Below are 54,304 nucleotides of genomic sequence, written 5' to 3'. Positions count from 1 at the left end.
GACATCGACGACAGCTTGTTCGACGAGCTTCGAGAGATTTCGGACTTCCGTCGCGACGACATTGAACCCTTTCCCGTGTTCACCCGCTCGCGCTGCCTCGATCGAGGCATTAAGTGATAGGAGATTCGTCTGTGAGGCAATGGTTTTGATCGTCTCAGTTACTTGAGTGATGTCCTGCGCTTGGCGCTGAAGGCGTTCAATCTTCTGATGGTTATCACGGGTCGTCTCAGCCATCTGCTCGATTGTTTTCCGTAACGCTATGCTTTCCCGCTCGCCATGCGTCGACCGCGTGTTCAAATCACTAGCGATCGCATCAAACGAAGTCGCGAACTTTTGAATTGTCTGCTGACGATTGGTGATATCGGAGGCGATCTTCAAGACACCTGTCACTTCCGTTCCATCGTAAATCGGCATATAGGTTGCTTCTAGCCAAATCGATTGACCATGCGCATCGATGCGTTCAATTTTATCTGCCGTACTGAAGCCACTGAACAGCTTCTGCCAAAATGCTTGGTAACTGTCACTCATTGCGAACTCTGTCGTGCAGAAGAGATGATGTTGCATCCCGATCATCTCTTCTCGTTTGTATTTCATCGTCTTTGCAAATAAGCCATTGACATCGACGACACGACGTTGCCGATCGAATCGAATCATCGCGACGTTATCTCGTAAAGAGGCTAAAATATCTTGGGATCCTAGTTCGGTTGATAGTTGGGTGGTCATGATTACAAGCTCCTCTCGCCATCTACCTCCCGTTACAGGCTATCCAAGATATTACAAATCTGAATAGTATGAATTAAAGATATATGACTAAAATTTTTTCTCTTCTTTTAGTATATCCAGACAACGACGGAATGAAACGTTATCTCTTTAAATATTTTTATCCTACACCTCTTTTTCAAACTTGTCTTTTTCTTCCGACCTGTTATACTCAAATCAAAACTTATTAAAAATTTTTAATAAGTGATCTAGATTGGAGGTCCTTATTTGACTGAACTCATTTCACGTACACGTCACGCTTTTTTAGTCGAGCATCTGGATACGATTCCTGCGATTCGCCACGTCTTGGACGTCAGTTTTCCGACTGCGAGCAAACAGATCGATCAGATGATCGCTGCTCGGGAAATTGAAGAAACTCCACTTGAATTGGTTCGCGGTGGTCGTCCGGCAAAACGGTATCGCTATCGCACGGATCACTTCCTCGGACTCGCTCTATACCTCGAACGCACGTATCTGCAGTATCGTATTCACGATGTCGGTGGACATGTGATCAAAACGGATCGCCTGAACTTCGATTCGTCGGATCATGCATCTGTTTTATTGAAAACATTGACAACATCACTCAACGATCATCCACATATCCAAACGCTTGCGATTGGTGTCGCCGGTGCCGTTGATACAACCGGAACGATCTTATTCGCACCGGATTATCCGACGCTAGACGGTCGCCCCTTACAACAAGAACTGGCTGAACGGTTCGGGCGACCCGTCATCGTCGAAAATGATATGAATGCGGCTGTCATCGCTTCTGCTCAAGAAAACGAATCGACGGTCTATATGTATCTCGGAACGAACGGACCGGGATCCGGCGTCGCTGTTTCCGGTCAAGTCGTTCGCGGAGCGCACCACTTCGCTGGAGAAATCTCGTTCATCCCGTTTGACGACAAGCGAAATGTCGGTCAAATCCTAGCTGCGAGTTCACCATACTCGGATGATTGGTATGAGGCGTTATGTCGAATCATTCTCTCGTTTAGCGTCACCTTGAATCCGAATGTCATCTTGTTTACAGCGTCAGATGTCTCGGATGACGGATTAGCACGGTTGACGGATCGATGCGCCAAGCGTTTTCCGCTAGATAAATTACCTCAGTTGCGAAAAGGCGACTGGGAAACCGATTATTTAGATGGTCTGATGCAACTCAGCATCCAGTCATTCATTGAACAGATTCCGTTAGGAGGACTCACCCGATGACCCGTTTACTATTACCTTTGATTTATCTTGCTTTCATCAGTCTTGGTCTTCCGGATGCGTTACTCGGTACGGCGTGGCCCGTGATGCGACTCGATCTCGACGCCCCGCTCGACATGGCGGGATGGCTCTTCATGACGATCGCTGCCGGAACGATCGTCTCGAGTCTGTTTAGCGGTCGCTTGATCGAACGTTATTCGACAGGTCCGATCACGGCTGCTTCTGCTGGTCTGACGGCACTGGCATTGATGGGTTTTTTCGTAGCGCCATCCTTGATTTGGCTCTTCGTCCTTGCGATCCCGCTCGGACTCGGTGCTGGTGTCGTTGACGCCGCACTGAATCATTTCGTCGCTACTCATTATCAAGCCCATCACATGAACTGGCTCCATTGCTTCTGGGGCATCGGCGCTACGGCTGGTCCGCTCATCATGGCTGGCGTATTACTTGATTCCGGTTGGCGCATGGGTTACCTCGTCGTCGGTGCATTGCAACTCGTCTTGATGATTGTCTTGATCGTCAGTTTACCGCTTTGGAAACGGGCTCCCAAACACGTGTCCGAACAGGTTCAGACCGTGAGTACATCGACCGGAAAACCACGCGGATTGACCGCCGCCCTCGCAGCGTTTTGTTTTTATTGTGGAGCCGAGGCAGTCGTCGGGCTGTGGGGCAGTAGTTATCTCGTCCAAGTCCGTTCCTTTTCCGTGACGTCAGCAGCGACGTGGATTTCCGTTTACTACGGAAGTATCACCGCGGGACGTTTCATCAGTGGTTTTCTATCGCTGCGCTGGTCGAATCGTCGTTTGATTCGTGTCGGTCAATGGACGGCACTCGTTGGAGCTGTCTGTTTTATCCTCGCACCCGCTGCCTGGATACCGCTTGGTTTCGTGCTTGTTGGGCTTGGTCTCGCACCGATTTATCCGGCAATGCTTCACGAGACACCGGTTCGCTTTGGGGAGGCTGCGGCGCAACGGCTGATGGGCGTGCAAATGGCATTCGCCTATACCGGTAGTACCTTTATGCCACCCCTATTTGGGTGGCTTGCGACTTCCTACTCCTTATCATTGTTCCATTGGTTCACGATCAGTCTGATTTTCTTGATGCTGGTCGCTACGGAAGGCTTGAACCGAATGTTATTCAGACAACGGTTGGCAAAAGCGTCTTGAAGAAAGGATGAATGAACATGAAGATTGAACATATCGCCCTCTGGGTGGCAAACCTTGATGCAATGCGTCAGTTCTACGAAACACATTTTGATGCTACGGCAGGCGAGCGTTATCATAATCCAGCGAAAGGATTCACGTCGTATTTTCTGACGTTCTCGAGCGGAGCGCGACTGGAGTTGATGCAACGGACGGACATCACGGAACGGACGACGCATGCGCTCGGGTATGCTCACTTCGCCTTTTCGCTCGGAAGCAAACAAGCGGTCGATGACTGGACGACTCGATTACGTAACGCAGGTATACAACATCTTGACGGTCCCCGGACGACGGGTGACGGGTATTATGAAAGTACGGTCGCCGATCCGGAAGGTAATGTGATCGAGTTGACGGTCTAATGATGAAACGAAACAATCCCTCATTCTACATAGAGTGAGGGATTGTTTGTTGATTGATAGCTCTTCAATCGTTTTCTGCTTGTTGGTATGTCTCGTGACGAGTTGACTTCCGACGATCAATCAATCGTTCAAATACCAATAGAGAACCCACTGGATAAAACAATAAGAAGACAACTTTCAATAGAATCTCGGTGTCCATCCACGCCGAGAACGGCGGCAAGATGCCAAATAGAAGAAGAATTACTAACGTCAGAACTCCTCCTAACAGCAGATGGAGGACGATTGACCATCTACGCTTATGTTTTTGCTGACTCACGATATATTCAATCCCTAATGATAGCGGTGTCCCGATCCCTATAAAGATTAAACTCGTATAAAAGACCGTCACGACATAGACCTCGATCAAAACGAAGATCGTCATGAACAGATTTTCTTCAACACTCCCGAGGTTCACTGGATTCATCAATAAATAGATGAATCCAAAATGAAGACTCATCAACAGAATTGCCTTCTTTTTTTGCAATACTTGCTTTTTCATAGATGCCTACCCCTTTCGAAATAGTAAAAGACAGTAAAAGCCTCTATGAACTGAGGTTCCTACTGTCTTTATCGTTCGATTCACCTATCTTAACATAACGTATAGTTCTGTAAAACATTGACACCACTTCAATTAACAAATCATGTAATGCATCAGTTGATTTGAAATTAAGGATTATTTCTTTAAACCTTTGCATGATAAGAATTTAATGCGCCCTATATTCAAGCGTCAATTGAAAATTCTTTATATCCCAACATTTGTAATGATATGATTAAAACAAGCCAAATTATGGCTATATATTCTGCTTATTAAAGGAGACTCGTGCATGCGAAAGCACCTGGGATGGATCTCAATCGGTATTGTGGTTTTTACTTTCCTTACTGTTAAGCTCTTACCGTTCAATGGTTTTTGGGGTACGAACTATATGATAGCTGGACTAGTGCTTGCGCTAGTGTGCGCCATCATAAGTCTAAAAAATACGGGGAAAATCCTCGCATTAACATTGCTCACTTCTTTATTGGTTCTTTTTATTTTTTCAGTGATTGGTTTCTTGGCACTAGCTTGAGCGTTTCGCGAACCAATGAAAAGACGGTTGCTGATTAACTGATATCATGACGATATTTCTTCTTAAACACGTCATACGTTGCTGAATCACCGAACAGAAGGAAACAACCGCGATCATCATAGATATTCATGACGATATTGCGATTTACGTTCACGAAAAAGACTTCCGGATAGTATGTATATGCTTGATGAAATCTTGGTTGTAGCGGTGGGAAGTCCTGATGGCAAATCGCTTTGATTACACGCTGATAATTTAACGTCTGTTTGTTCGGTAATAACACGGCATATTCGATCACTTGCTCTTCTTCATCCATCACTTTCTCTACAAACTTTATGTTGTATTTGTCTGCTCTACGTCTTAACTGACGAAACACTTTCGTCGCTGACTGTTGATACTTACCGCGCTCACTTCTCACATGCACAATTAAATAAAGGGACTCCTCTTCTCGGAATACATCTTCAAACAGTTCGTTCGATTTTTTGTATACCTGTTTGAAGTATTCCTCATTGATTTCATCTAAATTATCCTTTAGCTGATAAAGATCCTTGACTAAATCTACGTGGAATACTAAATCCTTCTTGACAAAGGAACGATCAAATAAGTTCACATTCCCAAAATGTTGTTGCAAGTATTGTTCTAAGTTCATTTTAAAACTCCTTTATTCTGATGAGGACAGATGTATTGTTTTGAATAACTGTTGCAGGACGGATCGATATAACAATTGTAGAAAGGAGGATGAGAAGATGATCATTGATACATTATCGAATCATCCTAAACAATTAGAAGTGGTTGCCACAATGATTCATACCGAATTCGTTCAAAAGAAAAATCGGACGACACCGTACGAACAAGTAAAAGCATTTTTAGATAAAAAACCAAGAGAACCCTATCCTGTGACGTTCGTTGCCTTAGATGATGTCACGTGTGTAGGAACTGTCTCCTTATTTGAAAATGACTTGATTGAACGACCAGCCTATACACCTTGGCTCGCTTCTTTATTCGTTGAAAAAGTCTATCGGAATCAAGGAATCGCGCAGCAACTCATCAATCAATTAATCGTTTACGCCAAGTCACGACAGGTTTCTACAATCTACTTAAAAACAGATAACGCTGCAGCATATTATAAAAAATTGGGATGGACCTTGGTCGAAACGATCAAGACGACGGAGTTACCCATCCATATTTTTGCCTATAATGTTGATGACGTTTAATATGTTCTAGTAATCAAAGAAAGCAATTTTCAAAAAAACTTTACTCTTTATGAGGTAACAGAAATGTCGTTTTTATGGATCTCGAAATTAAAAGCCATCTTGAAATTCCGCCTGAAAAAGAAGAGCACGATGTGCATCAAACCTATCCTAGATTCATAGAGATGACCAATCTCATCGATAACGATGTCTTTAATTATGCTTTTGGTCGAGCTGGCGGGTATCCTGCCGGAAAAGTCGTCTTTTGTATAAAGGGTGCACCTCTTCCTTTTAACGCACACGTAGGCGAGCTATATCTGTTTTGGCATGCATTAATAAAAAGCGTATCCACAAACGATTTGCATGACGTCGAAAAATTCGATTGGTCACTTCCATATGAAAATGAAGAAATTTCTAACCATTTCATCATTCGATTTTTCTATCGAAAACAATTAGTAGAATTTCATTATCAAAATCAATTCTTGGCTACCTTTTCACTAGAGACCTATAAAAAAGCAGTCCTACAGGGATTTTTAGATTTCATGTGGCATACGAATCTGGAGTTTGAGACAATCGTGTATGATTCGCTAGGTGAGAAGATTGATTACGCAGCGATGCGAGAAGATACAGGAGATGATTTATACACATGTCGCTACATCTTCTTACAATTCATGAAGGAAATCTATCGACAAAAAAATGATGATGTACAACTGTTGATTGACTTCGATTTTAAGATTAGTCGTTCTTTTTCTGATTTACATTATGATTTAAATGACTAAGAATTTTCTGATCTGAATGGTATTACCTCTCTTTCTTGAATCGGTCATTCGTGTTGGAATAGACGATTGCAAATACAATAAGAAAGAATAATAGCAGGACGCCCAAAGTAAACAAAAAGTGATATCCAAACAGCTCGCTCCCAGCGATCAACAGGATGCTAAAACAAATGCCGTATAGGATCTTACCCATGAATTGACATAGGGCGACTTCGTCATAGTCTTGTTTCTTGCTTTCAGATAACGTATTATATCCTGCAAGCAATGATGCGCCTTTTCCTTTCGATAGAACGGTAGCAAACACCAGCAGAGGAACAAGGATTACAAAATAAACAATGGATTCGCTCACGACCATCCGCTCCTTTCTCTCGTTTTAATGTATGACGCGTGTCAATTCATTAACGCTTTTACATTCCTTTAAGTTTCATAATCTTTTTGAATTACCCACTGGATAATATGTTTGTCTCTTTTACTATCATTCTTAAGTTGAATGATTGACTCATTTTTCTGATTTTTCTGTTTTTATAGCCCGATTTCTCAATCTTCTATTATAATTAGGCAATGATTGGATTTTTTACTTACATATGGAATGAAAAACATTCATTCAAAGGAGGGTTCATCCATGACTGAATCGGTACATATTTTCAGCCAAACTTCACTTCAGTTGATGGTTAATGCAAGGTCCATCATAAGACAGTACATCTTACTACGGGAGGGGTTTGCCGATGCTTAAGTTCATCTGGAATTCCTGGTGGCGCAATAAAGAGCGATTCATCCTGCTACTTGTCGGCGTTCTGATCGTCAGTACTGGACTGAGCTATTTGATCGGAACGACGCAAGCCAATAACGGAACCGTCGTCGATGAACTGCAAAAACGCTGGGGCTCCTCTTACGACATCGTTGTCCGACCGGAAGGCAGCCGGAGCGTAACGGAAGACTTAAAGTTACTCGAGCCAAACTATATGAGTGGGCTCGATGGTGGGATTACGCGCAAACAATACGAGACGATCAAAAAAATCACTGACGTCGAGATCGCTGCTCCGATTGCGATGATTGGCTACAATCAAACAGTTTCAAGTGTCGGTACGCATACGATCGACCAAGAAGGCATTTATAAACTAACGATCAAAGATACGCAAAATACCGGATTACAGAACGAATCCTCGATTGGAGTCGTCTTCTTAGCAGCAGGATGGGAACCGACAGAAAATGCAGTAAAATCAGGTGTGTCCCCCCTCCCCCTTGGAAAGCAACCTCTTTACGAGTATGGAAGTCAAGTCATGATTGCGGGGGTTGATCCCGAAGCGGAAGCCGCACTCGTCGGCTTGGACCAAGCGACGACAAAAGGAACCTATAGTAACTATTTTTCAAAAGATGATCAGGTCATCTCGTTTGGTGAAGACGGTGTCCAAATTCCAATCCTGTTGAACAATCGTGAATACGTGGACGCGTCACGCATCTACACGTACGAAAAAGTAGAGCTGCCGTCAAAAGAAAAATCAATTAACGATCTGGTACAACAGGTCGAACAAAAAGGCGGAAAAAAATACTTAGAGTCCTTACCGGCAAGTGGTGCGAAACGTTATACGATCACGACACAAGATGTCCAGAAGAAGCTCGTAAATGATATTCTGAAACACACGTTACCGACCGCTGAAGAGACGAACAGCAATTCCTTTACGTGGATTGCTTTAAAGCCGTCTCCAATCGACTACCGCTCGATCAAAAGTCCTTACGCATCACGTTGGCCGTTCACCTATCAAGTCCAACCGAAACAAGTCGAGCAAGATTCCTTGCTCGCTAAACGCAGCATGTACCGGGAAGCACGCATGTTCGGAAAAGATAGCGTGGACTGGCCAAAAGTCAATTTGAACTACATCGGGGTCTTTGATCCGAAGAAATTGAATATCTCGAAAGACCCGCTGACGGAACTGCCGATGGAGACGTACTTCCCGTCGAAAGCCCAGTGGGTGATGGACAAGCATGAACGTCCCGTCAATCCGGTCCGAGACGTCAAACCGACGAATGATCCGTACGATTTCCTGACGAAACCACCATCGATGCTGACGACGCTCGATGCTGCGTTCAAAATTCGTGGTGACAAAGCAATCTCAGCCATCCGCGTCAACGTCAAAGGTGTCGAGACGATGAATGCCGCTAGCGAGAAGAAGCTCCAACAGGTGGCGACAGAAATCGAACAGAAGACAGGATTAATTACGGACGTGACCCTCGGCTCGTCGCCGCAGCTCGCCTTGACCTATTTACCGGGTCTAAAAGACGAATCAGCGCTCGGGTGGGTTCAACAACCGTGGATCAAGCTCGGCTCGTCGATTGCGATCTTCCAGGAAGCAAAAGTCGGGATGAGCGGCATCATCGCCAGTGTCATCGCTGTCGCGCTCGTCTATGTCTTCAGTTCGAACATCATCCTACTGTATGCACGAAAGAAAGAATTCGCGATTTTACTATCACTTGGTTGGCGCCCGCGTCAGCTGGCAAAACTATTGTTCCTCGAGGCCACATTGCTCGGAACACTCGTCGTCTTGATTGCCTGGACGATTCTCGGTTCGTTCTGGGTCACGACGGACAACCCGATTGCGATCGGTCGAATTTTATTGATTGGTCTTGCTGGTTTACTTATTTACTGGGGTGGAACGCTCGTGCCGATGACGCTCATCCGTCGGATCAAACCGTTCGAAAGCATGCGTTCCGGTGAAGTCTCAAAAGGTCGCCGTTTCGTTCGTGCGCGTAGCGCCCTCGGGATGAGCATCAATCAGCTCGTCACGTACTGGCAACGGACATTACTTTCGGTCGTTGCGATCGCCTTACCGACGAGTCTGTTCATCTTCTTCCTCTTCATCACGTTCCGACTGAAAGGCGTCTTGTACGCAACGTGGCTCGGCGAATATGTCGCGCTTGAAGTAGGGACGATGCATTACGTCGCGATGGGTGTCGCTTTACTGATTGCCATCCTGACGACGACAGAAATCATGTGGCAAAACGTCAATGAACGCAAGAATCAGCTTGCTGTCCTTAAAGCGACGGGCTGGCAAGACGGTCAAGTTCGTTTACTCGTGCTAAGTGAAGGCATGATGACAGGACTCTGCGCTGGCGTGATTGGTCTTCTGACAGCACTTGGGATGATTGGCTTCGTTTACGGGCAATTCCCGGTCCAAGAGCTTGGTTTCCTCAGCATCATGCTCTTGATTCCGGTGATCACCGGTCTGTTGGGTGCCTTACTTCCTGCCGAGCGTGCCGTCCGGATCACACCGAATGCCACACTCGGTAGTATCGTCGAGAATACACAGGCGACAGAACGGCGTTTCAAATGGGCACTCGGATCAATCGCTGCTTCCTTATGTGTCGGGGTTGCGAGCCTGTTCTTGTTCGCCTCAACAGAATCCTCGACGACTACACCACAGAATGCTCCTCAACAACAGACGAGCGGACAAAAATTAAAAGACTTAGCTTCTGAAACGAAATCGCCAGCTGACAAGAAAACAGATGATCAAACAGCACTAAAAAAACTGATGAAGAAAGGGGTCATCCAAACGTATCCCGGTGATCCGAAAGCAAGATATGAGCTATTTTATGCTAAATCACTCGCTCCGACGCCAAAAGAATTGAATTTAAAAGAAAAGCCTGGTTATCGGTATGTTACGATTCCTGTCTTCATGCACAACTCGGATACACAAAGTAAAGGTGCATATTCAACTTATAGACCGGGAACATTTACGTTGACGTCACTAGATGGTAAAGAATATTCTACCATTGATTATGTCAATCACAATGAAAAAGCATTCAAGAACGGCTATCAATACTTCGCCCCGTATGAGTCACTTGTCGACTTAGTCTATCAAGTACCTGTCGACAAAAAAACATTTGTTCTCTACGCGGCAGATGAAGCTTTTCCAAAGGATACGACAGTGAAGATTGAACTCGATTAAAATGAACAGAATATGAATCTAGCCCGTAACACATAAATGAGAGTAGCCTCGGTTTCATCATCGAAACTGAGGCTACTCTCATTTTCACTAAAAAACGATATGTATGGTTTTAAATCACAATGTATCGTGGACTCGCATCCGTTCCAGTTCCTTTTCTTGATTCTTTTTTAAAGCCTTTCGACCTCGCGACCATTGTTCCCAAAGTGAAATTAAACCAATTCCTAAAATCAACACATAGGCTAACAAACTATTGTATCTACCATCAAAGTAACGCCACGTCATCACGATCACTAAAATAATTGGCATGATGACACCAAGATACGGATTGTGACGACTCGATAAGAAATACTGTATTCCCAAACAGATGCTGATAATTAGAGCAGAAACGAAAAAATTCATTAATTGTTGCCCCTCTCAAGTCGATATTTTTCGATGATTTTTTTGGCATCTTCAATCGTGATGCGATCCTCGATAGCCATTTGTTTAATGTATGCGATGAACGGTTCATTCTCGATTTTCTCATTCACTTCGATTTTTTGAATGATACGATCGACGCGAATCCGGACTGTGGGATAGGAGACATCATAATGTTTCGCCAGTTCTTTTAAGGAACCCGAGCTTACGATGAATTTTTTAACGAATTCTATCTCTTCCAATTCTAGAGATAAAACCCAATCTGGAACATCATCTTTTTTCATTTACCATTTCCCTCCCATGTCACTATAGTAGCATCTATTTAAACAAAGTTAAAGTATTTTTAATATTAATTAAACATTTAACCAATAAATAATTAAAATATATTCATTATTTCTCTTGTCATAGTGATTGGAGTCATGGTAGTTTAGGATTGTCAAATCGGAAAAATAAGGAAAAGGAGTGTTTTACTTGAAAAGAACAACGGAATACATTTTTGCTGTCATCGGTATCGTCTTGTTCGGTTCATTATGTCTTGGTGGTTTTCTATTATCTGGATCGATTGCGGATCATGCTGGGATGAAGGACTTGGTCGACCAATTTATCCGCGATGAGAACATCACGGATGTCACGGCGAATCAGATCCTCACATCCTTCCAACAATTCTTCTTGTATCTTGGTGCTGTCTCACTCTTATGTACATTAGGAGGTATCGTCTCAATCGTCCGGATCCGTAAAAACGGTTCTGCTGGAAAGATGCTCATCATTACCGCGATTCTCGGTGGGATCTTCACATTACTCGCTGGCGTCTTTGGTTCAATCGCTTACTTGATCGCCGGTATCACTAACGTCACGAAGAATAAAAAGATAGCACGGCAATACTAAACTCAAACAGAAAGGTGTGTCGGTATGTTCGCGATTACACTTCGAGAATTTAAATCGCTTTTCCAAAGTATTCGAGCGATCCTGATCATCGTCGTCTTGTTCGGTGTGACGATTGGTTCTGCTAAACTCGTCAGCCAGTTCAAAGGACAACTCAGTGATCTCGGTTTAGGTAACAATGCCTATATCATCGGTTTGATGCTACTTCTGTTCTTAGCTGCTCCTTTGTTCGTAACAAGTATTTCTCATAGTAGCGTCAATAAGGAGATGGAGTCGAAGACGATTCGTTTTCTTGCGACGAAAACATCTCGTGAGAACATCATTTTCGGGAAGTTTTTAGGCAACGTTTCGTTCTGGGTCCTCTGTCTGACAGTTGCCCTCTTGTTGATCGTTCCATTTTCAAAGTCGTTTCACTTCGTCGATTTGATCCAAACCATCATCTTCGTCTCTTATTTCATCGGTCTGTCGCTGTTTCTTTCAACAGTCGTCAATAACTCCTCGATGACGATGTTCATCGGGATTTTCATCTCGATCGCGCTTCCAGTCATCGGGATGTGGAGTCTTCTTTCGAAGAATGTCATCGTCGATACGATCTCCTACCTGACGCCTTATTACTATTACACGCAACAAAACACGGCCTACACGTACCTTGTCTTGATTCATATCGCTGTTTTCGTCATGACGAGTCTGATTATCTTTAAAAGGAGAGATCTGTGATGTTAGCCCTTCGCGCAACTAACTTAACGAAACAATATGGCAACAAGACCGTCGTCAATCAGCTGAATCTCGAGATCAAACAAGGGTCCATCTTCGGCTTCCTTGGTCAAAATGGCGCCGGTAAATCCACATTCATCAATATGATTACAGGACTTGTCCGCCCGACGTCCGGAACGTTCGAATTACTTGGAGCATCAAATGATTCCTTAAAGAACATTCGGACACGGATTGGTGTCCTACCGGATTACTCGACCTTCTACGAAAATTTCACAGCGCTCGATCATTTGAAGTACTTCAGTAAAGTCCTTGGTCTTAAGATAACGACGAACGAGTTAAAGCAACTTCTTCGCGATGTGCAACTTGAAGACGCGATCGATATGAAAACGAAGAACTACTCGTTCGGGATGAAAAAAAGCTCGGGATTGCCCAAGCGTTGATCAATCGACCGGATATCTTGTTTTTGGATGAACCGACGTCAGGCGTTGATGCCAACTCGATTCTCGGTATCCATTCCTTGATTCGCAAAATCGCAGCAGACGGAACGACGATTTTCTTAACGTCTCATAACTTAGACGAGGTCGAAAAACTGTGTACGGAGATTGCGATCATGCAGGACGGAACGATTCAGACGCAAGGCACGATGGAGGAGTTACGGGAACAACATGAGAAGAACATCACCGTTCACGTAAAACATGCACCGCTCGACAATGATACACAACAACATCTGCAGACCAAGTTGTCGACACTTGCGAAAGACGTCAACGTCTCCTCTACTCACTCGACGTTCATCGTCCAAAGTGAACACGATATTGCTACGATCAATAGCTACCTCGTCTCGCAACACGTTAACGTGTATCGACTCGAAGTCGAGGAAGCTTCTTTGGAAGAGATTTTCTTGAACTTAGGTTCAGAAATCCGCTCAGCATAAAGTGAAAAACATGTCTCGTGATGAATCTAATAAAAACTTCTATACAATAATCCCCCCATTCCAATTATGAAATGAGGGGGATTGTTTTGTTTTGTTTCATCCGTTTAAGCCGTCCGTTCTCTTCGTAAGAGATACAAGAAGTACGGCACACCGATGATTGCTGTAATCAATCCAGCCGGTACTTCAAGCGGCGGATGAATCCCGCGACCGAGCGCATCAGCGACGACGAGTAACCCACCGCCGAGCAACAGCGCCATCGGTAAGACAGCGAGGTGTTTATGTCCGACGAGACGACGCGCCATATGTGGGGCAATCAGACCGATGAAGCCGATTGCACCGACCGTCGCAACGGCAACACCGGCTAGGACGACAGCGAGCGCCAAGAAGACCTGCCGCGTCCGCTGAATCGGTAACCCGAGACCGATGCTGACTTCCTCACTAAGTGATAAGACATCAAGTTGACGATGGCGATAGAAGAGGATCGCACCAATCACGACGAGGACAGGTGCTAAGATCATCACTTCCTGCCACCCTTTCCCAAATAGACTTCCGGCAAGCCAGACGAGTGAATCGTTCGTCTGGAGTGGAAATTTAATCAACAGGTATTCTGTTCCCGAGGCACAGATCGCACTGACAGCGATACCAAGTAACGCAAACGAACTGCGGGAGACGTTTCCTCCCTGCTCAAGCATCATCAATGCCAGCATGACGATTGCTGCTCCGATGAAGGCGGCAATCGGTGTCAACAAGAGCGGACCATCCGGCACTAAGGCAATCGTCAAAACGGCGAACAGAGACGCTCCGTTCGTCACCCCAATCACGTCCGGCGAGATCAATGGATTGCGGATGACACTTTGTAAGATGACTCCAGCAAGAGCGAAACTCGCTCCTGCTAAAAAGGCGAGGACCGTTCGCGGCAAGCGGTAATTTTGGACGATGAAGGCATCCTTTCCACCGAAGAATGACTGCCAGAGTTCCGTTACTGATAACTGAATCGAACCGACCGACAGTAAGGCGAAGCTGGTGACAAAAACGACTAAAGCGACAAGTAGAATCCGGCGCATGTCTCTCATCGTAATCCCCCTTTCATCTGGCGGCGTGCCAGCAGAAGGAAGAAGGGTGCCCCGAGCAATGACGTCACGATGCCGACCGGTGATTCATACGGATAGGCGATGAAGCGCGCCAGGACATCGGCGTACGTCAACAACAGACCACCGATGACGGCAGAGACGGGTAAGACGATTCGGTAGTCCTCACCAACAAGGCGACGCGTAATATGCGGCACCATCAGACCGATGAAGCCGATCGCTCCGGCGACGGCGACCGTCACGCCTGCGAGTAAGACGACACTGATGCCGGCAAGCAGACGGATCCGCGTCACTTTTTGACCGAGTCCGACCGCGACGTCTTGTCCTAGTTGGAAGACGGCGAGCGACTTCGCAAGACTTGCCGCAAGAATCAAACCGGCGAGCGACCATGGGAGAACGATCCGGAGTTCGAGCCAGCTTGCGTCACTGAGCGAACCGGACAACCAGTACAAGACGTTCGTGATCCGGTCGTTGAACAAAATCAAGCCTTTCGTTAGCGACGTCAACAAGATATGAATCGCCATCCCGACGAGGGCGAGTTTTAACGCCGTCATCCCGCGAATCGAAGCGAACGAAAAGACGAGCACGCCACCGAGCAAGGCACCGGCAAAGGCGAAGTAAAGCAAGTTCGCCGTCCCAAGTGACGGAAAGACAAGGAGACTGACGACTACAAGAAACGACGCACCGGCGTTGACACCAAAGACTTGTGGTGAAGCGAGCGGATTACGCGTCACGGCTTGCATGATTGCTCCAGCGACGGCAAGATTCGCTCCGAGCAACAACCCGAGTAAGAGACGCGGCAAGCGCAGATTCGTCAGGACGAGTCCCGCTTTAGAGGTCGTGCCACTGATCCACTCGTGCACTAAGTGGACCGGATTCATCTGTGTGATGCCAAAGAACAAGCTACTATAAACGGCCAAGCAACTGAGTAAGATAAGTACGAAAATCAGACGTTTCCGCTGCACCGGATCTTTCCCCTTTCATCAAGACGAAAAGCCAGATTGCTCCGGCTTTTTGTCGTTCGTTATTTCTGTTTGAGCAATTGAATTGCTTCGTCAACGATTTGTTCAGCAGCGTCCAGACCACGGTAACGCGTCCAGAGGTCACGATTGACTTCGTAGACTTCTCCGTTTTTGACCGCTGTGATCTGATTCCAGAGCGGATTATCCTTCCACTCTTTCAGTAACTTAGGATCGGCTTCCGCCATGAAGATGACGTCCGGATCCCACTTGACCATCTGCTCTAACGTGATCGTCACAGTCGGTTCTGCTGTTTTCGTAACGGCATTCTCGATACCGATCTTCTCGAGCAACTCACCGTCAAACGACGTCTCACCGTGTGCTGTCAGTGAATCGGCGCGGAAGACACCGACCATGACTTTCCGGTCATCTTTTGGATCAACCTTCTTCTTCGCTGCCTGCAAGCGCTCTTCATGAAGCGCAAGGCGATCATCCATCTGTTTCGTTTTGCTGACCGCTTCCGCAATCGTCTTGAACGAATCGATGTTCTCTTCATACGTCGCATTGCGACTCTTCAAGATGATCGTCGGTGCGATTTCTTGCAATTGCTTGTAAATTCCTTTATGACGGTTGAAGTCGCCGATGATCAAATCCGGTTGCAAGGAACTGATCACTTCAAGATTCGGTTGTTGGCGTGTACCGACTTCCGTGAACTCGATGTCTTTTCCGAGTAATCCAGAGACATCGGTCTTGTTTTCTTGTGCAATCCCGACCGGTGTGATGCCGAGTTCGTCTAACGCATCAACGAACGAGAATTCGAGCGCGACGACCTTCTTCGGCTTTTCCGGTACTTTCGTTTTTCCTGCTTCGTGCGTGATCGTCCGCGTCTTTTCGTTCGATTGCTCTGCTTGACCTGAACAAGCTGCAAGCATCAAACTGCTCAACACGAGGAGCGTCAACGCTGTCATCCAAGTTTTCCGTCTCATGGTGAGACCTCCTTTAATTCGTGATTCGACATTGAGAATCATTCTTAATTAATCCTGTCTCAGCATATCAAAGATTTCCATCGAACAAAAGGGAAATCCTTATTTTCAGATAATATAGACTGAAATCCACATTATCTGAAGGAATATGGGATAATCAGGTAGTGAACAAAGGAGGGACCAGAGATGGATTGGATGAAAGACTTAGGACAGCGGATTGAGTTTCCGCTCGATGCAATCACGTTTGATCAATTACCTGACTTACTCGAAGCCTTCGCCTACCAGTTACCGTTCGAGAATACGACCGTCCTTGAGAAGCGCATGCGTCCGTTTAGCGACGAGCGCTTCATCGAGACATTTCTGACGGAGCGACGCGGTGGTGTCTGTTATGACTTAAACGGACTGCTACACCGAGTCCTGCAAGAACTGAACTGTCCTGTTCGACTCGTTCAAGCAACTGTCTACGATACGAAGTCAGATGCCTGGTCAGCGACCGGACCGACCCATGTCGCGATCATTTGGAATGAAACACACCTGCTTGATACCGGCTTCGGCGTTAATTTACCGCTCGTTCCTGTTCCGTTGAGTGGGGAGACCGTTCATTCCGCTAGCGGCAGTTACCGGATCATCAATAATGACACACTTGAGATGAAGCGAACGGGACAAGCAGAGTTTGTGACTGGATACCGGTTCGACCGCGAGACATCCATTACAACAGATGACTTATCGAAGATGGAACAGATCATCCAGCAGAGCGACGTTTCCCCATTTAATAAAGGTCGCCTCGTCGCGATGCGGACGCCAACCGGACAAAAGACGTTGACTGAGCGGACGTTACGGATTGAAGAAACGACGACGACCGAGTTACCGGTCGCAGGTCCCGCCCAATTCGAGATGCTGTACAACACACACTTTTTAGGACGGGAGTCGTAAATCATGGATCGTTATACACTTTGTTTAATCCGCCACGCAGACCACTTTTTACTTGTCAATCGGCAAAAACGTCCGGCGATGGGCATGTGGAATGGTGTCGGTGGTAAGATCGAACCGGGCGAGACACCGGAAGCCGCCGTCATCCGCGAGACGTTTGAAGAGACAGGCATCACGCTCACCTCAGTGACATCAAAAGGCATCGTTCGCTTACATGGGGAAGAGACATCTGGCATGTACCTCTACCTGGCTGATTTAGAAAATCGTCCGTTTCCAACACCGGTCATGACAGTTGAAGGAATCCTCGATTGGAAATCACTCGACTGGATTTTAGGCGACGATAACATGGGCATCATCAGCAACCTCCGGCACTACCTACCGATTGTTCTGTCGACCGAGCACCCGTTACTGCATGACTTCCATTACGATGCCCATACGATCACGGCATACGAGACACATAAATTAATTGAGACATAACACAACATCCCCGCTCGTCCTTTCGGACAGGCGGGGATGTCTCGTTAGAATAGATATAATCCCGTCACGATGACAGCAACGATGACGATGCCCGGTAACAAGTTCGCGACGCGGATCTTCGTGATTCCGGCTAGATTGAGACCAATCGCTGCAATCATCACTCCACCGGTCGCCGTCATCTCCAAGATGAATTCTTGCAGCGCGGCGTCGGGAATGAACTTCGTGATCGCAACGGCACTTAGTGCAATCGCCCCTTGATAGAGGAAGACGGGAATCGCTGAGAACATGACGCCGATCCCGAGCGTTGAACTGAGGACGAGCGCCGTGAAGCCGTCAATCAACCCCTTCGTATAGAGGACGTCGTGATCCTGACGCAGTCCACCGTCGAGCGCACCGAGGACACCCATCGCTCCGATGACGAAAATCAACGTCGCGGTGACGAAGCCTTCGGCGATATTTGATGGACGACCGCGACTGATCTTGCGTTCGAGCCACGCCCCCATTCGGTCGAGCTTCTCGTCGAGGCGGAACCACTCTCCGATTGCTCCACCGAGGACAAGACTACCGATGACGATCAAAAAGTTCGTGCTTTTCATCCCCATCTGGATCCCGAGGACGACGACGGCTAGACCGATCGCTTGTAAGACCGTCTCCTTCATCCGTTCCGGAATCCGGTGGAACATCAATCCAAGCAACGTCCCGATGATGATCAGGACGGTATTGACGAGTGTACCTGTTAAAACCATCTGACAGCCTACTTTCTCAATTGATTTTTCGTTTATCAGGACGGACGACCGTTCGCTCCGCCTGATTCAAGCTATGCAGCGTCATCCCGAGCATGACGAGGATGATCCCGAATGTCGCGAGTCCCGTCGGCAGTGCCGCGTGGAGAAACAGCATCTCGCCAAGAACGGTAAAGACGATCTCAAACGATTGCGTTGCTTCGATCGCAGCTAACCGAACCAGTTCTGTCCGAACGAGCGACGTCGCGTAGAAAAAGAGCGATGTCGCGATGACGCCAGAGAATAGGGCGACGAAGCCGGACTGCGTCACTTGGCTGACACTCGGTAAGCCGACCTGTATGTAAGCAATCACGGAGAGAACGATCCAAAATGGCAGACTTGCGATCGTCATTCCAAGAATCCGCTCAAAAACGTCAAGTTTGTCCCCATACCGTTCCATCATCTTTCGGTTCCCGAGCGGATAGGCGATCGCAGCGACGAGCACCGGCAAGGCACCGAACAGAAGCGACTGCAGCGACAGACTTCCTGCGACGGATACTTGCATGACGACGACACCGAGGACGATCAAGACGGAATACTTGAGTGCCGACCACGGAATCCGTTGTTTGAACAAGGGCGCAAGCAGTGGTCCGGCTAAAATCGTCAATTGCCACGTTCCGGCAATCAGCCAGCCCGGTGCATGATCGGCAGCGAGGCAAATGCTACCGTAAAACAGCCCAAAACCAATCGTTCCGTACAGTAACCAAAAGCCGATATCTGTTCGCAGGGCTTGTATGACACGTCCAATGCCCCGGCGCATCAAAACGATGAAGATGAAGAACGGCAACATCAAGAAAAAGCGGAGCGACGCACTGTAGATCCAGTGCCCCCCTGCTCCTTGCATCGATTGATTCAAGATAAAGGTGACGGCAAAGAACATCGCCGCTAAGATGCCGTAAACGATCGGTCGCATCAGCTCTCCTCCTTTAGTGTTGAGACAAGTAGACGACCGAGCCCGTTCCAGTTGTGTTCCGTCGCCTGGACGAGCTGTTCGACATCCCGTTGTTCACACGCAACTAAAATCGCGGCATGGTCGGCAATCGACTGACGTCCGAGTCGATCGAACTGGGCGTATTCGAGCCGGCGGATCAGCGGTGTCAATCGGCGAATCGTTTCTCCTAGTTGAGCGTTCTGACTCCGCTTCACGAAGACATCGTGAAAAGCATCGTCAAGCGTCAGTGCCGTCTCCGTATCCTGCTGATCAATCGCCGTCGTGAACTGTTGATGAATCGTTTGAAGTTCCGTCACGTCGTCTTTAGTCAGCACTGGTCCCGCCAGGCGTGCTGCTAGTCCATGCAATGTCGCGATGATCGGATAGGTTTGCTGTGCCTGTTCAGCATCGAGCTCCGTCACGATCGTCCGCGAACCCCGTTTCGCAAAAATCAATCCCTCCTCTTCGAGTCGTTTCAAAGCTTCGCGGACCGGCGTCCGACTGACACCGAACATTTCCGCGAGCGCTTGATCGTTCACCTTCTCACCTGGGGCAAGGCGTAAGGTGATAATGTGATGTTGCAAACGTCGATACACTTCCTCACTGAGAGGAAGTCGTGCAATCGCTAAATCATCTGTAGGTTTCATACAAGTAATATATTACATATTAATCATCGTTACTACCTTTATTCAAAATTAAAACTCACCGTCACATGACGGAGAGTCGGCTATTCAAACATTTCGCGGATTCATCGGTCCATTTAAGTGACTGAGATCATGTCGTTTTAACAAGATCAGTTGAATGACGATCGCAACTAAAAGATAGACTTGCGTTAATAGCGAGGTAATCCCTAAATTGACGTTGACGACATCCGCAGCGATGCTCGCGAAATCCCATAAGGCATGGAAGATGATCAACGGCCATAGATTATTCAGCTTCAGTGCGATGATCGCAAAGAATACATCAAATACGAACGTGTTCGCGAGTTGGAACAGCATCGCTGCCGGTGGAATCAAGGCAATCAGATTCAGCAGATGAAACGACGAGAACAGAAGCGCACTGATGAGGACGGCACGATACGGATGTTCATTCGGTCGAAGGTAACGCAGGATGATGCCTCGAAACAGAACTTCTTCGTTGAAGCCGACGAATAAGGTCGTCAGGAAGACGATCCCTACGAGTTGAAGCACCGACGACGAAAGTGACGTGGTGAACAGGGCGTTGACGATCAGTCCGACTTGAAAGAGAACGATCAATAGTAACGGAATGTACCAGACGAGTCCTCTTGCTTGTAGTTTCAAAAACCCAACGGCAGCAAACGTGGCATGACGACGAATGTACCAGACGAGAAAGAGGGCTGACGCTACTTCACCAAAAATCGCGATCCGTAACAACTCAGGATCACCGTAACGAATGCCGAAGCCAAATGCTGAGACAGCCATGACGATACCCATGATGACGAAGATGACGGTTGCCGAGACAATGGTGTTCCGCTTATCCACGATCAGGACCTCCTTTTCAAACGAGCGACCTTCCTTCTGTATCATTGATTTACCTTTTTTTCAGAGAAATGAACCTTTTTCCCCCACTACCTTGCAATACAAAATAGCTTAGCGTATCATTACCTTGTAATACCAAGTAGCGAAAGGAAGATGCGGATGTCTTCGACACAAATGTTAAAAGGGATTCTCGATGGCTGTTTACTTGCGCTGATCGCGGAAGAAGAGATTTATGGCTATGAACTGGCGACGAAACTCAAAGCATACGGTTTTGCTGACATCAGCGAAGGAACAATCTATCCCTTATTGATCCGGATGCAAAAACTGGGCTGGATCGAAGCGACTTCACGCGTTTCCCCGTCTGGTCCAAAGCGAAAATATTATTCGATCACGACGAGCGGTATGGAAGAACTTGCTGCTTTTACGAAACGATGGCATCACCTTTCGATGAGTGTCGAAAGCATTTTAAAGGAGGATGATTGAGATGACCCTATCGACGGAATCAACACGATTTTTAGAAGACTTAAAGGTATACCTACTTGCTTCCGGAAAAAATGAACAGACGACGAACGAGATTGTTCATGAACTCGAAGACCATCTGATCGAAGCGGAATCGGACGGGAAATCGGTTCGTGCGATTACTGGCGAGAGTCCTGCTGCCTATATCCAGTCGATATCGAAAGAGATGGCGTTTGATCCGAAAGAAGTATTTTGGAACGTATTGCAAGTTTTTCTCGGTGCATCGAGTTTTCTCTATCTCCAAAATCTCCTGAATGGAACAACGACGTTCAGCATGCTGCTCGTTGGCGGATTTTTACTAATTAGTATTGTGTATTTGACGACACTGGCGCTTCTATTCCGTCAAGATGCTTTACGGGATAGCGCGCGCCCTAGTATCATGCTTTACGGGATTCATGGGAGTGTTCATATTTTACTCATCATCGGACTATTGATCGTCAATGGACTTATCGATTCGCCAAAGATCACGTTATCCCTAAGCGTCGGCTGGATGATTGGTGCCCTATTGATTGTTTGGATTCTCGTCACAGCATGGAAGACAAAGACATGGATTTTGCCGATTGCATTACTCGTCTATTTTGCTCCTCAAATCATTCTCCGTTCTGTATTTGATTGGTCGGAATTGACTTCTGGACTCGTCGGATATGCTGTTGCTGCTATTACAATCACAGTTGCTTTTATTCGAGAATCTAAACAAAATCAGTCAAAATCGTCGAGTCACTGAAAAATCTGCTTTCGTTCTGATAGTAAAAAACGACCTCAGCGATGAGGTCGTTTTGTGTATTACGTATTCTTTATCCCGTACTCTGCCTCATACCGCTTACGCGTCCAGTTGTAGACATGACTCGTCAAGGTCCGACCGTCGATTCGCTCTAAGACAAATGGTCGATCAAGGACGTGTGTAAAGCCTAGTTTTTCAACGACACGGCGTGATTGGTCGTTGAAATCAAAGTGTCCGCACCAGACGACATCAATCGGCAGTTCCCGGAAGATGAAAGCGAGCATTGATTCGACGATTTCCGGCATCCGCCCTTCTCCCCAGTAGTTAGGCGCGAGGACATACCCAATCTCGACTTGACGGTCATGGGTGATCGACGCATCCGGTCGACGATTGAAGTGAAACCCGAAGCTCCCGATCACTTCCCCCGTTTCTTTATCAGTCACGGCATATTCGCCAGGTGACGCTTGAAAGATGCCAATCACTTCCTGGCTTTCCTCAAGCGACGCGTGCGGTGCCCAGCCTGCTTTCGGTCCGACATTCGGATCCTTTGCGTAAGCATACAATGCTGCTGCATCTTCGTCTTGCCAACGGCGTAACAAGTGCCGCGGTGTTTCAATCGTATCTGGTAAGTTCATCTGTACTCCCCCTTATTATGATACATTTCGCTGTCGTTCGACCGATTCCTTCACGAACAGACTTGTATAAACTAAACCAAAGCCAGTCAAAAGAATCAATCCGAGGTAAACACTCATCATCGACGGGATCAAGAAAGTTCCGACTAGAATCGTCGACCGAGAAATCAAGTCCGCTCCAGCAAACGACGTTCCGGCGAACGCTGAGTATGCCCCGCGTTGATCGGCTGGCATCATGTTCGCTTTTTGTGTGTTCAAGACCGGGGAGTAGAGCAACTCGCCGATCGTCGCGATGAAGATGAAGACCATCAGCGCTGTCATACTGTTATCACTCGTCACGACGACGTAGCCAATCGTGTAAAGCATCAGACCAGCAGCGAGCGTCCGGCGCGGAGACAAACGCTTCGCTAGTCGCTGAACGATGAACGTCAACGTGACGACGAGCAACGTATTTTCGATGTTGATGATACTCATCATCCGGACCCCATTGATCGACCAACCAGCAAACGACAGCGGTTCGAACGAATCGGCGAGGCGGACGGCGACGTAACTGCCCATCGAAAACTCAGCCGCCAAGATACACATCGAACCGAAGACGACCTTAACGAACGGACGGTCTCGCCAAGCAAGTTGATAGCTCGTGAAGATATCCGTGAGGACTCCACGTAACTTTTGACGCTGCCACGTCCGTGGTGTGTCGTCAAGAAACAGGTAGTACGCAATCGGTAAAACGGACGACGTGAAGCTCAAGATTCCGAACAACAGCAACTGGTTACTGACGTAGAGCCAGCCTCCGAGCGCTGTTCCAATCGCGATCGAGAGGTTGATCAACCAGTAGTCGAGCGCATAAACCGCTTGTCGATTTTCCTTCGTCGTCGCATCGATGATGATTGCGCCCATCGCCGGACGACCAAGGTTACTCGTCACTGAGAAGACGGCGTAGATAACCATGAATAGTAGCATCCAGTCGAGTGATAATGAAATCGTCATCGTGATGAACGTCAGCGCTGTGAGCGCAGAAGTCGTGACGAGTAGACGTTTGCGAGAAAAACGGTCGGCGAGATATCCGCCGAGTAGATTGGTGATGAAGCTGACGAAGACCATCGCGATCAAAAATGCACCAGCGATGACTTCGTTGAATGCCTGGACGAACAGGAGGGCCATGAACGGCATGATGGAGAACGAGACAGCCCGGTTGAAAAACGATGTGATGAGACGTACTTTAATTGGTTTCGGTATTTCTTTCCATTTCATATTGTCACCTTCCATTCTCTACCTGTATTATAAACAAGACAAGACACAGGAAAAATGGACGTCATTCAAAAAAGATGTCCCCTTTTAAGGAGGAGAAGTACGATGGATGCTTATCTTTTTATGTTATGGAGGACTTGCCGAAATGGACACTACTCGATTGCGACGCTTGCCGACGCCATCCATCTAAGTCCTAAACAAACGAAACGATATCTCAATAAATGGCAGGAAGACGGCTGGATTGGTTACACGAGTGGGCGTGGACGAGGCAACTTAAGTGAACTCGTCTGGCTGCGTCACGTTGAACGGGAATATGCGAAACGGATGCTCGAGCGGATCGACCGCGACTCAATCGAATCGGTGACCGAAGAATTAACGTGGGACTGGTCGCCGGCGCAAGCAGGACGCTTCATGCGGCAACTCGAACGGAAATTCGGCTATACACAGACGACGTCTGATGCGTTATTGATTCCGCGAAAGCGGAACTTCCTGACGACCCACCCGTTAGAAGCGGCGGATATCCATAGTGCTCATCTCGTCCAGAACGTCTTCAACCGCCTGTTTACGATTGACGTCGACGGTAACATCCAAGGTGAACTGGCGCATCACTATGTCTGGAACGGGGCGACGCTCAGTCTCTTCTTACGGAAAGACGTCCGCTTTCATGACGGTTCGCTCCTGACGAGCAAAGAAGTGACGAAGAGTCTGCGTGCTTTGATTGCTTACCCTGCTTACGCCTATTCCTATCGGCACGTGAAACAGATCGTCTCGAACGGTCCGTACCGGGTCGATCTCACACTCGATCAACGGCGGAGTTCGATTTTGCCACAGCTTGCCTCGATTCACACGAGCATTATCAAGGACGGTGTCGGAACAGGATCGTTCCAACTGACGCAACACGACGACAAGAAGACCGTTCTGACGGCTTTCCCGAACTACTTCGGCATCCGTGCCCTGCTCGACCGGATTGAATTCATCCAGATGCCGGAGCAATACGACCCGGTCTACCGGACATCGGCTTCTGACTCTAGTCCAATTGATACGATCGCCACACAATCCGGCTTTGGTCTCGTCTTGCTTCATCCACGTGCTGGTGGTCCGTTCGAATCAAAAGCAGCGCGGCATTATATCCACCGGCTTGTCGCAGAAGTACGCGGTGGCATTCATGACTTTCATGAACGGGCACAACCGAACGACTGTGGTTTTCTTGAGTCCTATAGTCAACCGTATGCTGTCCCGGATGGTCCTGCCGTCTTGTTCACGCAACCGATCCGAATCAAGCTGACTGATTTTACGGACAAGGTGACACGCTGGCTCTGTCAGCGATTTGATCAGGACAGAATTCCGTATGAGTTCGTCGAAGTGGGGTTTGAAGAGAGCATCACGGATTTTCATGCGTACGATACGATCGATCTCGCCGTCCACGCCGAAGTGTTCGAGCGGAATGTCCAGTACGCCTTCTATCAGTTCATGACGAATACGTTTTCACCGCCGATCCGACTGTTTCAACAGATGCCGGAGATGCTGAAATCGATTGAACAATACGATGCGACACCGTTTGAAGATTGGCTTCCGATACATCAAGCGATTGAGCGTTACCTGATCGACGAATCGTATTTCATTCCGTTCTATCACGATACTCGTCTGATTCCGTATCCGATCGAACTGCAAAATATCACGATTGACTCGTTCGGTTACTTTGATTTCTCAAAGCTCTGGATCTCCAATCAATCGTGACGAATCGTTGACGAATTCTTGACCTGCTTGTGACAAAACGCACGACATTCGTCAATCTAGTATTTTAAATGTTGTATTAAAGGTGAGGCTACGAAATACTAAGACTGTCTTCATTACTTAATGAAAAGGAAGTGGTCTTATGTTATCAACCTCTACCATTCAAATCGTTCAATCGACTGTTCCAGTCCTTGCGTCACACGGCGCCGCAATCACGAAAGTCTTCTATCAGCGCTTGTTTCAGGCTCATCCGGAACTGAAACACGTCTTCAATCAATCAAATCAACGGAGCGACCGACAATCGCAAGCACTCGCGACTGCCGTGTATGCCGCTGCTGCTCACATCGATCGACTCGAGACGTTAAAGCCGGTCTTATTACCGGTACTCCATAAACACCGCAGTCTACAAATCAAACCGGAGATGTATCCGCTCGTCGGACAAGAATTACTCGGAGCGATGCAAGACGTCTTAGGTGAAGCAGCGACGCCGGAGATTTTGCAAGCGTGGGGCGAAGCGTACGGTGAAATTGCCGATCTGTTCATCGCACTTGAAGCTGAACTATACGCGCAGGACGAACAGGCGAAAGGCTTTTCCGGTTATCAGTCCGTCGAGATTTCTGACATTCAGGAACAAGCAGACGGAATTCGCTCGCTGACTTTTAAAACGAACGGTCCGCTTCCTGTTTATCAAGCAGGGCAATACATTACGGTACGAATTCAAGATCAAGACGGCTTATGGCAAAACCGTCAATACAGTCTGACGACGGCATCGAACACGACTACCTATACGATTGGCGTCAAACGAGAAGGAATCGTTTCGGATTACTTACATGCAGCTGGAATCGGTGACACGGTATTGATTAGTGCGCCGGCTGGTGCCTTCACGCTTGATGCATCAGGTGAACCCGTCGTATTAATTGCTGGCGGAATCGGGATCACGCCGATGCTTGCGATGGCAGAGGAAGCGTTAGCTGCTGGTCGCCAGGTAACGTTACATTACGCCGTCCAAGATGAACGCAATCGTCCATTTAACGAACAACTCGCCTTACTCGAGCAACGTGGAGCGCGCGTCGTTCGTTACGCGGAACATCAGGCAACAGATCAAGCGGGACGCTTACCGAAAGACGTCATCGCAAGCATCACGGATCCGACATACGTCTGTGGTCCGGAAGCAATGATTCAATTTGTCATTGAGCACTTCAAAGCATCACCTGATAAACTTCATTACGAAATCTTTGGACCAGCGCTTGCTTTTGCAGCGGAAACGCCAGTCACGCAGTAAAAAAAACATCCCGCTCTCTTTGACACGCGTCAAGAAGAGCGGGATGTTTGATTAGAGTGGTAATCGTTCTGATAACGGACGAACTAAGACGACATCTGTCGCCATTCGGTTATCCCGGCGTGGTTCATCAACTGGTTCAATCGTCCAGTTTTTCGCGTGGAGTGTATTTAAGGCACGCGCTAAATCGTACATCGAATAACGATCGTTACCGTTCAATTGATAGAGCCCCGCTTCGCGTTGAAGTAAAATCGTAACAAGTGCTTCCGCCGTGTCCTCAAGCAATGAACTCGACGGATACCAGTTTCGACTTGCTTGAATAACGCCATGCTGCTTCATTTCGTTCGTAAAGAAGTCGACCATGTTGTTCGACCCTGCCTCCGTTCCAATCTGCCAGCCGATCCGGACGATTTTCGCTTGCGGATCGATTGCTTGAATTGCTTTTTCGCAAGCAATCTTATACGCACCATACTCATCGGTCGCGTCTGGTACAGCATCCTTTTTAATCGGTGCTGGCACGTCATCGGAGAAAACAGACACCGTACTCGTGAAGAAGAATGGGATCTTATACTCTTGGCACAAGCGGACAAGCGCTTCCGTCCAACTGACGGACCCCATCCCAATATGTAAGAAATAATCCGGTCGTTCGGTTTCTAAAAATGTCCGCATTGCGGATTCATTGGTCGTTGAGACTTTCGTCCGGTCCCACGCGACCGTCTTGATGTTGTGTTTTGCTAAGACGTCCGCAACGACGGGTGCTACCGTACCGTTCATGCCTGTAATGATTGCTTTCATGTTGATGCTTCCCCCTTATCTTCGATCGAAAAATCATAAAACCACTTACTACTTCAGTTTACACGGGAAGTATTGATTTAACGAATCTGAGGTCATTCTTCTACGACCATTCATGCCTAAATGAAAAAAGCGTCCGCTGTCCAATCTAAAATTGGTAAGCAGACGCACTGTTTAGTTAGTTCATCCTTACTCTGAAACGCCTTCCGTTTCCATTCGGCGCCACAGTACATTCAAGAAGACCGTCATCCCACTGATCGGAATCAAAAACAATAGTGCCGTGATCCATAAACTCTCCATCGACTCCACTCCTCATCGTTCATTTCTATTTCTAGTGTACAGAAGCGCGAAACCGCTTACCTCCACCTCAAGGCGGATATTTCATCCGACCTTGTCCTGTCGCTCCTCCGTAAAGGAAACGGTACGATGAATCAGTAACCAGATACTAGTCATGACAAGACCACTCAAGGCAAAGAACAGGAAGACGAACGAGATGCTGAAGAACGTCGTCAAGTACGACGATAGACCGTAACAGAGCGCGGAACACGCCGTTGATGCTGCGACCATCGCGGTCCGGACCCGTCCGAGCAAGTGCGCAGGCGTCGAGCGTTGTAACAAGGTCGAAAACGGAATCCCAAACAACGTCAGCGCCATGCCGAGTAAGACGAACCCGCCAATCGCAAGAGGAACGGACGAGACATAAGCAACGATTGCAATCGCGAGCCCTTGCAGTACAACAGCGACGCGAAACAGCTTATCCTGTCTTATCGAGACGACCCACTTCCCGTATAGGAGCGACATCGTGATTCCCCCGATTACTGTTGCTAGCTCAAGCGCAGAAAAGGTCTGTGCATTCCCCGATAAGACGTCCTTCGCGTATGGCGCAAGTAAAGTGTTCATCGGTGTGATCATCCAATTTGCGAGGATCGCACAACCAAGGATCCATTTCAAGCGACTGTCACGCGCGACGTGGCGAATTCCTTCGAGTAACGCTTCGCGGTACGATCCGGTACGCACCCCTTCAGCCACCTGTCCCGTCATGTGTCGGACGAGCAACCAGGCAACGAGATGCAGTCCAAGATCAAGCCATAAGATACTCGCAATCGAAAAACGGGCGATCATCATCCCACCGAGCAAGAATCCGCTTAACGTCCCGATTCGTTCAATCGTTGCGAGATAGGCATTCGCTTGCGGTAATTGGTCATCTTCGACTAAATCAACGACCCATGTGAAGACGGCATTGCCACTAATGATTTGTAAAATCGTCTGAACGACGAGTAAGCCGAGTAACCACGGCAGGACGACGTCCGTCATCCCGATTCCTGCTAACGTAATACCAAGTGCAAGCAATCGAATGAGCAACGACATTTGGTACAACGATGCGCTGACGAAGCGGTCGATCCACGGTCCAACGAACGTCGAAACGAGAAAACGAATCAAGAATACACCCGTCGCAATCAGGGCGACGCCAGAAGCACTGATCTCTTCCGCGCTCAACCAGTAGATCGCGATATAAACGAAACTCGTCCCGACGGTCGATAACAAATCCGAGACATACATAAAACGAAACGCACGTGACATGATTCTTTATTCCTTTCCTAAAACGACTTCTTGTCTATCTTACAATTTTTCTCAATTACTGCCCATTCTTTTTTCGTCATCACATCGTCATCGTCTGTTAAGGCATTCTTACCCGTCTGTAACAGAGCCGACATGTTCATTCGCTATACTAAACGCATAGAGAGGTGAAGATCCATGAAAACGCAAACGCGTTATGACTATGAAACCGAACAGGAACAGGTCGACGTCCCATCTGAGGCACGTCTAGGCTACTACTTTCTTTTGATCGTCCTGCCGCTTGGTCTCGCGCATCTTGTCCAGTCGCTTGCTCCTTCGCCGGATCAACACCACTCGTCCGTATTGACGGGTTTGACGTTCTTATCCATTGTTTTTTTCATGTACTTAGGTAACCGAGCTGCTGGAAATGCCAAAACGACCTTTTTCGGATACTCGATGTTCTTGAGTATCAGTCTGTTCGCGACGTTGTTTCTACCAACGGTGCCGATCATTTGAGCATAAGCAAACGAGCACACGTCCGATTTGGACGCGTGCTCGTTTTTTTAATGCGTATGCGATTCGTGTTTGCCGTCACAATACAACGTATTGCCATGTGCGTGCTGATCCGTCTCGACCTGGATGGTCGCGTGGTTAATACCGACGTGTTTCAAATCGTGATCAATCTGTTCGCGAATTGACTCTGACTCCCGGACGGTCATGTCCTCTTTGACGACGACGTGACACGATAATGCGTTATAGCCACTCGTGATCGACCAGATGTGCAGATCATGTAGTCCGAGGACGGCTTCGTTCGTCTGAATCGTCGAAACGACCTCATCGATGTCGACATCGCTCGGCGTTCCTTCCATCAAGACGTGAACGGATGCCTTCGTCACGTAATAGCCGCTCCGTAAGACGAGGATCGCCACGATGACACTCGCCAGTGGATCCGCCCATCCCCAACCGAAGAACATGATCAGAAGAGCAGCTGCAATCGCACCGACCGATCCAAGCATGTCGCTTAAGACATGCAGATAGGCACCGCGCATGTTGAGGTTGTGCTCATGTCCACCGCCACGTGTCATGATCCAAGCAACGAGAATGTTGACGAGCAAGCCAAGGACACCGATGATCAGCATCCCGGTCGTTGCGACAGCGGGTGGATCGATGAAGCGTTGGATGGCTTCAATGAAAATATAGAGAGCGATGACGATCAATGTCACGCCATTTATGATTGCGGCTAAGATTTCAAAGCGTTTTGAACCGAACGTCTTGTTCGCATCCGGTGCTTGACTCGAGAACTGGAAGGCTAACAGGGCAATTGCAAGTGAAATCGAATCACTGAGCATATGCCCTGCGTCCGATAACAACGCTAGACTATTCGTCCAAATCCCGCCGATGACTTCGACGACCATGAACGCGGTGATGATCAGGAACGATAAGAGCAGTACCTTTTTATTGTCGGTATGATGATGGTGGTGATGATGATCATGTGCCATGACGTTGCCTCCTTTATCAGTTCATTCAAACGTCTATTTGAATTATAACGTGGATCCTCCCTTTGGTCAACGGGCACATCCTTTATATCCCACAAGCGCTACCGTATGAAACGACCGAATGATTGGACCGCGTATTAATACGACATTTATAAAACCAGCTTGTTCAGCAAGTGGAATGAACTCCTGTTCGATTTGTTTTTGAAGATCTAACCACTCAATCCCTGCTTTTCCATCACAGTATGTTAAAACGAATCGCCCGCCTGGTCGTAAAGCGCGATACAGTTCTTGTAATGTCTGATCGACGGATTCCCAAAAATATACCGTATGAATGCTAAAGATCCCGTCGACCGTCTCATGGAGTAATTTTAAATGATTAATATCGGCTTGTTGAATCGTCGCTCGGTTTGCTTGAATCGCTTGCCGATTACGAAAAGTTGCTGACCGGACCATCGTCTTTGACAGATCGAGACCTGTAACGTGCTTCGTATCTGTTTGCGAAAGCAAATAGGCAATGCCATGTCCCGCACCTGTACCGAGTTCTAAAAAAGTTTCTCCTGCCTGAACGTTAAGTATGTCGATCGTCCATTTCATTTCTTCATGATGTTGCCGGACCATGATCTCACCAATTGACGCTCCAATGATTCCCCGTGGTTTCGCATATTGTTGATCGATGAATCTATTCCAAAATTGCTTCATTTCTACCCTCCTGACTATCTACTCCCATGACTCCATTATCATTTCCTAGATATTTCAACACTATCAAAAAAGCAATGTGATCCCCTCACATTGCTGAAATATCGCAGGTAATTGTTTTAAATGAACGACCGGAAATCCTCTGTTTGCTGCTCGAGTTGTCGTGCGACCTCTTCGATTGCGGTAAAGCGTTGCATCGTTTCTTTTACCGTCGCAAGGCTCGACGCGACTTCGAGATGGGACGCTTCAATCTTTTTCATCATCGCCATGATTTGACGATTCATCGTTTCCGTATTCGTCCGTACTTCGACAACTGCACTGCCGACTAAATCTGATAAATTTTTGACTTCGCTCGCAACGACGGTAAATCCTTTACCGTGTTCTCCAGCCCGTGCTGCCTCGATTGCCGCGTTCAGAGACAACAGGTTCGTCCGGGCAGCAATCTCCTTGATCGTATCAGCAATCTTCGTGATCTCGATTGCTTGGTCATATAACGTTTCGAACGTCTGTTGGTTTTCTGCCGTTTCACTCGCGATCGTGTTCATCGTTTCTTGAAGCTGGGTTCCCTCTTTCGATCCTTGAATCGACTGCAGATTCAGTCCTTCAGCAAGCGTCTGGAAGCTTTTCGCATATCCTTGCACACGGTCGATCCGGTCCGTGATGTTACTCGCGATCTTGACGACGCCGACGACCTCTTCTCCTTCAAAAATCGGCATGTAGGTTGCTTCAAGCCATAAGATGTCGCCCCGGGCATCGACCCGTTTGATTTTATCCGATGTACTGAAGCCCGAAAACAGGCGTGTCCAAAAGTCCTGATACTCACGGCTGTTCGCGAATTCTGGTGTGCAAAACGTATGGTGCTGTAGGCCAATCATCTCGTCTCGTTTATATTTCATCGTTTTCGCAAACAAGTCATTGACGTCGACGACACGTCGTTGGCGATCAAAACAGATCATCGCGACGTTTGCTTCAAGGCTCGACAAAATCGCTGGTGAACGTAACGGTCTCGGTAAGATTTCATTCATGGTGTCATTAACTCCTTCTATGTATCGTTCATGTACTAAGACAGTTTTTCAAAGGAACAATCTGTACCTATCTATCGTCATCGATTGACCTTTTTTATAGCTGAATCGGCGATTATTCAAGTTGTTTTTCACGAAAACGAAATCACTTCGATAAAAAGATTGTGACAGTTACAATCGATACACCATGGCATTGTCAAAAAGCGTAGTAGATGCTACATTTATTTATGTAGTAAATACTACACCTTTAAGGAGGAAATACAAATGACACATGATAAGCCCCCTCTATTCTCGAAAGGACAAGCTATCGTCTTGGTCGTACTTGGTGTAGCATTTTGGTTCGTCGGTGCCCTGTCAGTCAGATTCGGATCTGGAATCGGCATGTTCGAAAATGTTGGAAACGTGATTGCCTTCCTGATTGGTTTACCGGTTTCGTGGATTTCCGTCATCATCATAAAAAAAGTTGCATGCTTGAATGCTGAACAGATGGTGCCGGGTGTCAGTCTCGGACTGTTAATGGCGACGTTTTTAGACGGAATCGTTCTAACGTGGGGCACATCGCTGTATGGAACGGATCCCTTACTCGTCGGACGTGGGGCAGCATGGATCCTTTGGGGGGGCTTCGCCTTTCTTGCTGCTGCTTTCATCGAGGCGAGACGAATGGGATATAAAATGATCTAAGGCGATGAAATGTGTTCTACAGGACGACAAATAACACAAATAGACCATTGGACTCGTCACTCGTCCAACGGTCTATTTGTGTAAAAGCAGGTGAATTCCAGTGCGTCGGTGAAAAAGATAATAAATGGAATCGTATCGTGATTACCTTGAAGATTTAGTTCGGTGGGGTCATATTTAAAAAGAACGATGGACTTCAAATGAAATCAATCGTTCTTCGTTTGCGCTTCGATTTTCTCGTTCCGAGCAGCCTCAAAGTTGCGATAAATCGTAAATCCTACTAAACCAATCAACCAGATAATGCCATACCCGAGTTCCCAGTCGAATCCATAATACAAGATTGACGACGTGATGACGACAATCAGAATTAAGCGAATACTCGATAGATGATACTTACTCATGTCCCCCTCCTTTTCTTCCGCCACCAAAGTAGATGTATGTCACGAAAAGAATCAACGTCCACGTAAAGACAGCGAATATGATTTTAAACAGACCTTCAGGCAGTATTTTCGAGATGTATAACATGGTCATTAAGATCGAGAACGTCAAATGATTATTTCTCATTTGCATAGTGAGCTTTTCCCAGTGGAGTAGGACAAGTAATACCGCGACGGGTGCGAGGAGTGCCGTTAGGAAGAAGAACGGAACGTTCCTCATATAGTACGGTATCTCGTCTTTGTTTTTTCCCATCACATATCTCTCCTCATCTTCAATATAGAATACCTAGCTTCTCTATTCATTTCATCGGAACGGATGTGATTGTATGAAAAAAGAAGTACGTCCACTCATCTATACACTTATCGTTCTCGTCATCTTGATAGCTGCCTATCCGACTCACCTCTTCGTTTCTAAAACGATGACTGAAATCAAGATTGAACGAATGTTAGTTGAATCAGAATACGACCAAGATATTTCAAAAAAAGAAACGGTCTTTGAGTCGAAGACCGGAAGATACGTGTTGGAAATCAAATACACGAATGAACCAGACTATATATACAACTATGAAATCGTTGAAGATCATGTACTGACGACTGTATACGACCAGCATCATGTTGAAGTGACTGGCTCCGTTCAACATGAATTAAAGTAGATATCGTACTTTAAATAACAATCGAGCCCATTCAGCGATCGCACGAATGGACTCGATTGTTTGATCACTTAACATTCTTCTCTCATATTCAATGATTCTGACGAGCGAATCGTAATCTGTTTTGTAGCATCGTCGATGGAAATGACACAATCCCACGTCGGCTTTAACTGAAGGACATCATTTCGATCCATCCATAAGACCGCGCTTAGTTCGATGAAGTTCCCCATCACTACCATTTTTCTCGCCTTCTCATCAATGACAGCATACAGTTCATCCTCTAAATTGATTTTCCAGTCAAAAAATTCATTGACGCTCATTCTCTCTCCCAATTCTTCATACGTTCTCTAGATCATTCCGCAGTAGAAAACGTAATCTTCCATTTTTTCCGCGCAATCAATACTATGATCAGCGAAGCCAACAAAGATATTTTCAGCGTCGTATCACTGATGAGATGTAGCCCATAATGAAGTAAAAAGAGCATCGTGAGTAAGAGAACGACGAGTCCTAAGAACATCATGTTTTTCATTCGATCACCTTTTTTCCAATGGTCATTTGACGTTACTTTCAATACTCTGACATGTTCCGTCCAACTTGATTCCCCTTGTTTTAAAATGCGCGATATGTTTAAACTAATACAAGAACACAAAAAAAGGAAGTAATTCATGATAAATAAATCCATAAAATACTTTTTATTGTCATTTATGTTGCTTGTTATCATCTTGAATCTCTTGAATGGTCGAGTGATTGAAAATGAGCGATTAACGTTAGCCGTGAACATCGCTATCGTGCTGATGGCGTTATTCTTTATCAGCTTGAGGTTCTCAAAACAAAAACGTAAATAAAATGCTTACTCCTCTTAAAAAGGATTTAAAGGTGGTTAACTCGTGGGGCAATTTATGATTTTCGGTGCCTTGATGAATCTTCTGATCATTAGCGCAGTCGTCTATGTCGTATGGAAATTAGCGAAGAAAGTCTTTAAAAATAAGTGATGGACGTCCTTTTTTGATCCATTCATGAAACTTGTTCGAATTATGCTTACATAAGCAAGGTCCCTTTCTCATTCGAAAAAGGGACCTTGTTCTATTTTATCCTGCGTAGTTGAACAACGGACCACGCAATTCGAACTCATACGTCTCACCGTCGACGATGCCGACGATCGCGTCACTTTCGATCAACTGATGCAGGAAGCCTGCCATCTCAGCCGCTGTATGGTATTTCTTGACGTTCTTGCTGTAGTCGAACCCTGCTTCCCCGCGTGAACGATCCGCGAATTCCGTCTCTGTCGCAGCTGGTGCAAGCACTTTCGCCCGAAGTTTTGCGCCACCTTTTTGCAGTTCTTGCGCGAGCCCTTCTGTATAGGCACTGACATAGAACTTCGTCGCACAATACGTGACCGCGTTCGGCACGATCCGGTAACCGCCGGCTGATGAGATATTGACAAGTGTTGTTCCTTCGACGTCATGATGATCGCGAACGAACAGACTCGATAAAATCGTCAACGCCTCGATGTTCAAGCGGAGCATCTTTTCGATTTTTCCTAGGTCGATGTCTTGGACGAGATCAAAATCACCGAACCCGGCATTATTGATCCATGTTTCAATTTCGAGTTCTTTTAAGCCTTCGTACAGATCATGGACGTTTTGGTTATCCGAAAGATCGACCGACTTGAGGATGACATCACTGTCTGGTGAGATTTGTTTGACTTCATCCCGAAGTTTTTCGAGCTCAGACGTCCGCCGTGCGACGAGAACGAGTGATTTTCCTTTTCCTGCGAGTAGTTTTGCTGTCTCATATCCAATTCCTGAACTTGCTCCTGTAATGACCGTGTACTTCATGTAGCATATCCCCTTTTTGATTTGGTATAGTGAGAGTCTAATCCTTAGAGTGAACTCTAAGTCAAGCAGAAAGGTGAGATGTATGTATACGATTTCTGAAACCAGTCGATTGACCGATACGAGTGCCCATACGATTCGCTATTACGAGAAAGAAGGGCTACTGTTTCCGAAGCGCCAGAACGGTCAACGTCGATACGACGACCAAGATGTGACGTGGCTTCGGTTCGTCCTTCGCTTGCGCGAAACGCATATGCCGATCGAGCAGATCCGTTCGTATGTGACGCTGTTCCTTGCCCACGGCGAGCAGGATACGACACGGGAACGGCTCGCATTGCTTGAAGCACACCATGCGAACGTCTTGGCACAACTGGCAGCATTACAGGAAACGGAGCGAATGATCGCAGAAAAAGTCGACACCTATCGTCGCCTCCATCCTACGATTCCCGCTCCTGATGTTGTTCAATCCTCGGAAAACGCCTCCGTCAATTGACGAAAGACCGTTTTCCGCTCGTCAGGCGTTAACGCAAGAAAACTATCGCCGATGTTGATTTCTGTTGCGCAGCCGATGTCTTTCTCAACTAGATAGCCGGCGATACAAACCGGTCCTTGCAACTGGATGGCAATCAATTTTTCTTCGACGACTTTTTTTTCTGCCTTGAAGTAGAGATGAAACATGTTTGAGACAGGCTCAAGGGGACGAGTCGAGATGCCTGGAATTGCATTCAACCTTCTCGCTAGTGCTTTTGCGGCTGCATGGTACTCCGCCATGCGGTTTTTTCGTTGTTCATAATAATAGTCGGCGGATAGGATATACGGATAGAGACTGATCAAATCACCGCCATAGCGCCGTTTCCAGATTCGCGCCTCTTGGCAAAACGTTTCTGGTCCGGCTAAAATCGCTCCTGCAACACCGCCGAGTCCTTTATAAAATGAGATATAGACACTATCAAACAGTTGCGCGATGTCCTTTGCTTCTGCCTCATAATACGGTAAGACCTCAAGTAAACGGGCACCGTCCAAGTGAAGTCGGATATTCTGTTTACGGGCATACGTGCAGATGATTTCAAGTTCCTCACGTGACGGAAGCAATCCACCGAGTTCGCGTTGTGGCAGTTCGAGTAACAGACAACTGACGTCCGGCAAAGCTTTAATGTCGTCCATCGTCATCAACCAATCGGCTTCTCCGACTAGTACTGGTTCGATTCCGTGCAATTTCTTTAAGCCGTCCTGCTCATGGATTTCGAGATGACAAAGCGGATGATAGGCGACCTTGCGATTACCCTGTTCATCCGACCAGATGCGTAGCGCAATCTGTTGCGCCATCGTACCACTCGGGAAAAAGACCGCATCCTCATGCCCAAGTAAGTCTGCCATCTTGCGCTCGAACGTCTTGATGAATTCGCCGTTGCCATAGATGTCACTTGGTTGATCAGCTGAGACAGTTCGCAGCGCTTCTTGTAACACGCCAACCGTCCGACTACCATGTCCATCTAAACGTTTCGTCGTTTCTTGGTAACTCGATCGTAAATCCATCTCTTTCATTCCCTTCTAAATCAATGACTATTTTTTGAAAAAATCAAAATATTCCCTCTCCACTTTTGCTATACTGTGTAGCGAAAGTCTGTTAAACGTACTCGTCAAAGGAGGTGTCCCTATCGTGCAAACGCTTCGCACTCGCCTATTGCTTCTTATCCCACTTGTCTGTCTACTACTACTTACCGTGCAACAATTCGTCCCGTCGCTCTATACGTCACTGCTTGGACGAATTGATCCAGCAACGAATACATATTGCGTCGATCGTTGTGGTCCAAAGGAATCGATCTTCGATACGATCGAAGAAGGAACGTCTTATGGCGAGAGCACGGTCACGATGAGCGAAGTCGATCCACCAGCTCCATGGTTCCGGACAGGGTTCGATTCTTCGGTGACGACACCTCCTTATCTTCTCATACTATGTCTCATTCTCCTGTTTTGTAGCTGGTTTTTCTGGCATTATCTCCAGTGGTTGCGTCGACCTCGTATCGATCCATCAGGGTATGTGCTTCCGCCACGATTTCCAATCTTCATTTATGAGACAAAAGACCTGCCTGCTGACTCGATTCGAAAACAACTCGCTCACTTTAATGCACAATTGCCACTGTCCTTACAACGCCGGACCCACGAGACGGTAACGGAATGGTTTGATCGGATTGCGTTCCCATCTCCTGTTGATCCGCTCTACTTTGAAGTGCGGTATGGGAAGGTACCGGTCATCTCGACGCATCAATTGACCTTCTTCGGCCAAGCGATGGAGCAGTATCTTCGAACATGCCAAGTTCAATCATCGATCTCTTGAATCCTGCCGCCCTGCTCATTGAAGCTCGGCGGTTTTTCTTTTGCTGTCGAGTAGGATGACATCTTAAAAAAACGTTTCAAGTGTTTTTAAAGTTTGGATTGACTATTTTTCAAAATCAGACGATTAGTTGCCAGAAAACTGGGTAATATAGACTATAGTAGAGAAAAAGTCGTTCAACCAGGAGAGTGAGGTGAGAGAAGATGATCAGTGCACAAGAAGCCTATTACATCAAGAAGGAATTGAATGAAAAGTTCGAGGATCCGCGGATTTCCTGTGATTTTTCAATCTTTTCGCTTGAACCGTTCCAACTTCTCTTGCACGTCCAAGAAGATGTCGATGAGCTCAGTACTGAAACACGCTATGGCTTAAGCCGCAAGATTCGGTCCCAGCTCAAACAACTCGATGCACGTGTCGGTGGTGTTCCCGTCAAAGCGGTCTATGTCATATCGGCGCCTCTCATTTCCGATCGATCATATTGCGTCATCTTACAATGAAAAAATCCCACACGTGAGCATCGCATCTCACGCGTGGGATTTTTGTCGAATTCATATTTTCAGCCTGCCATGTCACCGATTTGGTTCCGACCATTCTCTTTCGCCCGATACAACGCTTGGTCGGCTTGATCGATCACCTCTTTTTCCGTCGTCTCTGCTCCGGGTACGAGCGACGTCAAGCCAAGACTGACACTGACCCGGCAAAGTGGTTCATACCGTTCATGTACGATATTCAAATCGAGAATGTCCTGACGGATTCGTTCTGCAATGTGCCGGGTTTCTTCTGCTCCACGCGACAACAAGACTGTGAATTCCTCCCCACCGTACCGTGCGACTTGTCCGTGACGCGCTTGACGCTTTAAGACGCGGGCGACTTCTTTTAAACATTCATCCCCTTTTAAATGACCATACGTATCGTTATACGATTTAAAGGCATCAACATCGATCAGAATCAGGGAGAGTGGTGTCTGATGTTGTTTGGCTTCTTCAAGCAGTTGCTCGAGTCGTTCATCGAACGCCCGTCGATTCGGGATACCAGTCAAGGCGTCGTGAAGAGAACGATGAATCAAGGCTTGTTTACTGCGCTCCATCCGAAACGTCTGGATGAAGGCGATCAAGACGATGACCGCGATGCTTGCGACAACGACGATGACCCATTTCGCAGCACTCGATGCTTGTTCGGAACGATTCGTTGCTTCAGCAATGATGCGATTGACGTCCGTTCGTAGACGAGCATCGATCGGACGAAACGTCTCGATGTACTGCATCCCCTGATATCGTTTTGCCTCAGCCGCTGCTTGATCTCCACTTCGAGCGAGTTCCAGTTGCGCGTCATAAAAACGCGTCGCCGTCTCAATTCGGGGAATCGCCTCGGTCCGGACGAGTTTTCGCATGATCGGATGATTCTCATCGAGTTGATTGAGTCGCTTGACCGTTTGATTAAGCCGATCAATCGTCCGTTCATACTGGGCTAAATCCGCCTCGTTCGGTGAGAGGATATAACTGCGGACGACGAGTTCAAGGTTCAATAACGCTGGAAATAATTCTGCTGCTTCCGTCGAGATGGGAATCGCCTCGTTTAAGATACGAGCATTTTCTCGTTCGATTTTCAGGAAAGCTTGATAGCTCCAGACGCTTGTAAACAAAAGCGCACAAAGTGCTAAAAACAAATACCGCTGCAACGTTGACCATTTCACAAAAAGACCGACCTTTCTTTCTTTATCTACTTGACTAAAGTCTATCCCTTATATCGGTGTCTTGAAATCAAACTGTTAGTCGTTTGTATGAAATAATGCCCGTTGCTGACACATTCCAAACGCTTCCAGCCTTCTTAATCGGTCAAGGATGTGTTTTCCAGCTGTTCCTGTGCCTGTCTTCGTCTCAGTGCACGCTCGGTCACGTCATTGTTTTTCCACCAAGCAATGAAAAGACCGACTAGTCCAATCAAACCCGTCACGAATCGCTCGACGTCACTTGACGACACCGGTAATGCCGAAAATCCGAGCGTCGGTAAGAGTAACTCAAGAAAGACGTAGAGCGGAATCAAGAGTCGAATCCACGCTTGAAAACGAATCATGGTGACACCGGAAACAAACGATGCCATGTTAGTGGACCAACAATTCCGTCAACGACAAGACGACACGTCTGTTGGAACGTTCGAACGGCGTGCGTCAATCGGGCATCAAACACTCCGGTTACCGCTAGACCTAATCGTTTTTCAATTGCCCGAACGAGTTCCGGTGCTTGGATTCGTTCCCGTAGATAGAGTCCCGGTTTTGGCACATGATGGCGGGCAAGACTAACATGATCGTACAGTTCAAAATGTGGGTAGTCGGGAAAACGAGACCAATCGCCTCCCCAGTCCATTCCGCGTCGTTTCATCGCTGCAACGATCCGCCGGAGTCGCGCGTCTGGCGGAGAAAGGAACAATGCGCCATTTTCGTAATGGAAGACGTCGATTGCGACACCGAAGTTATGGTTTGATTGACCCCCTCGTGCCTGTGTGACAATCGGTCCTTGTGTCGTCCGTCCCTTCGCATATAACGCGTTCTGTTCGGCTATGCTCCGAAAGCTTTGCGCTATACCGAGCTTGATCCCTTGCGGATAGAGCTCACGAATCACGTCACGCGCGATTCGGACGACTGTCGGGTGCATGCCGGGGACAGTTAGTTTTTGGTTTGCCCGTCGCAGTAACTCTTCTAATTGCATTAAGCTCCCTCCCTTGTCAATGCTTGTAACAATTCAGCGATCTCGGCATCGTCAGGAATGACTTGCTGCTCTTGTTGTTTCGCCTCGTAAGCGCGTTGTGATATTTTTTCTTGTTCAACCCAATTCGGTAATTGAAATAATGAAGTTCCTTTCCGCGTTCGATGAGTTATTCGTTTGGAACGTTTAGTCGCGGATCCGGTCGCGAGGCGCTTGACGACTTGTTCGATATAACCGAAGTGACGACTATTCGCCCGTGCCGCTTCTTCGATTGCGTACTGAATCCGCTCGACTGGGTGCTCCGACGCAAGCTGAAGCAATTCTTGCTTGATTCGGGGTGTCGCTTTGCCGAGATTCGTCTCGTACTGCTGCACCAGTTCCTTTTTTAAAGTCGTTTTCTTCAAGACCTCTTCTTCGGAGGCAACAAAAACCTCGGGGGCAGTCGTCTCCTGACTTACCGGGGGTGTACTGTCAACACGAGGCAGGACACGATAGGCATTTGATGTCTGCCCTCCGTGTTTCGTAAAGCGTTCGACCTTTTCAATCCGACCGCTCGCAATCAAGGACTGGATACACGACTTGACCGTCGATTTGCTGCACGGGACAGCATCGGCAATCGTCTGATAGGACGGAAACGCTTGACCATCCTGACCGCTGAAACTCTCGAGGATCAGGTAAATCATCTTTTCATGGACGGACGCGAATGCCGTCCCGCTCCGTAAGAGCGTATGGGGAATCGGAAGATAAGGGGTTTGCATAGTGATTCCTCCTTTCTAGGAAAGATGACAGGAAGAAGTGACTGTTTGTTCGAAAAGAGTAGGGAGAAGTTTTTTGAGAGGAGTGACGAAATGAACGAGCTATTTACATTTTACTTACACGAACTGGATCACTATCGTCCCGATGAATTAATCCATCACATCGATCATGACACATGGTCGATCAGTCAGATGTATGATCACCTGATTGTCGTCAGTCATGAATATTTAGATGAAGTCGAGGCATGTCAGTTCGCACCAGTAACAGAATCCGGGAAGTCTCCGTTCGGTGAACGATTATTTACTGCCGGCGCGTTTCCGGCGACTCCAATCCGATTACCGGATACGATGAATGCACCACCTGACGAGACGGATCAAATCGAGCGACTACGGACGCGCTGGCGACAGCTGAGCGATCGTCACGCCGCGCTTGCAACGATCGCTCAGTCGACAGCATCTGACCAAAAGACGCGTCACGGTGGAATGGGCTGGTTGAACGCAGCAGAGTGGTATGCTCTCGTTTCGTACCATCTCGCACATCATCAGCATCAAAAACGACGACTCGATGCTGCATTAGCGAATCGAACATGAAAAAAAGCGCTCTCCTCATGCGAAGAGCGCTTCGATTCATTTCAAGACATCCCAATTTGAAAAGTGCCTTGCCTCGAGATCGAGTTGCTGTTCCTCAATCCAGCGAAACGCTTCGAGTACGAGCGGTGACGCGTTATCGATCGAGACGTCACTCGCCTTGACCCAGCGCGCACCGAGCGAGTCTTGTCCGACGAATTGTTCAGGGATACAAAGCGTTCCACCCGTCTGTCGGACGAGATAAAAGACGGCGATGTGATGGACTTCTTCGAACTCGCGCCAATCCCACGGAAGCTTGAAGTCCGCGACGCCGATCTGCCGTTCGAGTGCCACCTCGAGCCCTGTCTCTTCCGTGAATTCCCGGCGCATCGCCGTAGCGAGCGTCTCCCCTTCTTCGAGGCTCCCCCCTGGTAAGTCATAGCGATTGATATACGGTCCACCATTCTTGTCGATGACGAGTAAGGCATCATCCTTCATCAATAATCCATAGACACCGAATGCCCGGTGACAACGAATCGTCTTCATGTGTCATTCCCCCTTCTCTTCATCTGCAGGACGGTCGGGATGAACGGATCCAAAAAGCCGTCAAACGGAAACTCTGCTGCGAGATTCGCTGTTGTAGGTTCAGTAACGATGCACGAGCTCGTTCAATCACATCAGTCGGATAGTCGTACAATTGTTGGTTCTCTAAAAATTCGTCCTCGTCGACGACCGTCCACACTCCCTCTCGATGGACGAGATCGAGATCCAGATCGATGAACGATAAGGTAGTTCCTTGAAGAACCGACGGTAAGCAAATGTTACAGTAATACGTCACTTCTCCCGTCCGCTCTAAATCGAGACCGACTGTGAAATCAGCATCAAGCGGATAGAATTCCAGACTATAATTGTCATATGTATAAACCGCTTCGCGACAATGATGTAAAAGTGTCCGTCCGGGCATATTCGCGACGAGCAGATACGCTTCCGTCTGAACAAGAACGTCTCCGTCCCACGAATAGTGCAGACGTCCGTCAAACTTCCGCGCTTCAATCGTTAGATGTTTCGGTTCCAACCTCATCCCTCCCTTTCCCTAAAGCTCTCTTATTTTACCAAATGATCATATCGAAGCAAGTCTTTACCTGATTTACTAAAATTTTGAGAGTCTCTCGTTGACATCCTTTATCAAACTGCTATCGTGAAGGTATCATACTCAAGGATGTGGAACCGATGTTCATTGCCGAGTTGTTATTGAATGCTTGCATCGCCTTCACCGGCTTTTATTTAATCGCCAAAATCATTTATAGTCAACGTCTCGCGTCAAGTAGCTTGAAATCCCTCATTGTCGGTCTCGCCACCGGGCTGCTCGGGGTACTATTGATGTTTAAGGGGATCGCCATCAACGAGTCGTTACGGATGGACTTGCGACATTTACCGCTCGTCCTGCTCGCCTTTTATGGCGTCCGCTCGCCACTGATCATCGCGACGCTGATCATCGGTTGCTCCCGGTTCTACTTCGGTTGGACTCCACAAGCGGTCGTCGCTTTTCTCGCTGTCCTTGGCATCAGCACCGGGATGTACTTCATCCACAAGCGGTTGCTTCATCGACCATTCTTGCAAAATCTGATCATGAACGTCTGGGCGTTGTTCATGATTTCAATCGCCGTCTCAATCAATCTCGGTTTCAGTGACGCCGCCTTTCGCTTACTCGCTTCGACATGGACGATCGGACTCGCGGTTGGACTCTTATCGAGCTTATTGACGATTGATTTTCAGTTGCTTAACGAACAGGTGCAACGCTATAAACAATCCGCAGAACTCGATCACTTGACGGGTCTGTACAATCGACGTGTTTGGGATGAACGAACGGCATTTCTCGAAGAAGAAGGACGCGTCTACAATGTGCTCGCGCTCGACATCGACCACTTCAAGCACGTCAACGATACATACGGGCATGCGAATGGGGATCTCGTCTTACAACAGTTCGCACGGATCTTACAGGAAGAAACGCGTCCGCATGATATCACGGCACGCATCGGTGGAGAGGAATTCATGGTACTCGTCTATGATTTGACGCCTTCGAAAGTCGCGAAGGTCGCCAACCGAATCCGGGAGCGGATCGCGAACACGCGCTTTCAGCTCGACGGCTTTCCCGCCATCTCCATCACGGCGTCCGTCGGTATCGCCCATGGGAAACACGTCGCCGCCCAGCGGATGAATATCCTTGCCGATGAAGCGTTATATGCCGCCAAGGAGCAAGGGCGGAACCGTGTCATTCTGTACGAGGTCGATGCCGAGGCAGCGATAACGACGCAAGACCGCGAACCGGTCCGTTCTTAATCTTTATCATACCCATTAGTTTGTTTAGTAGAGTACGCTGGATGATGCTAAAAAAACAGATCATCCATCCATAAGGAGTGAAGCAATGAAATCCGATTTTGAATTCATGACGACATCAGAAGCGATTCTGTTCGTCAGTTCCTTTTTCATGTGGTTGTCCATCGGGCGTCATTTCGTCATGATCACGACGTTTGATGATTTATTTTTAACGCAATCGTGGTGGTTACTACTTCCGCTCGTCACCTTCATCTTATTCTTACGCTCGTTCGTCGTGCGGCGTTTGATTCTCCATCATAGCCAAGAAGACGAGGACGACATGTCACACGAAGCATGATCCATGCAAAAGAGGACTTACCATGAAACCGGTAAGTCCTCTTTCTTTACGCTTGATCGATCCGCCGAAACTGTAAGCCGCGTGCTTTCCACTCCGGCAAGAGTTCTTTTAGCGCCGCAATCGTCTGCACGGGCGCTTGTGCATCTGCCCCGAACGTATCCCCGTTATCGTGGAGCAAGATGATGTCTCCTTCTGACACATTTGATAGCAGTCGTTTGATTTTTGCGCTCCCGCCCTCTAGCTTCCAGTCCTCCGCCATCTTCGACCAGAGAATCATTTTGTAAGAAGGAGGACAGAGGACATCTCCAGCATTAAGCGCCCCCCACGGTGGACGGTAGACCGTCGGACATTCGCCCGTGATCCGTTCAATGACTGTTGCCGTCCGCTCGATTCCTTGACGGACCGTCGACGGTCGCATCGACCAGTTTGGACGATGGACATAGTTGTGAATACCGAGTTGATGCCCTTCTTCGTGCATCCGGCGAATGAGATCCGGATGTGCCTCCGCTTTATGACCCACGACGAAAAACGTCGCCTGAATCCCTTCTTGTTGTAAAAGGTCCAGTAATTCTGCTGTATAGACGGGATCTGGACCATCATCGAACGTCAAGGCGACGGATCGTGAATCCATTGATTTCGTGACGCGCCATCCAAAGACGCGTGAGGCCATATACGGAACGACCGTATAGGCAAGTGTAGCGAGAACTCCCGCTGTGACAAGGCGTGACCGCATCTGCATAATTCTCCTTTATCCGTTTACTTGACGCTGACCACCTTCAAGACTACCCGCAATCCGTTTCTCAAAAAAACGTCGATCGGCAATCACTTGCTCACTTTGATACTGTGAGATCGCTTGCTGCCATTGGTGCATGACGTCCGGATTCTCAAGTGTTCGACGAATGACGTCAGCGAGTGTATCTGTTTGATCGAACGAAAAGGCAAGTCCTTTATCTAATAAATAAGTTCGATTGATTTCTTCTTGCCCTGGTAGGACATGCTGCATAAAAAGCGGTACCCGTTTTTCGAATGCTTCACTGACCGTTACGCCACCAGGCTTCGTGACGATTGCATCCATCCGTTCATATAGCTGATTCATCTCATCACGTGAATCGATATAGGCAAGTGGATGGATGTGAGCTTGTTTCTGTGACGACAATCGTTTGTATAACGAGCGATTATTGCCACATAAGACGTAAAAATCCGCTTCCGCACAGTGCTCGATTTGCTTCAGCAACGTCTCCAGTTGACCGAGCCCACCGTTTCCTCCAGCAACAAGAATTTGTTTGCGGGACTGCGTCGAGCGAATGATCGAACCGCCAGAGATTGCTGGATGGACAGGGATTCCCGTCACAAATAAGCGCTCTTCCGGCACGGCATGTTGCGTGAGTAACTCCTGTTTTGCCTCACGATTCGGCAACAAATGATACTCGATATGCGTCTTTCCCCAAACCCGACTGACGAATAGATCGGTATAAGCATTGATGACCGGTACGTCACAAAGGTTTCGTTCTTTCAATTGATTCAACAGATAGGACGGAAACGCATGTGTACAGATGATGACATCCGGCTCTTCCGTCCGAATGATCCGTAACATCTGTTGTTGGAAATAATGCGACGTCCACCCTGTCGAGCGCGCGTTACTCGAACGTCCGGCGATGTGCCGATGATAAAAACGACTATAACCGTTAGAGAAATGGCGAATCCAGTTCAGATAAAACTTCGATGTCACCCATTCCGCAAACGGGCTGATTGTACTGAGTAACTCTACTTCCTTGACTTCAACGTCTGGTCCCTGCAATCGTTCGGCGATGGCTTCCGCGACGAGATGATGACCGGATCGCATCCTTAAAAAAGGAAAGATCACTATTTTTTGCATCGTATGTCCACTCCTTCAAACTATCCGCAAAAATCCTTTAAAAAGAAGTATCGCTTAGTCTTCTTTTCCCGCTTGGTTTTCCCTTGAAACGACGCGTTTTTCGAGCCGTTTACGCTTGATCCATTTGACGAGGACACCGAGCAGGAACAACACGAGTAAGGCAAGTCCGAAATACGGGACGACTTCCGGCTTGATATGAAACGTCTTTCCGGCAAAGTGACCGAGTAAGACGAAAGGAACGACCCATAGTGCGGAACCAAGTGCCGACACCCAGAAATACCGACCGAATGGAATCCGCTTCATCCCTGCAAAATATGGATTGATTTGCCGCACACCGGGAATATAAAGACCGCCAATGATCGTCCGATTGATTCGTCCCATGTAGCCGTTTGACACCCGTTCCCAGCGCTCCCTCGTCAATCCGATAAACCGACCGTACCGTAAGACGGTCGGTCCAAAGAAGCGCCCCGCGCCATATGCTGTCAGCATGCCGACGAACGTCCCGGCGTAAGCGGTCAAGATCGAATAGATCAAGCGTTCTTCGTTCTGACCACTTAAGATACCGATCAGGACGAGTAGTGATTCTTCCGGTGCCGGGATCCCGACGATGCCAAAAAATAAAAAGATGAAAATAACGCCATATCCATAGGCATCGAGATACTGGTTGACCGTATCCATGTTCATGTTGTCACGTCCTCTACTGCTGTCTCTCTGTACTGTTTCATCGTCTTCTGACTATGTATTCGTTCCTGTTCATGCAATTCCTTTTTTAGAAAAATTAAAACCTGTTTCATTCGAAAATTGACCCATTCTCTCATCTCACCTCGTGACAGTTCTCAGTTTTTAGGAGATGATAAAGAGACTGAAGTAAATCTCTATAGAAAGAAGGAGAAGGACGATGAAAGAGACTGAACAACTGACGATTCGACCGCTCTCGCCCGAGCATATTCCACTCGTCAATGATGCCAACGATCCCTTCCCAATCATCGGACGCATCGTTCCGCAGTTTTCGGATGCCGCATGGACCTACACGGAAGAACTATATGAAACAGCTACTCAAACCCATTTCCCGGACGACCGACTCGATTGGACGACCTACATTGATAACGAGGACCGAATCGTCCTCCTCGCCTTCTCCGGCACTTCTTGTATCGGACAGATTCGCCTCGTGCGTGACTGGAACCGTTTTGCCTACATCGAGAATATCGCTGTCAAACAAGCATTTCGTAAACATGGCGTCGGACACCAACTGCTCACCGCTGCGACGAAGTGGGCACAACAACGCGAGCTGCTTGGTCTGTCGCTCGAAGCACAGAACGACAATCTAATGGCTTGCCGCTTCTACGTCCGAGAGGGCTTCGTGCTCGGTGGTGTCGATAGTCTAAAACAATCTGCCAATCCTCATATCGATTTGACGTTATACTGGTACAAACTATTTTAAACGTCAGCCAGAAAGGACTTATCTGATGTTGTCTATCGTAAAGAACAGTTTTATTTCTACGATATTGTTCGCTTTCTTGTACGCACTCATTGCTGGGCTTGAGATGGGTGATCTAGCAATATACGGCACGTCCTTCACCGACTTCTTCTTAATTGGTCTACTGTTTGCCGGTCCTGTCATCCTGATTAGCGCACTCTTGACAGAATGGCTTCCGCTCCTGTTATTCCGTTCGACTGTTTCATTCGCACAACGATTCATCCTCAATCAAGTCGTCGCCCTATTTGCTAGTGTCGCCCTCTATCTGATTCTGCAATCCAATCAATTTTTGTTCTACTTTGTCTTGTTCTGTTCTGGTGTAGCGTTGATGTATCTTATCGTCTCCGAGTCGGCACGGAAGTATCCGTCATTCCTACCCTATCTGTTCGGGTGGCTCGGTCGGACCGTCTTCAGCTTTTTTCTATTTCTCCATTTATTTGGATCGATGACGATGATGGTACCGTTTATGTCCTACACGGTGCAGTTGGTCAATGAGCACTTGGACGCAGTCCTGCTGTTGTACTTCAGCAGTATCGCGATTGCTGACGCTCTTTTGGCTGTCCGTTTCACGAAACGTTCGCTACCCTGGACGACGCATCTTCTCGTTCATCAAGGTACAGTCTTCATGTTTGCTGGCGCATTCACCTTGTTCACTTCGCTTCCTGCAATATTTTTCATCGGAAACGTAGTCGCTGCCTTTTTGTACGTGATGATCACCCGTCTCTTCATCGTCATGAAAACGGGGAAGGAGGAGCACTATGGTCCGTCTATCATTTCGACTTCTGATGAGTAACTGGATTTTTTTGATGCTGTATCAACACCTCCCATCGTCACCACGACTCATGCCAGGTACGGACGTCGGCTATTATTCAGGTGTCTTCGAGACATTGCTGTCGTTTATGATTGTCATCACGATCGGTGGCATCCTGACTGACGCAATCCGTTACTTCGGCTTCCGAACGCGTCCATTCTCCTGGAGAGCACATCTCTTTTTGAATCAAGGCATTGCCTTATTAATTGGTGGCATCTTATTAATCGTCTTCAATGGTCTGTTTCAACCGCTTTATTTTCAAGCAATTGCAAGTAGCGCTGCTTTCCTCTACTTTATGATGACGCGTTTGACGTTATTATATAAAGAAGACAAGGTTGTTTGAAATCAGCCACTTTCTTACATTTTTGTTAGGTAAGAATGACAGCCTAGGCATTATACTGAATCTATCGTTCAGTAAAGGAGACATGCCGCATGTTTCGTCAAAAATCACTTCTGCACTTACTGATATTCTTGTCCTTCGGTTTAGCCTTCGACACGGTCACAGGATCGTCTCTCGTTCCGTTCGTCGAACCTCTTCATCAATTGATTGCCTCACTTGCATTGACGATCACGACCGCCTGTTTGACACTGTTCTTTCTGTTCTACCACGGCGTTCGTCCGCACCTTGAATTACTGATCGTCCTCCCCTTTTTGATTTTGACGAGCGGCATCACGTTCTTGTTCGTTTTCTTGAACGCAATGACCGTCATCTAACGTCACTAAAAAGCCCATCTTCTTCAAGGAGACGGGCTTTTGCTCAGCGATATGTAGATCACGGTTTGGCATGAAGCTCCAGCAACGGATCGCTTTCACTTGGCCAATTGATTTGTCCCTCGTAATGATCCTCGATCGTCGCGACCGGTTCCGAACGTTCGAATCGGGACGGTTGCGTAGACGTCGTACAGACGATCAAAACAGCTAACAGACTGATGATACTAAAGCATCGTCGCATCATGATTTATACTCCTTTAGTCGTTTCTATCCTCATTTTAAGCAAACCGAGCTACTATGCCATCCGCCCTCCGCTGTATCTCGTCCTCCACCCATCAAAAAAGACCGACTACTTAAGTCGGTCTGATACCATCATCCTTGTTCGCCAACGACCGAGAACCGCTCGTTGAGGTGTTGTCCCTTTTCTAGCTCATCGACTACAGCGATGGCATAATCCGCGTAACTGATGTAGCTTTCCCCTTTTGCGTTTAGAATCATCTGCTCGCCGCCGACTGTATACGCTCCTGTGCGTTTACCGTTCGGATCAAAGAATCCCGCCGGGCTGAGATACGTCCATGTCACGTCTTGCTGTCCTTGCAGTTCAATCAGGTTTTTCCCCATGTTCGAGGCTGTCGGGTAGTACGCTTCCGGGAAATCTGGCGTTTCCATGACACGTACCTTATGCTCGGCATCGACGAATAAGCTTCCCGCACCACCGACGACGAACAGGCGCGTCTTGCTTCCTGCTAATACGTTGATCAAATGACGACCGACTTCTATATGTTTTGTTTCCTCACCCGGTGCAGCGTTAAACGCATTGACGATTGCGTCAAACCCGTTCAGATCATCTTTCGTCAGCGCGAGCACATCGCATTCGAGAATCGTGACGTCTGCGGTTACTTTTGCGGCGTTACGGACGATTGCCGTGACGTCGTGTCTGCGTTCGATTGCTTCTTGTACGATTAATTTCCCTGCTTTACCAGTTGCGCCGATGATTCCAATGTTCATGATGATTCCTCCTTTTGATATGTAACTATTTTGATTACATGTAACCAATATAGTTACAATCACTTTGTTTGTCAACATTGTTGTTCCTATTCCCCGTTTCTTGCCAAATGAACGATACAGCGTATAATGAGAGAACAATGTTTTTAAGAAGGAGGGTCATCCGTTGACCATCAGTACTCGTTTTTCCGTCGGCATTCATATTCTCTCGTTGATCGCGACCGACGAGAAGATGACATCCGACTTGATTGCCGGCAGCGTCAATACGAATCCGGTCGTCATTCGTAAAATCATGAGCATGCTGAAAAAAGCTGATTTGATCGCGGTCCGCCCGGGTGTCGCCGGTGCGCGACTTGCCCGTCCGTTATCTAAGATCACGCTACTTGACGTCTATCACGCCGTCGCTGTCGTACCGGACAAGGAATTGTTCGGCGTCCATGCCGCATCAAACCCAGACTGCCCGGTCGGACGAAACATCCAATCGACGGTCACACCAATCTTCGAGCTCGCACAATCCGCTCTTGAGAAGGTGCTCGCTCATGTAACACTGGATGATATCGTCAATGAAATCGAACAAAAAGAAGCATCGTCCTTATGAGCGCGATGCTTCTTGCTTTAGAAAAACCATTGATATACCAGGTATCCTCCACCGAGAACGACAAGCACTGCAAGCATCTCAAATCCACGCATCCCGTCGTTTTGTCCTCGGGGTACGGCACTACCGAGACCTTGATCGACACCATCTCGGAGATGATCGAGTGGTTGTTTCTTTTCTTGTTTGAAGCGAGACATATAAACGCCCCCTTTTTACATATTGTACCATTCCTTCTTCACCTTGCAGTACATTCTGACAAAAAAATACGTGGTAGTGCTTATCTTACATTCAATTCGTTTCTCTATTCATTTCGAAGCAATTTCATGAATCCCATCTTTTCAACGATCAAAACATCCTGCTCGAAGCGTTTGATAGAATGTTTTGATGCTTGTTCGTCAATCAAATTCGGATGACCAAAGCATACATTTAGTATCGAATTAAGTTTCTCTGCCTCACCGCCGATAAAATAGTGAGACATATAGGTGTTGTCTTCTGAGGCAATGACGACGAATGTCGCCATATCAAGCACTCCTTCGATGCTTTCTGCTGTCATGAGTTTGTCTTTCACAGATGCATTCTGAAAGTCATACGATTCGATGGAGGCAATCCTACCTTGCAACAGATCAAGAATTGATTTTCGATAGACACAATAGACTGCAACGATCGTTTCAACAGGTGGAACGAATGGATCTTCGAAGATCGTGATCAAACGCTCGTCGTCTTGATTCAGGCGGATGGCATGCAAGTGATTAACTAATAATTGATCAATGACGTTCACGTTCGTCGGTTGGATCGATTTAAAATCGTATACAGGCAAGCTTTTCTCCCCCCGCTCTTTTAGTCAATGATTGTATCCTTCCCTTCTGCGCGTAAACGCTGCAAGGATGCTTTCATCGTCTCAATCTCTTCATCTGTATGCCGCTCCCATGTTCCGAGTTCAGCAATGATCTTCACGGGTTCTGTCGACCGATACGACCGAGTCGGATTGCCTGGGAACCGTTTGTTCGTCAAGTTCGGATCATCCTCATACGCTCCGAGTGGCTCGACGAGGTAGATATGCTCCGGAGCGTCAGATTGTGCGAGCTCCGCGCCCCACTTCGCTGCATCAAGTGTTGCTGTGAAATAGACGTGCTGGAGCGGTCGATCACGAAAATTCGACGCGTGCCCTGGTTTCAATTCGTCACCGATTCGCAACGTGGCTTTCGTGCCATGGAAAAACGGACCTTCGACTGGTTTCATACGCTCGCCTCCTGACTGGATACATTTAGTATAGACAGTCGATTGATTCAGGTGTAGTCTGTTTCAAAATGAAATTTCACGGTATACTTATAGCAAAGGAAGATCATTTGTCGTCAGATTGTAACTCGTTTTTTGTCTAGCCATCAGGCATGATGGGAATAGTCATTTTACATACCCTATAGGAGGTCATCCGTTCAACGTGAAGTTCTTTAAAGCTTTAGCGAAAACCGAAGAGGCTGTCTGGATTCCAGAAGCCGAGTGGCAAACCGTTTGTGAGCAAGAAGGACTGACCGTGCCGCATCATCCACAAGAACAATTTGTTGGTCTCGCGTACAACAATCAGCGGCAAGTCGTCGAAGTCACGCGCAACATGCGCCCCCCAGCGCTCAGTTATTACGTTACGATTCTTGAACCACCCCATAGTCGATCTCTCATCTCAAAACGTTCGTTCTTAACCGTGCTTCATGAACGAACGGAGCGCACGTCCCTCACCGAATACGGTACATTCTGTTTACTTGAGATCAACGTTCGCGAGGAAGGACTCGGCGAGCGTGGTCTGTTACTTGAGTCATTGATTCATGATATTGAAAAAAAGTACACTCATTACGCGATTCGTGGCGATTATGCGACGATCACCTTACAAGGACGCGTCTCAGATCAATGTTTTACGAAATATGGATTCCAGTTAACGGATTCCTATCTCACGCTTTCGAATGGGATTCCTTCCTGAACCGACCTGACACGTTCAGGTCTTTTTTGTACAGTTCCTAGGCAATGATGGGAAGTGATGGGTTTGCGTTCAAACTAGTAGCACTACATATTTTTAATATGGTATGGTAAAAGTAATTCATCAGCAGTACATTCTACATTTAAGAGGTTCCCCATGACAACAATGACCGAGACATATCCCATGACATGCTGGCATACGATTTCGACGTATCATAATCAACAAATCAAGCGCGTCAATGCTTTCTTGAAACAATGGGATCTCTCCCATACGAATCTTGAAGTATTGCGTTGCCTACAAACGACCTCATGCACGAGCCAGAAGGAAATCGCGGAACGGATCCAAGTGACCGATGGCACGATTTCACACGGAATCAAACGTTTATTTGATCGGCAACTCATCACC

At 47.4% G+C, this 54,304-nt stretch carries 71 protein-coding genes (2 of these 71 only partly in view); 32 read left to right on the top strand and 39 right to left on the bottom strand.

All coding sequences use genetic code 11. From position 1 onward, the window contains the following. Nucleotides 1-723: the 5' portion of a methyl-accepting chemotaxis protein gene (locus P401_RS19105; RefSeq protein ID WP_029341649.1), read on the bottom strand. Its footprint begins 183 nt before the window's first position; the window shows 723 of its 906 coding nt (coding positions 1-723); it begins with the start codon at nt 721-723; its stop codon lies beyond the left edge, outside the window. A gap of 264 nt (nt 724-987) precedes the next feature. Here P401_RS19105 and P401_RS0105820 point away from each other — a divergent pair, with 264 nt between their 5' ends. Genes P401_RS0105820 through P401_RS0105810 form a run of 3 tightly spaced genes read left to right on the top strand, consistent with a single transcriptional unit; the run spans nt 988 to nt 3,526 of the window. Further along, complete coding sequence (locus tag P401_RS0105820; protein WP_029341648.1) at nt 988-1,971, top strand: ROK family protein; 984 nt, start codon at nt 988-990, stop codon at nt 1,969-1,971. Next, entirely contained in the window at nt 1,968-3,131 is a 1,164-nt protein-coding gene (locus tag P401_RS0105815; RefSeq protein WP_029341647.1) for an MFS transporter, read from the top strand. The genes P401_RS0105820 and P401_RS0105815 overlap by 4 nt, the downstream gene beginning before the upstream one ends. A 17-nt stretch (nt 3,132-3,148) precedes the next feature. Next, on the top strand, nt 3,149-3,526 hold the full coding sequence (locus tag P401_RS0105810) for a VOC family protein (protein WP_029341646.1): 378 nt from the start codon (nt 3,149-3,151) through the stop codon (nt 3,524-3,526). A gap of 64 nt (nt 3,527-3,590) precedes the next feature. On the opposite strand, the gene P401_RS0105805 is transcribed toward P401_RS0105810, so the two are convergent. Continuing rightward, a complete protein-coding gene (locus P401_RS0105805) occupies nt 3,591-4,064 on the bottom strand; it encodes a hypothetical protein (RefSeq protein WP_029341645.1) in 474 nt (157 codons plus the stop codon). Nucleotides 4,065-4,663: 599 nt separating this feature from the next. After that, nucleotides 4,664-5,275, bottom strand: coding sequence for a DUF3885 domain-containing protein (locus P401_RS0105795; RefSeq protein WP_029341643.1), 612 nt, complete (start codon nt 5,273-5,275; stop codon nt 4,664-4,666). 97 nt (nt 5,276-5,372) lie between these two features. On the opposite strand from P401_RS0105795, the gene P401_RS0105790 reads away from it, so the two are divergent. Next, complete coding sequence (locus P401_RS0105790) at nt 5,373-5,840, top strand: GNAT family N-acetyltransferase (protein WP_029341642.1); 468 nt, start codon at nt 5,373-5,375, stop codon at nt 5,838-5,840. Between the two features lie 74 nt (nt 5,841-5,914). Next, on the top strand, nt 5,915-6,595 hold the full coding sequence (locus tag P401_RS0105785) for a hypothetical protein (RefSeq protein ID WP_029341641.1): 681 nt from the start codon (nt 5,915-5,917) through the stop codon (nt 6,593-6,595). 22 nt (nt 6,596-6,617) lie between these two features. On the opposite strand, the gene P401_RS0105780 is transcribed toward P401_RS0105785, so the two are convergent. Then, nucleotides 6,618-6,947 (bottom strand): DUF3784 domain-containing protein, encoded by a 330-nt coding sequence (locus P401_RS0105780; protein ID WP_029341640.1) that lies wholly within the window; start codon nt 6,945-6,947, stop codon nt 6,618-6,620. A 370-nt stretch (nt 6,948-7,317) separates the two neighbouring features. On the opposite strand from P401_RS0105780, the gene P401_RS0105770 reads away from it, so the two are divergent. After that, nucleotides 7,318-10,536 carry an ABC transporter permease gene (locus P401_RS0105770; RefSeq protein ID WP_029341639.1) on the top strand — a complete coding sequence of 1,073 codons (3,219 nt, stop codon included), beginning with the start codon at nt 7,318-7,320 and terminating at the stop codon, nt 10,534-10,536. Between the two features lie 114 nt (nt 10,537-10,650). Here the strand turns inward: P401_RS0105770 and P401_RS0105765 are convergent, their stop codons facing one another. Further along, nucleotides 10,651-10,842: a hypothetical protein gene (locus P401_RS0105765; RefSeq protein WP_160171450.1), complete on the bottom strand. Its 192-nt coding sequence runs from the start codon at nt 10,840-10,842 to the stop codon at nt 10,651-10,653. A 92-nt stretch (nt 10,843-10,934) separates the two neighbouring features. Beyond that, nucleotides 10,935-11,234 (bottom strand): DUF2089 family protein, encoded by a 300-nt coding sequence (locus P401_RS0105760; RefSeq protein WP_029341637.1) that lies wholly within the window; start codon nt 11,232-11,234, stop codon nt 10,935-10,937. Nucleotides 11,235-11,421: 187 nt separating this feature from the next. Here P401_RS0105760 and P401_RS0105755 point away from each other — a divergent pair, with 187 nt between their 5' ends. From P401_RS0105755 to P401_RS18800, 4 genes are read left to right on the top strand one after another with little or no spacing between them, the layout of a single operon-like run. After that, entirely contained in the window at nt 11,422-11,835 is a 414-nt protein-coding gene (locus tag P401_RS0105755) for a DUF4064 domain-containing protein (RefSeq protein ID WP_029341636.1), read from the top strand. A gap of 24 nt (nt 11,836-11,859) precedes the next feature. Continuing rightward, the gene (locus P401_RS0105750) at nt 11,860-12,549 is read left to right on the top strand and encodes an ABC transporter permease (RefSeq protein ID WP_029341635.1); all 690 of its coding nucleotides are present in this window, start codon (nt 11,860-11,862) and stop codon (nt 12,547-12,549) included. Then, nucleotides 12,549-12,986 carry an ATP-binding cassette domain-containing protein gene (locus P401_RS18805; protein ID WP_236627078.1) on the top strand — a complete coding sequence of 146 codons (438 nt, stop codon included), beginning with the start codon at nt 12,549-12,551 and terminating at the stop codon, nt 12,984-12,986. The genes P401_RS0105750 and P401_RS18805 overlap by 1 nt, the downstream gene beginning before the upstream one ends. Further along, entirely contained in the window at nt 12,983-13,477 is a 495-nt protein-coding gene (locus P401_RS18800) for an ATP-binding protein DrrA1-3 family domain-containing protein (RefSeq protein WP_236627076.1), read from the top strand. The genes P401_RS18805 and P401_RS18800 overlap by 4 nt, the downstream gene beginning before the upstream one ends. Nucleotides 13,478-13,581: 104 nt before the next feature. On the opposite strand, the gene P401_RS0105740 is transcribed toward P401_RS18800, so the two are convergent. The 3 genes from P401_RS0105740 to P401_RS0105730 are packed head-to-tail and all read right to left on the bottom strand — an operon-like array spanning nt 13,582 to nt 16,510. Beyond that, the gene (locus tag P401_RS0105740) at nt 13,582-14,541 is read right to left on the bottom strand and encodes a FecCD family ABC transporter permease (RefSeq protein WP_029341634.1); all 960 of its coding nucleotides are present in this window, start codon (nt 14,539-14,541) and stop codon (nt 13,582-13,584) included. Nucleotides 14,542-14,546: 5 nt separating this feature from the next. Continuing rightward, entirely contained in the window at nt 14,547-15,530 is a 984-nt protein-coding gene (locus P401_RS0105735; RefSeq protein WP_029341633.1) for a FecCD family ABC transporter permease, read from the bottom strand. A 59-nt stretch (nt 15,531-15,589) separates the two neighbouring features. Further along, a complete protein-coding gene (locus tag P401_RS0105730; protein ID WP_029341632.1) occupies nt 15,590-16,510 on the bottom strand; it encodes an ABC transporter substrate-binding protein in 921 nt (306 codons plus the stop codon). Between the two features lie 183 nt (nt 16,511-16,693). On the opposite strand from P401_RS0105730, the gene P401_RS0105725 reads away from it, so the two are divergent. Continuing rightward, nucleotides 16,694-17,440, top strand: coding sequence for an arylamine N-acetyltransferase family protein (locus P401_RS0105725; protein ID WP_051656261.1), 747 nt, complete (start codon nt 16,694-16,696; stop codon nt 17,438-17,440). Between the two features lie 3 nt (nt 17,441-17,443). Continuing rightward, nucleotides 17,444-17,914 (top strand): NUDIX hydrolase, encoded by a 471-nt coding sequence (locus P401_RS0105720; protein ID WP_051656260.1) that lies wholly within the window; start codon nt 17,444-17,446, stop codon nt 17,912-17,914. Nucleotides 17,915-17,958: 44 nt separating this feature from the next. On the opposite strand, the gene P401_RS0105715 is transcribed toward P401_RS0105720, so the two are convergent. The 4 genes from P401_RS0105715 to P401_RS0105700 all read right to left on the bottom strand — a co-directional run bounded on the left by P401_RS0105715 (nt 17,959) and on the right by P401_RS0105700 (nt 21,129). Beyond that, the gene (locus tag P401_RS0105715; RefSeq protein WP_029341629.1) at nt 17,959-18,660 is read right to left on the bottom strand and encodes a DUF554 domain-containing protein; all 702 of its coding nucleotides are present in this window, start codon (nt 18,658-18,660) and stop codon (nt 17,959-17,961) included. A 16-nt stretch (nt 18,661-18,676) separates the two neighbouring features. After that, nucleotides 18,677-19,609: a DMT family transporter gene (locus tag P401_RS0105710; RefSeq protein WP_034785991.1), complete on the bottom strand. Its 933-nt coding sequence runs from the start codon at nt 19,607-19,609 to the stop codon at nt 18,677-18,679. Continuing rightward, the gene (locus P401_RS0105705) at nt 19,609-20,274 is read right to left on the bottom strand and encodes a GntR family transcriptional regulator (RefSeq protein WP_029341627.1); all 666 of its coding nucleotides are present in this window, start codon (nt 20,272-20,274) and stop codon (nt 19,609-19,611) included. Before P401_RS0105705 ends, P401_RS0105710 begins: the two co-directional genes overlap by 1 nt. 84 nt (nt 20,275-20,358) lie before the next feature. Next, nucleotides 20,359-21,129: a CPBP family intramembrane glutamic endopeptidase gene (locus tag P401_RS0105700; RefSeq protein ID WP_029341626.1), complete on the bottom strand. Its 771-nt coding sequence runs from the start codon at nt 21,127-21,129 to the stop codon at nt 20,359-20,361. 156 nt (nt 21,130-21,285) lie between these two features. Between P401_RS0105700 and P401_RS0105695 the strand changes: the two genes are divergently transcribed. Both P401_RS0105695 and P401_RS0105690 read left to right on the top strand, forming a co-directional pair. Further along, the gene (locus tag P401_RS0105695) at nt 21,286-21,609 is read left to right on the top strand and encodes a PadR family transcriptional regulator (RefSeq protein WP_029341625.1); all 324 of its coding nucleotides are present in this window, start codon (nt 21,286-21,288) and stop codon (nt 21,607-21,609) included. A gap of 1 nt (nt 21,610) precedes the next feature. After that, the gene (locus P401_RS0105690) at nt 21,611-22,369 is read left to right on the top strand and encodes a hypothetical protein (RefSeq protein WP_029341624.1); all 759 of its coding nucleotides are present in this window, start codon (nt 21,611-21,613) and stop codon (nt 22,367-22,369) included. 59 nt (nt 22,370-22,428) lie between these two features. On the opposite strand, the gene P401_RS0105685 is transcribed toward P401_RS0105690, so the two are convergent. Together P401_RS0105685 and P401_RS0105680 are read right to left on the bottom strand one after the other, a co-directional pair. Next, nucleotides 22,429-23,001, bottom strand: coding sequence for a GNAT family N-acetyltransferase (locus P401_RS0105685; RefSeq protein ID WP_029341623.1), 573 nt, complete (start codon nt 22,999-23,001; stop codon nt 22,429-22,431). Nucleotides 23,002-23,016: 15 nt separating this feature from the next. After that, complete coding sequence (locus tag P401_RS0105680) at nt 23,017-24,252, bottom strand: MDR family MFS transporter (RefSeq protein ID WP_029341622.1); 1,236 nt, start codon at nt 24,250-24,252, stop codon at nt 23,017-23,019. A gap of 102 nt (nt 24,253-24,354) precedes the next feature. Between P401_RS0105680 and P401_RS0105675 the strand changes: the two genes are divergently transcribed. Together P401_RS0105675 and P401_RS0105670 are read left to right on the top strand one after the other, a co-directional pair. Further along, nucleotides 24,355-25,986: an ABC transporter substrate-binding protein gene (locus P401_RS0105675; RefSeq protein ID WP_029341621.1), complete on the top strand. Its 1,632-nt coding sequence runs from the start codon at nt 24,355-24,357 to the stop codon at nt 25,984-25,986. A 139-nt stretch (nt 25,987-26,125) separates the two neighbouring features. Then, entirely contained in the window at nt 26,126-27,265 is a 1,140-nt protein-coding gene (locus P401_RS0105670) for a globin domain-containing protein (protein WP_029341620.1), read from the top strand. A gap of 51 nt (nt 27,266-27,316) precedes the next feature. On the opposite strand, the gene P401_RS0105665 is transcribed toward P401_RS0105670, so the two are convergent. After that, nucleotides 27,317-28,057, bottom strand: a complete 741-nt coding sequence (locus tag P401_RS0105665; RefSeq protein WP_029341619.1) for a sugar nucleotide-binding protein — start codon at nt 28,055-28,057, stop codon at nt 27,317-27,319. 378 nt (nt 28,058-28,435) lie between these two features. After that, the gene (locus P401_RS0105655) at nt 28,436-29,635 is read right to left on the bottom strand and encodes an MFS transporter (RefSeq protein ID WP_029341618.1); all 1,200 of its coding nucleotides are present in this window, start codon (nt 29,633-29,635) and stop codon (nt 28,436-28,438) included. A gap of 174 nt (nt 29,636-29,809) precedes the next feature. Here P401_RS0105655 and P401_RS0105650 point away from each other — a divergent pair, with 174 nt between their 5' ends. Further along, on the top strand, nt 29,810-30,127 hold the full coding sequence (locus P401_RS0105650; RefSeq protein ID WP_023468204.1) for a hypothetical protein: 318 nt from the start codon (nt 29,810-29,812) through the stop codon (nt 30,125-30,127). 47 nt (nt 30,128-30,174) lie between these two features. Here the strand turns inward: P401_RS0105650 and P401_RS0105645 are convergent, their stop codons facing one another. From P401_RS0105645 to P401_RS19100, 3 genes are all read right to left on the bottom strand, one after another. Beyond that, nucleotides 30,175-31,110 carry a cation diffusion facilitator family transporter gene (locus P401_RS0105645; RefSeq protein WP_029341617.1) on the bottom strand — a complete coding sequence of 312 codons (936 nt, stop codon included), beginning with the start codon at nt 31,108-31,110 and terminating at the stop codon, nt 30,175-30,177. A gap of 66 nt (nt 31,111-31,176) precedes the next feature. Continuing rightward, a complete protein-coding gene (locus P401_RS0105640; protein ID WP_029341616.1) occupies nt 31,177-31,806 on the bottom strand; it encodes a class I SAM-dependent methyltransferase in 630 nt (209 codons plus the stop codon). 116 nt (nt 31,807-31,922) lie between these two features. Next, complete coding sequence (locus P401_RS19100) at nt 31,923-32,828, bottom strand: methyl-accepting chemotaxis protein (RefSeq protein WP_029341615.1); 906 nt, start codon at nt 32,826-32,828, stop codon at nt 31,923-31,925. 261 nt (nt 32,829-33,089) lie between these two features. Between P401_RS19100 and P401_RS0105630 the strand changes: the two genes are divergently transcribed. After that, nucleotides 33,090-33,506 carry a hypothetical protein gene (locus tag P401_RS0105630; RefSeq protein WP_029341614.1) on the top strand — a complete coding sequence of 139 codons (417 nt, stop codon included), beginning with the start codon at nt 33,090-33,092 and terminating at the stop codon, nt 33,504-33,506. Between the two features lie 203 nt (nt 33,507-33,709). Here the strand turns inward: P401_RS0105630 and P401_RS0105625 are convergent, their stop codons facing one another. Continuing rightward, complete coding sequence (locus tag P401_RS0105625; protein WP_029341613.1) at nt 33,710-33,904, bottom strand: hypothetical protein; 195 nt, start codon at nt 33,902-33,904, stop codon at nt 33,710-33,712. Next, nucleotides 33,897-34,193, bottom strand: a complete 297-nt coding sequence (locus P401_RS0105620) for a hypothetical protein (protein WP_029341612.1) — start codon at nt 34,191-34,193, stop codon at nt 33,897-33,899. The genes P401_RS0105625 and P401_RS0105620 overlap by 8 nt, the downstream gene beginning before the upstream one ends. Nucleotides 34,194-34,266: 73 nt before the next feature. On the opposite strand from P401_RS0105620, the gene P401_RS0105615 reads away from it, so the two are divergent. Further along, the gene (locus P401_RS0105615) at nt 34,267-34,593 is read left to right on the top strand and encodes a DUF3139 domain-containing protein (protein ID WP_029341611.1); all 327 of its coding nucleotides are present in this window, start codon (nt 34,267-34,269) and stop codon (nt 34,591-34,593) included. A 68-nt stretch (nt 34,594-34,661) separates the two neighbouring features. On the opposite strand, the gene P401_RS0105610 is transcribed toward P401_RS0105615, so the two are convergent. Both P401_RS0105610 and P401_RS0105590 read right to left on the bottom strand, forming a co-directional pair. Continuing rightward, nucleotides 34,662-34,910 carry a hypothetical protein gene (locus P401_RS0105610; RefSeq protein WP_029341610.1) on the bottom strand — a complete coding sequence of 83 codons (249 nt, stop codon included), beginning with the start codon at nt 34,908-34,910 and terminating at the stop codon, nt 34,662-34,664. A 768-nt stretch (nt 34,911-35,678) separates the two neighbouring features. Next, nucleotides 35,679-36,428 carry an SDR family NAD(P)-dependent oxidoreductase gene (locus P401_RS0105590; protein ID WP_029341608.1) on the bottom strand — a complete coding sequence of 250 codons (750 nt, stop codon included), beginning with the start codon at nt 36,426-36,428 and terminating at the stop codon, nt 35,679-35,681. Nucleotides 36,429-36,510: 82 nt separating this feature from the next. Between P401_RS0105590 and P401_RS0105585 the strand changes: the two genes are divergently transcribed. Beyond that, a complete protein-coding gene (locus P401_RS0105585; RefSeq protein WP_029341607.1) occupies nt 36,511-36,918 on the top strand; it encodes a MerR family transcriptional regulator in 408 nt (135 codons plus the stop codon). Here P401_RS0105585 and P401_RS0105580 read toward each other — a convergent pair. Then, entirely contained in the window at nt 36,888-37,961 is a 1,074-nt protein-coding gene (locus P401_RS0105580) for a threonine aldolase family protein (RefSeq protein ID WP_029341606.1), read from the bottom strand. The genes P401_RS0105585 and P401_RS0105580 overlap by 31 nt on opposite strands. Nucleotides 37,962-38,085: 124 nt before the next feature. On the opposite strand from P401_RS0105580, the gene P401_RS0105575 reads away from it, so the two are divergent. Together P401_RS0105575 and P401_RS0105570 are read left to right on the top strand one after the other, a co-directional pair. Further along, the gene (locus P401_RS0105575) at nt 38,086-38,763 is read left to right on the top strand and encodes a hypothetical protein (protein WP_029341605.1); all 678 of its coding nucleotides are present in this window, start codon (nt 38,086-38,088) and stop codon (nt 38,761-38,763) included. A gap of 200 nt (nt 38,764-38,963) precedes the next feature. Then, nucleotides 38,964-39,257 (top strand): hypothetical protein, encoded by a 294-nt coding sequence (locus P401_RS0105570; RefSeq protein WP_029341604.1) that lies wholly within the window; start codon nt 38,964-38,966, stop codon nt 39,255-39,257. Between the two features lie 59 nt (nt 39,258-39,316). Here the strand turns inward: P401_RS0105570 and P401_RS0105565 are convergent, their stop codons facing one another. The 4 genes from P401_RS0105565 to P401_RS0105550 form a co-directional block, all read right to left on the bottom strand. Further along, nucleotides 39,317-40,453: a GGDEF domain-containing protein gene (locus tag P401_RS0105565; RefSeq protein WP_029341603.1), complete on the bottom strand. Its 1,137-nt coding sequence runs from the start codon at nt 40,451-40,453 to the stop codon at nt 39,317-39,319. Between the two features lie 134 nt (nt 40,454-40,587). Beyond that, nucleotides 40,588-40,833 (bottom strand): phage holin, encoded by a 246-nt coding sequence (locus P401_RS0105560; protein ID WP_029341602.1) that lies wholly within the window; start codon nt 40,831-40,833, stop codon nt 40,588-40,590. Next, complete coding sequence (locus P401_RS0105555) at nt 40,830-41,465, bottom strand: M15 family metallopeptidase (RefSeq protein WP_029341601.1); 636 nt, start codon at nt 41,463-41,465, stop codon at nt 40,830-40,832. Before P401_RS0105555 ends, P401_RS0105560 begins: the two co-directional genes overlap by 4 nt. Further along, the gene (locus P401_RS0105550) at nt 41,465-42,220 is read right to left on the bottom strand and encodes a helix-turn-helix domain-containing protein (RefSeq protein ID WP_029341600.1); all 756 of its coding nucleotides are present in this window, start codon (nt 42,218-42,220) and stop codon (nt 41,465-41,467) included. The genes P401_RS0105555 and P401_RS0105550 overlap by 1 nt, the downstream gene beginning before the upstream one ends. 90 nt (nt 42,221-42,310) lie before the next feature. Between P401_RS0105550 and P401_RS0105545 the strand changes: the two genes are divergently transcribed. Next, a complete protein-coding gene (locus tag P401_RS0105545; RefSeq protein ID WP_029341599.1) occupies nt 42,311-42,808 on the top strand; it encodes a DinB family protein in 498 nt (165 codons plus the stop codon). A 36-nt stretch (nt 42,809-42,844) separates the two neighbouring features. On the opposite strand, the gene P401_RS0105540 is transcribed toward P401_RS0105545, so the two are convergent. Further along, entirely contained in the window at nt 42,845-43,330 is a 486-nt protein-coding gene (locus P401_RS0105540; protein ID WP_029341598.1) for an NUDIX hydrolase, read from the bottom strand. Between the two features lie 19 nt (nt 43,331-43,349). Beyond that, nucleotides 43,350-43,859, bottom strand: a complete 510-nt coding sequence (locus tag P401_RS0105535; protein ID WP_029341597.1) for a DUF402 domain-containing protein — start codon at nt 43,857-43,859, stop codon at nt 43,350-43,352. A gap of 155 nt (nt 43,860-44,014) precedes the next feature. Here P401_RS0105535 and P401_RS0105530 point away from each other — a divergent pair, with 155 nt between their 5' ends. After that, on the top strand, nt 44,015-45,124 hold the full coding sequence (locus P401_RS0105530) for a GGDEF domain-containing protein (RefSeq protein WP_051656259.1): 1,110 nt from the start codon (nt 44,015-44,017) through the stop codon (nt 45,122-45,124). Nucleotides 45,125-45,209: 85 nt separating this feature from the next. Further along, nucleotides 45,210-45,458 (top strand): hypothetical protein, encoded by a 249-nt coding sequence (locus P401_RS0105525; RefSeq protein ID WP_029341595.1) that lies wholly within the window; start codon nt 45,210-45,212, stop codon nt 45,456-45,458. Nucleotides 45,459-45,504: 46 nt separating this feature from the next. Here P401_RS0105525 and P401_RS0105520 read toward each other — a convergent pair whose 3' ends face one another. The 3 genes from P401_RS0105520 to P401_RS0105510 are packed head-to-tail and all read right to left on the bottom strand — an operon-like array spanning nt 45,505 to nt 48,018. After that, complete coding sequence (locus P401_RS0105520; protein WP_029341594.1) at nt 45,505-46,191, bottom strand: polysaccharide deacetylase family protein; 687 nt, start codon at nt 46,189-46,191, stop codon at nt 45,505-45,507. A 15-nt stretch (nt 46,192-46,206) separates the two neighbouring features. Beyond that, nucleotides 46,207-47,334: an MGDG synthase family glycosyltransferase gene (locus tag P401_RS0105515; protein WP_051656258.1), complete on the bottom strand. Its 1,128-nt coding sequence runs from the start codon at nt 47,332-47,334 to the stop codon at nt 46,207-46,209. Nucleotides 47,335-47,388: 54 nt separating this feature from the next. After that, nucleotides 47,389-48,018 carry a DedA family protein gene (locus tag P401_RS0105510; RefSeq protein WP_029341592.1) on the bottom strand — a complete coding sequence of 210 codons (630 nt, stop codon included), beginning with the start codon at nt 48,016-48,018 and terminating at the stop codon, nt 47,389-47,391. 214 nt (nt 48,019-48,232) lie between these two features. Between P401_RS0105510 and P401_RS0105500 the strand changes: the two genes are divergently transcribed. The 4 genes from P401_RS0105500 (at nt 48,233) to P401_RS0105485 (ending at nt 50,336) form a co-directional block, all read left to right on the top strand. Further along, complete coding sequence (locus tag P401_RS0105500) at nt 48,233-48,775, top strand: GNAT family N-acetyltransferase (protein WP_029341591.1); 543 nt, start codon at nt 48,233-48,235, stop codon at nt 48,773-48,775. Nucleotides 48,776-48,800: 25 nt separating this feature from the next. Beyond that, a complete protein-coding gene (locus P401_RS0105495) occupies nt 48,801-49,604 on the top strand; it encodes a hypothetical protein (RefSeq protein WP_029341590.1) in 804 nt (267 codons plus the stop codon). Continuing rightward, nucleotides 49,597-49,965 (top strand): hypothetical protein, encoded by a 369-nt coding sequence (locus P401_RS0105490; RefSeq protein WP_148662022.1) that lies wholly within the window; start codon nt 49,597-49,599, stop codon nt 49,963-49,965. Before P401_RS0105495 ends, P401_RS0105490 begins: the two co-directional genes overlap by 8 nt. Nucleotides 49,966-50,054: 89 nt before the next feature. Continuing rightward, nucleotides 50,055-50,336, top strand: a complete 282-nt coding sequence (locus P401_RS0105485) for a hypothetical protein (RefSeq protein WP_029341588.1) — start codon at nt 50,055-50,057, stop codon at nt 50,334-50,336. 58 nt (nt 50,337-50,394) lie between these two features. Here P401_RS0105485 and P401_RS0105480 read toward each other — a convergent pair whose 3' ends face one another. Both P401_RS0105480 and P401_RS0105475 read right to left on the bottom strand, forming a co-directional pair. Further along, nucleotides 50,395-50,577, bottom strand: coding sequence for a hypothetical protein (locus P401_RS0105480; RefSeq protein WP_029341587.1), 183 nt, complete (start codon nt 50,575-50,577; stop codon nt 50,395-50,397). A gap of 128 nt (nt 50,578-50,705) precedes the next feature. Beyond that, nucleotides 50,706-51,341 (bottom strand): NAD(P)-dependent oxidoreductase, encoded by a 636-nt coding sequence (locus tag P401_RS0105475; RefSeq protein WP_029341586.1) that lies wholly within the window; start codon nt 51,339-51,341, stop codon nt 50,706-50,708. Nucleotides 51,342-51,504: 163 nt separating this feature from the next. Between P401_RS0105475 and P401_RS0105470 the strand changes: the two genes are divergently transcribed. After that, entirely contained in the window at nt 51,505-51,936 is a 432-nt protein-coding gene (locus P401_RS0105470; RefSeq protein WP_029341585.1) for an Rrf2 family transcriptional regulator, read from the top strand. A 17-nt stretch (nt 51,937-51,953) separates the two neighbouring features. Here P401_RS0105470 and P401_RS18530 read toward each other — a convergent pair whose 3' ends face one another. The 3 genes from P401_RS18530 to arr all read right to left on the bottom strand — a co-directional run bounded on the left by P401_RS18530 (nt 51,954) and on the right by arr (nt 53,172). Then, entirely contained in the window at nt 51,954-52,130 is a 177-nt protein-coding gene (locus tag P401_RS18530) for a hypothetical protein (RefSeq protein ID WP_160171449.1), read from the bottom strand. Nucleotides 52,131-52,234: 104 nt separating this feature from the next. Then, nucleotides 52,235-52,750, bottom strand: a complete 516-nt coding sequence (locus P401_RS0105460) for a hypothetical protein (protein ID WP_034785985.1) — start codon at nt 52,748-52,750, stop codon at nt 52,235-52,237. A gap of 20 nt (nt 52,751-52,770) precedes the next feature. Continuing rightward, on the bottom strand, nt 52,771-53,172 hold the full coding sequence (arr, locus tag P401_RS0105455) for an NAD(+)--rifampin ADP-ribosyltransferase (protein ID WP_029341583.1): 402 nt from the start codon (nt 53,170-53,172) through the stop codon (nt 52,771-52,773). Nucleotides 53,173-53,371: 199 nt separating this feature from the next. On the opposite strand from arr, the gene P401_RS0105450 reads away from it, so the two are divergent. Continuing rightward, nucleotides 53,372-53,902, top strand: coding sequence for a hypothetical protein (locus P401_RS0105450; RefSeq protein WP_051656257.1), 531 nt, complete (start codon nt 53,372-53,374; stop codon nt 53,900-53,902). A 153-nt stretch (nt 53,903-54,055) separates the two neighbouring features. Further along, nucleotides 54,056-54,304 carry the 5' portion of a MarR family winged helix-turn-helix transcriptional regulator gene (locus P401_RS0105445; protein ID WP_029341581.1) on the top strand. Its footprint extends 171 nt past the window's final position, so only the first 249 of its 420 coding nucleotides appear in the window; the start codon lies at nt 54,056-54,058; its stop codon lies off the right edge, out of view.

The sequence above is a fragment of the Exiguobacterium acetylicum DSM 20416 genome (genome assembly GCF_000702605.1).
GTDB classification, from domain to species: domain Bacteria; phylum Bacillota; class Bacilli; order Exiguobacteriales; family Exiguobacteriaceae; genus Exiguobacterium_A; species Exiguobacterium_A acetylicum.
This window is presented reverse-complemented; position numbering and strand designations above follow the sequence as displayed.

Bases quoted from the DNA above. Each gene is read 5' to 3' on its own strand.
- P401_RS0105815 (WP_029341647.1), top strand. From the start codon at position 1,968: ATGACCCGTTTACTATTACCTTTGATTTATCTTGCTTTCATCAGTCTT.
- P401_RS0105810 (WP_029341646.1), top strand. From the start codon at position 3,149: ATGAAGATTGAACATATCGCCCTCTGGGTGGCAAACCTTGATGCAATG.
- P401_RS0105805 (WP_029341645.1), bottom strand. From the start codon at position 4,064: ATGAAAAAGCAAGTATTGCAAAAAAAGAAGGCAATTCTGTTGATGAGT.
- P401_RS0105795 (WP_029341643.1), bottom strand. From the start codon at position 5,275: ATGAACTTAGAACAATACTTGCAACAACATTTTGGGAATGTGAACTTA.
- P401_RS0105790 (WP_029341642.1), top strand. From the start codon at position 5,373: ATGATCATTGATACATTATCGAATCATCCTAAACAATTAGAAGTGGTT.
- P401_RS0105785 (WP_029341641.1), top strand. From the start codon at position 5,915: ATGGATCTCGAAATTAAAAGCCATCTTGAAATTCCGCCTGAAAAAGAA.
- P401_RS0105780 (WP_029341640.1), bottom strand. From the start codon at position 6,947: ATGGTCGTGAGCGAATCCATTGTTTATTTTGTAATCCTTGTTCCTCTG.
- P401_RS0105770 (WP_029341639.1), top strand. From the start codon at position 7,318: ATGCTTAAGTTCATCTGGAATTCCTGGTGGCGCAATAAAGAGCGATTC.
- P401_RS0105765 (WP_160171450.1), bottom strand. From the start codon at position 10,842: ATGCCAATTATTTTAGTGATCGTGATGACGTGGCGTTACTTTGATGGT.
- P401_RS0105760 (WP_029341637.1), bottom strand. From the start codon at position 11,234: ATGAAAAAAGATGATGTTCCAGATTGGGTTTTATCTCTAGAATTGGAA.
- P401_RS0105750 (WP_029341635.1), top strand. From the start codon at position 11,860: ATGTTCGCGATTACACTTCGAGAATTTAAATCGCTTTTCCAAAGTATT.
- P401_RS18805 (WP_236627078.1), top strand. From the start codon at position 12,549: ATGTTAGCCCTTCGCGCAACTAACTTAACGAAACAATATGGCAACAAG.
- P401_RS0105740 (WP_029341634.1), bottom strand. From the start codon at position 14,541: ATGCGCCGGATTCTACTTGTCGCTTTAGTCGTTTTTGTCACCAGCTTC.
- P401_RS0105730 (WP_029341632.1), bottom strand. From the start codon at position 16,510: ATGAGACGGAAAACTTGGATGACAGCGTTGACGCTCCTCGTGTTGAGC.
- P401_RS0105725 (WP_051656261.1), top strand. From the start codon at position 16,694: ATGGATTGGATGAAAGACTTAGGACAGCGGATTGAGTTTCCGCTCGAT.
- P401_RS0105720 (WP_051656260.1), top strand. From the start codon at position 17,444: ATGGATCGTTATACACTTTGTTTAATCCGCCACGCAGACCACTTTTTA.
- P401_RS0105715 (WP_029341629.1), bottom strand. From the start codon at position 18,660: ATGGTTTTAACAGGTACACTCGTCAATACCGTCCTGATCATCATCGGG.
- P401_RS0105710 (WP_034785991.1), bottom strand. From the start codon at position 19,609: ATGCGACCGATCGTTTACGGCATCTTAGCGGCGATGTTCTTTGCCGTC.
- P401_RS0105705 (WP_029341627.1), bottom strand. From the start codon at position 20,274: ATGAAACCTACAGATGATTTAGCGATTGCACGACTTCCTCTCAGTGAG.
- P401_RS0105695 (WP_029341625.1), top strand. From the start codon at position 21,286: ATGTCTTCGACACAAATGTTAAAAGGGATTCTCGATGGCTGTTTACTT.
- P401_RS0105690 (WP_029341624.1), top strand. From the start codon at position 21,611: ATGACCCTATCGACGGAATCAACACGATTTTTAGAAGACTTAAAGGTA.
- P401_RS0105685 (WP_029341623.1), bottom strand. From the start codon at position 23,001: ATGAACTTACCAGATACGATTGAAACACCGCGGCACTTGTTACGCCGT.
- P401_RS0105680 (WP_029341622.1), bottom strand. From the start codon at position 24,252: ATGAAATGGAAAGAAATACCGAAACCAATTAAAGTACGTCTCATCACA.
- P401_RS0105675 (WP_029341621.1), top strand. From the start codon at position 24,355: ATGGATGCTTATCTTTTTATGTTATGGAGGACTTGCCGAAATGGACAC.
- P401_RS0105670 (WP_029341620.1), top strand. From the start codon at position 26,126: ATGTTATCAACCTCTACCATTCAAATCGTTCAATCGACTGTTCCAGTC.
- P401_RS0105665 (WP_029341619.1), bottom strand. From the start codon at position 28,057: ATGAAAGCAATCATTACAGGCATGAACGGTACGGTAGCACCCGTCGTT.
- P401_RS0105655 (WP_029341618.1), bottom strand. From the start codon at position 29,635: ATGTCACGTGCGTTTCGTTTTATGTATGTCTCGGATTTGTTATCGACC.
- P401_RS0105650 (WP_023468204.1), top strand. From the start codon at position 29,810: ATGAAAACGCAAACGCGTTATGACTATGAAACCGAACAGGAACAGGTC.
- P401_RS0105645 (WP_029341617.1), bottom strand. From the start codon at position 31,110: ATGGCACATGATCATCATCACCACCATCATCATACCGACAATAAAAAG.
- P401_RS0105640 (WP_029341616.1), bottom strand. From the start codon at position 31,806: ATGAAGCAATTTTGGAATAGATTCATCGATCAACAATATGCGAAACCA.
- P401_RS19100 (WP_029341615.1), bottom strand. From the start codon at position 32,828: ATGAATGAAATCTTACCGAGACCGTTACGTTCACCAGCGATTTTGTCG.
- P401_RS0105630 (WP_029341614.1), top strand. From the start codon at position 33,090: ATGACACATGATAAGCCCCCTCTATTCTCGAAAGGACAAGCTATCGTC.
- P401_RS0105625 (WP_029341613.1), bottom strand. From the start codon at position 33,904: ATGAGTAAGTATCATCTATCGAGTATTCGCTTAATTCTGATTGTCGTC.
- P401_RS0105620 (WP_029341612.1), bottom strand. From the start codon at position 34,193: ATGGGAAAAAACAAAGACGAGATACCGTACTATATGAGGAACGTTCCG.
- P401_RS0105615 (WP_029341611.1), top strand. From the start codon at position 34,267: ATGAAAAAAGAAGTACGTCCACTCATCTATACACTTATCGTTCTCGTC.
- P401_RS0105610 (WP_029341610.1), bottom strand. From the start codon at position 34,910: ATGAGCGTCAATGAATTTTTTGACTGGAAAATCAATTTAGAGGATGAA.
- P401_RS0105590 (WP_029341608.1), bottom strand. From the start codon at position 36,428: ATGAAGTACACGGTCATTACAGGAGCAAGTTCAGGAATTGGATATGAG.
- P401_RS0105585 (WP_029341607.1), top strand. From the start codon at position 36,511: ATGTATACGATTTCTGAAACCAGTCGATTGACCGATACGAGTGCCCAT.
- P401_RS0105580 (WP_029341606.1), bottom strand. From the start codon at position 37,961: ATGGATTTACGATCGAGTTACCAAGAAACGACGAAACGTTTAGATGGA.
- P401_RS0105570 (WP_029341604.1), top strand. From the start codon at position 38,964: ATGATCAGTGCACAAGAAGCCTATTACATCAAGAAGGAATTGAATGAA.
- P401_RS0105560 (WP_029341602.1), bottom strand. From the start codon at position 40,833: ATGATTCGTTTTCAAGCGTGGATTCGACTCTTGATTCCGCTCTACGTC.
- P401_RS0105555 (WP_029341601.1), bottom strand. From the start codon at position 41,465: ATGCAATTAGAAGAGTTACTGCGACGGGCAAACCAAAAACTAACTGTC.
- P401_RS0105550 (WP_029341600.1), bottom strand. From the start codon at position 42,220: ATGCAAACCCCTTATCTTCCGATTCCCCATACGCTCTTACGGAGCGGG.
- P401_RS0105545 (WP_029341599.1), top strand. From the start codon at position 42,311: ATGAACGAGCTATTTACATTTTACTTACACGAACTGGATCACTATCGT.
- P401_RS0105540 (WP_029341598.1), bottom strand. From the start codon at position 43,330: ATGAAGACGATTCGTTGTCACCGGGCATTCGGTGTCTATGGATTATTG.
- P401_RS0105530 (WP_051656259.1), top strand. From the start codon at position 44,015: ATGTTCATTGCCGAGTTGTTATTGAATGCTTGCATCGCCTTCACCGGC.
- P401_RS0105525 (WP_029341595.1), top strand. From the start codon at position 45,210: ATGAAATCCGATTTTGAATTCATGACGACATCAGAAGCGATTCTGTTC.
- P401_RS0105520 (WP_029341594.1), bottom strand. From the start codon at position 46,191: ATGCGGTCACGCCTTGTCACAGCGGGAGTTCTCGCTACACTTGCCTAT.
- P401_RS0105515 (WP_051656258.1), bottom strand. From the start codon at position 47,334: ATGCAAAAAATAGTGATCTTTCCTTTTTTAAGGATGCGATCCGGTCAT.
- P401_RS0105510 (WP_029341592.1), bottom strand. From the start codon at position 48,018: ATGAACATGGATACGGTCAACCAGTATCTCGATGCCTATGGATATGGC.
- P401_RS0105500 (WP_029341591.1), top strand. From the start codon at position 48,233: ATGAAAGAGACTGAACAACTGACGATTCGACCGCTCTCGCCCGAGCAT.
- P401_RS0105495 (WP_029341590.1), top strand. From the start codon at position 48,801: ATGTTGTCTATCGTAAAGAACAGTTTTATTTCTACGATATTGTTCGCT.
- P401_RS0105490 (WP_148662022.1), top strand. From the start codon at position 49,597: ATGAGTAACTGGATTTTTTTGATGCTGTATCAACACCTCCCATCGTCA.
- P401_RS0105485 (WP_029341588.1), top strand. From the start codon at position 50,055: ATGTTTCGTCAAAAATCACTTCTGCACTTACTGATATTCTTGTCCTTC.
- P401_RS0105480 (WP_029341587.1), bottom strand. From the start codon at position 50,577: ATGATGCGACGATGCTTTAGTATCATCAGTCTGTTAGCTGTTTTGATC.
- P401_RS0105475 (WP_029341586.1), bottom strand. From the start codon at position 51,341: ATGAACATTGGAATCATCGGCGCAACTGGTAAAGCAGGGAAATTAATC.
- P401_RS18530 (WP_160171449.1), bottom strand. From the start codon at position 52,130: ATGTCTCGCTTCAAACAAGAAAAGAAACAACCACTCGATCATCTCCGA.
- arr (WP_029341583.1), bottom strand. From the start codon at position 53,172: ATGAAACCAGTCGAAGGTCCGTTTTTCCATGGCACGAAAGCCACGTTG.